This window comes from Haloarcula amylolytica (genome assembly GCF_049705545.1).
Lineage (GTDB): Archaea > Halobacteriota > Halobacteria > Halobacteriales > Haloarculaceae > Haloarcula > Haloarcula amylolytica_B.
The window spans coordinates 514,762-572,432 of record NZ_JBNAMU010000002.1 but is presented as its reverse complement, the minus strand read 5'-3'; the positions used below and the strand labels follow the sequence as shown (position 1 = coordinate 572,432).

At 57.5% G+C, this 57,671-nt stretch carries 43 protein-coding genes (2 of these 43 only partly in view); 21 read left to right on the top strand and 22 right to left on the bottom strand.

Translation table 11 applies throughout. From position 1 onward, the window contains the following. A protein-coding gene (locus tag ACOZ4H_RS19185; RefSeq protein WP_424330866.1) for a HalOD1 output domain-containing protein crosses the window boundary here: on the bottom strand, positions 1 to 80 show its beginning. 283 nt of this gene lie to the left of the window's left edge; 80 of the gene's 363 nt are visible here — the first part of the coding sequence; its start codon is at positions 78 to 80; its stop codon lies off the left edge, out of view. A gap of 737 nt (positions 81 to 817) precedes the next feature. Between ACOZ4H_RS19185 and ACOZ4H_RS19180 the strand changes: the two genes are divergently transcribed. Beyond that, positions 818 to 1,288, top strand: coding sequence for a hypothetical protein (locus ACOZ4H_RS19180; protein WP_424330865.1), 471 nt, complete (start codon positions 818 to 820; stop codon positions 1,286 to 1,288). Positions 1,289 to 1,533: 245 nt separating this feature from the next. Here the strand turns inward: ACOZ4H_RS19180 and ACOZ4H_RS19175 are convergent, their stop codons facing one another. Beyond that, positions 1,534 to 2,190, bottom strand: a complete 657-nt coding sequence (locus tag ACOZ4H_RS19175; protein ID WP_424330864.1) for a lactate utilization protein — start codon at positions 2,188 to 2,190, stop codon at positions 1,534 to 1,536. A 1,028-nt stretch (positions 2,191 to 3,218) separates the two neighbouring features. Beyond that, a complete protein-coding gene (locus ACOZ4H_RS19170) occupies positions 3,219 to 4,175 on the bottom strand; it encodes a bile acid:sodium symporter family protein (protein ID WP_424330881.1) in 957 nt (318 codons plus the stop codon). A gap of 502 nt (positions 4,176 to 4,677) precedes the next feature. Between ACOZ4H_RS19170 and ACOZ4H_RS19165 the strand changes: the two genes are divergently transcribed. The 3 genes from ACOZ4H_RS19165 to ACOZ4H_RS19155 all read left to right on the top strand — a co-directional run bounded on the left by ACOZ4H_RS19165 (position 4,678) and on the right by ACOZ4H_RS19155 (position 8,224). After that, complete coding sequence (locus ACOZ4H_RS19165; RefSeq protein WP_424330863.1) at positions 4,678 to 5,475, top strand: UbiA family prenyltransferase; 798 nt, start codon at positions 4,678 to 4,680, stop codon at positions 5,473 to 5,475. 161 nt (positions 5,476 to 5,636) lie between these two features. Next, entirely contained in the window at positions 5,637 to 7,292 is a 1,656-nt protein-coding gene (locus tag ACOZ4H_RS19160; protein ID WP_424330862.1) for a histidine kinase N-terminal 7TM domain-containing protein, read from the top strand. A gap of 494 nt (positions 7,293 to 7,786) precedes the next feature. Further along, entirely contained in the window at positions 7,787 to 8,224 is a 438-nt protein-coding gene (locus ACOZ4H_RS19155; RefSeq protein WP_424330861.1) for a hypothetical protein, read from the top strand. Positions 8,225 to 9,478: 1,254 nt separating this feature from the next. Here ACOZ4H_RS19155 and ACOZ4H_RS19150 read toward each other — a convergent pair. After that, entirely contained in the window at positions 9,479 to 10,612 is a 1,134-nt protein-coding gene (locus tag ACOZ4H_RS19150) for an ABC transporter ATP-binding protein (RefSeq protein WP_424330860.1), read from the bottom strand. A 196-nt stretch (positions 10,613 to 10,808) separates the two neighbouring features. Between ACOZ4H_RS19150 and ACOZ4H_RS19145 the strand changes: the two genes are divergently transcribed. Genes ACOZ4H_RS19145 through ACOZ4H_RS19130 form a run of 4 tightly spaced genes read left to right on the top strand, consistent with a single transcriptional unit; the run spans position 10,809 to position 14,570 of the window. Further along, entirely contained in the window at positions 10,809 to 12,158 is a 1,350-nt protein-coding gene (locus tag ACOZ4H_RS19145; RefSeq protein WP_424330859.1) for an ABC transporter substrate-binding protein, read from the top strand. A 6-nt stretch (positions 12,159 to 12,164) separates the two neighbouring features. Continuing rightward, positions 12,165 to 13,097, top strand: a complete 933-nt coding sequence (locus ACOZ4H_RS19140; RefSeq protein ID WP_424330858.1) for a carbohydrate ABC transporter permease — start codon at positions 12,165 to 12,167, stop codon at positions 13,095 to 13,097. Beyond that, a complete protein-coding gene (locus ACOZ4H_RS19135) occupies positions 13,090 to 13,953 on the top strand; it encodes a carbohydrate ABC transporter permease (RefSeq protein ID WP_424330857.1) in 864 nt (287 codons plus the stop codon). Before ACOZ4H_RS19140 ends, ACOZ4H_RS19135 begins: the two co-directional genes overlap by 8 nt. After that, the gene (locus ACOZ4H_RS19130) at positions 13,950 to 14,570 is read left to right on the top strand and encodes a hypothetical protein (RefSeq protein WP_424330856.1); all 621 of its coding nucleotides are present in this window, start codon (positions 13,950 to 13,952) and stop codon (positions 14,568 to 14,570) included. Before ACOZ4H_RS19135 ends, ACOZ4H_RS19130 begins: the two co-directional genes overlap by 4 nt. Positions 14,571 to 14,733: 163 nt before the next feature. Here ACOZ4H_RS19130 and ACOZ4H_RS19125 read toward each other — a convergent pair whose 3' ends face one another. After that, entirely contained in the window at positions 14,734 to 16,008 is a 1,275-nt protein-coding gene (locus ACOZ4H_RS19125; protein WP_424330855.1) for a sialidase family protein, read from the bottom strand. Positions 16,009 to 16,433: 425 nt separating this feature from the next. Between ACOZ4H_RS19125 and ACOZ4H_RS19120 the strand changes: the two genes are divergently transcribed. The 3 genes from ACOZ4H_RS19120 (at position 16,434) to ACOZ4H_RS19110 (ending at position 18,987) form a co-directional block, all read left to right on the top strand. Continuing rightward, a complete protein-coding gene (locus ACOZ4H_RS19120; protein WP_424330854.1) occupies positions 16,434 to 17,669 on the top strand; it encodes a tyrosine-type recombinase/integrase in 1,236 nt (411 codons plus the stop codon). A 98-nt stretch (positions 17,670 to 17,767) separates the two neighbouring features. Next, on the top strand, positions 17,768 to 18,613 hold the full coding sequence (locus ACOZ4H_RS19115) for a ParA family protein (protein ID WP_424330853.1): 846 nt from the start codon (positions 17,768 to 17,770) through the stop codon (positions 18,611 to 18,613). Next, positions 18,610 to 18,987: a hypothetical protein gene (locus ACOZ4H_RS19110; RefSeq protein ID WP_424330852.1), complete on the top strand. Its 378-nt coding sequence runs from the start codon at positions 18,610 to 18,612 to the stop codon at positions 18,985 to 18,987. The genes ACOZ4H_RS19115 and ACOZ4H_RS19110 overlap by 4 nt, the downstream gene beginning before the upstream one ends. 632 nt (positions 18,988 to 19,619) lie before the next feature. On the opposite strand, the gene ACOZ4H_RS19105 is transcribed toward ACOZ4H_RS19110, so the two are convergent. The 6 genes from ACOZ4H_RS19105 to ACOZ4H_RS19080 form a co-directional block, all read right to left on the bottom strand. Continuing rightward, positions 19,620 to 20,612 (bottom strand): DUF3592 domain-containing protein, encoded by a 993-nt coding sequence (locus ACOZ4H_RS19105; protein WP_424330851.1) that lies wholly within the window; start codon positions 20,610 to 20,612, stop codon positions 19,620 to 19,622. Positions 20,613 to 20,714: 102 nt separating this feature from the next. Further along, entirely contained in the window at positions 20,715 to 22,343 is a 1,629-nt protein-coding gene (locus tag ACOZ4H_RS19100) for a hydantoinase B/oxoprolinase family protein (protein WP_424330850.1), read from the bottom strand. After that, positions 22,340 to 24,343, bottom strand: coding sequence for a hydantoinase/oxoprolinase family protein (locus ACOZ4H_RS19095; RefSeq protein ID WP_424330849.1), 2,004 nt, complete (start codon positions 24,341 to 24,343; stop codon positions 22,340 to 22,342). Before ACOZ4H_RS19095 ends, ACOZ4H_RS19100 begins: the two co-directional genes overlap by 4 nt. Beyond that, positions 24,344 to 25,552 (bottom strand): Nramp family divalent metal transporter, encoded by a 1,209-nt coding sequence (locus ACOZ4H_RS19090; protein WP_424330848.1) that lies wholly within the window; start codon positions 25,550 to 25,552, stop codon positions 24,344 to 24,346. It lies immediately after the preceding gene. Between the two features lie 177 nt (positions 25,553 to 25,729). Next, entirely contained in the window at positions 25,730 to 26,275 is a 546-nt protein-coding gene (locus ACOZ4H_RS19085; RefSeq protein WP_424330847.1) for a ribbon-helix-helix protein, CopG family, read from the bottom strand. A gap of 103 nt (positions 26,276 to 26,378) precedes the next feature. Then, a complete protein-coding gene (locus tag ACOZ4H_RS19080) occupies positions 26,379 to 27,632 on the bottom strand; it encodes a Glu/Leu/Phe/Val family dehydrogenase (RefSeq protein ID WP_424330846.1) in 1,254 nt (417 codons plus the stop codon). 756 nt (positions 27,633 to 28,388) lie between these two features. On the opposite strand from ACOZ4H_RS19080, the gene ACOZ4H_RS19075 reads away from it, so the two are divergent. The 3 genes from ACOZ4H_RS19075 (at position 28,389) to gdhB (ending at position 32,821) form a co-directional block, all read left to right on the top strand. Then, the gene (locus ACOZ4H_RS19075) at positions 28,389 to 31,256 is read left to right on the top strand and encodes a bacterio-opsin activator domain-containing protein (protein WP_424330845.1); all 2,868 of its coding nucleotides are present in this window, start codon (positions 28,389 to 28,391) and stop codon (positions 31,254 to 31,256) included. A gap of 126 nt (positions 31,257 to 31,382) precedes the next feature. Then, positions 31,383 to 31,526 carry a rubrerythrin-like domain-containing protein gene (locus tag ACOZ4H_RS19070; protein ID WP_424330844.1) on the top strand — a complete coding sequence of 48 codons (144 nt, stop codon included), beginning with the start codon at positions 31,383 to 31,385 and terminating at the stop codon, positions 31,524 to 31,526. Positions 31,527 to 31,528: 2 nt separating this feature from the next. Further along, positions 31,529 to 32,821 (top strand): glutamate dehydrogenase GdhB, encoded by a 1,293-nt coding sequence (gene gdhB, locus ACOZ4H_RS19065; protein WP_424330843.1) that lies wholly within the window; start codon positions 31,529 to 31,531, stop codon positions 32,819 to 32,821. Positions 32,822 to 32,897: 76 nt separating this feature from the next. Here gdhB and ACOZ4H_RS19060 read toward each other — a convergent pair whose 3' ends face one another. After that, entirely contained in the window at positions 32,898 to 36,797 is a 3,900-nt protein-coding gene (locus ACOZ4H_RS19060) for a PAS domain S-box protein (protein WP_424330842.1), read from the bottom strand. A gap of 263 nt (positions 36,798 to 37,060) precedes the next feature. Here ACOZ4H_RS19060 and ACOZ4H_RS19055 point away from each other — a divergent pair, with 263 nt between their 5' ends. Next, positions 37,061 to 38,170 carry a guanosine monophosphate reductase gene (locus ACOZ4H_RS19055; RefSeq protein ID WP_424330841.1) on the top strand — a complete coding sequence of 370 codons (1,110 nt, stop codon included), beginning with the start codon at positions 37,061 to 37,063 and terminating at the stop codon, positions 38,168 to 38,170. A gap of 36 nt (positions 38,171 to 38,206) precedes the next feature. On the opposite strand, the gene ACOZ4H_RS19050 is transcribed toward ACOZ4H_RS19055, so the two are convergent. The 6 genes from ACOZ4H_RS19050 to ACOZ4H_RS19025 form a co-directional block, all read right to left on the bottom strand. Beyond that, on the bottom strand, positions 38,207 to 38,581 hold the full coding sequence (locus tag ACOZ4H_RS19050) for an SHOCT domain-containing protein (RefSeq protein WP_424330840.1): 375 nt from the start codon (positions 38,579 to 38,581) through the stop codon (positions 38,207 to 38,209). A 936-nt stretch (positions 38,582 to 39,517) separates the two neighbouring features. Beyond that, entirely contained in the window at positions 39,518 to 40,762 is a 1,245-nt protein-coding gene (locus ACOZ4H_RS19045) for a Cdc6/Cdc18 family protein (protein WP_424330880.1), read from the bottom strand. Positions 40,763 to 41,667: 905 nt separating this feature from the next. Continuing rightward, on the bottom strand, positions 41,668 to 42,882 hold the full coding sequence (locus ACOZ4H_RS19040) for an ABC transporter substrate-binding protein (RefSeq protein WP_424330839.1): 1,215 nt from the start codon (positions 42,880 to 42,882) through the stop codon (positions 41,668 to 41,670). 172 nt (positions 42,883 to 43,054) lie between these two features. Further along, on the bottom strand, positions 43,055 to 43,369 hold the full coding sequence (locus ACOZ4H_RS19035) for an AzlD family protein (protein WP_424330838.1): 315 nt from the start codon (positions 43,367 to 43,369) through the stop codon (positions 43,055 to 43,057). Continuing rightward, complete coding sequence (locus ACOZ4H_RS19030) at positions 43,362 to 44,135, bottom strand: AzlC family ABC transporter permease (protein ID WP_424330837.1); 774 nt, start codon at positions 44,133 to 44,135, stop codon at positions 43,362 to 43,364. The genes ACOZ4H_RS19035 and ACOZ4H_RS19030 overlap by 8 nt, the downstream gene beginning before the upstream one ends. A gap of 107 nt (positions 44,136 to 44,242) precedes the next feature. Further along, complete coding sequence (locus ACOZ4H_RS19025) at positions 44,243 to 44,881, bottom strand: NAD(P)-dependent oxidoreductase (protein ID WP_424330836.1); 639 nt, start codon at positions 44,879 to 44,881, stop codon at positions 44,243 to 44,245. Positions 44,882 to 45,013: 132 nt separating this feature from the next. Here ACOZ4H_RS19025 and ACOZ4H_RS19020 point away from each other — a divergent pair, with 132 nt between their 5' ends. After that, positions 45,014 to 45,349: a winged helix-turn-helix transcriptional regulator gene (locus tag ACOZ4H_RS19020; RefSeq protein WP_424330835.1), complete on the top strand. Its 336-nt coding sequence runs from the start codon at positions 45,014 to 45,016 to the stop codon at positions 45,347 to 45,349. Between the two features lie 917 nt (positions 45,350 to 46,266). Here the strand turns inward: ACOZ4H_RS19020 and gfo6 are convergent. Further along, positions 46,267 to 47,337 (bottom strand): D-xylose 1-dehydrogenase Gfo6, encoded by a 1,071-nt coding sequence (gfo6, locus tag ACOZ4H_RS19015; RefSeq protein ID WP_424330834.1) that lies wholly within the window; start codon positions 47,335 to 47,337, stop codon positions 46,267 to 46,269. Between the two features lie 732 nt (positions 47,338 to 48,069). Here gfo6 and ACOZ4H_RS19010 point away from each other — a divergent pair. Beyond that, entirely contained in the window at positions 48,070 to 49,215 is a 1,146-nt protein-coding gene (locus tag ACOZ4H_RS19010; RefSeq protein WP_424330833.1) for an alpha-D-ribose 1-methylphosphonate 5-triphosphate diphosphatase, read from the top strand. A 58-nt stretch (positions 49,216 to 49,273) separates the two neighbouring features. Here the strand turns inward: ACOZ4H_RS19010 and ACOZ4H_RS19005 are convergent, their stop codons facing one another. Next, positions 49,274 to 49,906 (bottom strand): DUF7344 domain-containing protein, encoded by a 633-nt coding sequence (locus tag ACOZ4H_RS19005; protein ID WP_424330832.1) that lies wholly within the window; start codon positions 49,904 to 49,906, stop codon positions 49,274 to 49,276. 791 nt (positions 49,907 to 50,697) lie between these two features. On the opposite strand from ACOZ4H_RS19005, the gene ACOZ4H_RS19000 reads away from it, so the two are divergent. The 3 genes from ACOZ4H_RS19000 (at position 50,698) to ACOZ4H_RS18990 (ending at position 54,362) form a co-directional block, all read left to right on the top strand. Continuing rightward, complete coding sequence (locus tag ACOZ4H_RS19000; protein ID WP_004515801.1) at positions 50,698 to 50,979, top strand: winged helix-turn-helix domain-containing protein; 282 nt, start codon at positions 50,698 to 50,700, stop codon at positions 50,977 to 50,979. A gap of 561 nt (positions 50,980 to 51,540) precedes the next feature. Continuing rightward, complete coding sequence (locus ACOZ4H_RS18995; protein WP_424330879.1) at positions 51,541 to 53,247, top strand: hypothetical protein; 1,707 nt, start codon at positions 51,541 to 51,543, stop codon at positions 53,245 to 53,247. A gap of 179 nt (positions 53,248 to 53,426) precedes the next feature. After that, complete coding sequence (locus ACOZ4H_RS18990) at positions 53,427 to 54,362, top strand: DUF1616 domain-containing protein (protein ID WP_424330831.1); 936 nt, start codon at positions 53,427 to 53,429, stop codon at positions 54,360 to 54,362. A gap of 136 nt (positions 54,363 to 54,498) precedes the next feature. Here ACOZ4H_RS18990 and ACOZ4H_RS18985 read toward each other — a convergent pair whose 3' ends face one another. Next, the gene (locus ACOZ4H_RS18985; RefSeq protein WP_424330830.1) at positions 54,499 to 55,725 is read right to left on the bottom strand and encodes a glycosyltransferase; all 1,227 of its coding nucleotides are present in this window, start codon (positions 55,723 to 55,725) and stop codon (positions 54,499 to 54,501) included. Positions 55,726 to 56,083: 358 nt separating this feature from the next. Between ACOZ4H_RS18985 and ACOZ4H_RS18980 the strand changes: the two genes are divergently transcribed. After that, positions 56,084 to 57,217 (top strand): glycosyltransferase, encoded by a 1,134-nt coding sequence (locus tag ACOZ4H_RS18980; protein ID WP_424330829.1) that lies wholly within the window; start codon positions 56,084 to 56,086, stop codon positions 57,215 to 57,217. Positions 57,218 to 57,314: 97 nt separating this feature from the next. Here ACOZ4H_RS18980 and ACOZ4H_RS18975 read toward each other — a convergent pair whose 3' ends face one another. Then, on the bottom strand, positions 57,315 to 57,671 hold the final stretch of the coding sequence (locus ACOZ4H_RS18975; RefSeq protein ID WP_424330828.1) for a hypothetical protein. 459 nt of this gene lie beyond the right edge of the window; the window shows 357 of its 816 coding nt (coding positions 460-816); the start codon falls outside the window, past its right edge — the gene reads right to left on this strand; it ends in the stop codon at positions 57,315 to 57,317.

The window sequence follows — 57,671 nt, the reverse complement described above, 5'->3', positions numbered from 1 at the left end:
ACTTCATTTAGCGTATCACTCGTTTTCCCAAATAAGCCGTCATCACCACCTGTCTCCTCGCTATTGCTGTTGTCAGGCATCCATCTAGCAAATAGCTGGAACCTACATATAATACGTGTATGAATATTCGGGTACAATATCCCTCGCCACACGCTCGTTTTGACGATATCGAGCCAGGTTACTTAAGGAGCCACTAGCTATAGCTATACCGAATCGCTATACGGTGTAGTCAATCGGAATTGCATATCACTCAGATTCGGATCGCACGGTCCCGTCACTGTGCTCGAAAAGGTGATGGTCAGATTTTCGAACATCTCACAGCCGACTTCGATCCACCTGCATTGCCCACTATTTTCGGACGTTTGTGTTTAGCCCAGTCGATCCAGACCACACTTCGCACCCCTCTGACACTCAGCCGCCGCGGTTTCCCTCCACGGTCCATCTCCTAGCGAACATCTCCACCAGCCCAGGCAGACCTCACGAACCCATTCGTGACCAGTGTGAGAAGTACATGATAACAATACTCATAAAATATCCGGTAATATGCGTCTATTGAGAGGAGTCCCTTACCATGCAAAAACTACCCAGACGGCACCTACTCGGAGCCGTGTGTTCGGGAATGGCCGTGCTCGCCGGTTGTAGCAGCGATCAAAATAGTGGGTCGGATGAGACAGCGGATGGCGGGGGTGCCGAAACAACTCCGAGGGCAACTGAAGCAACCGATACGGACATATCTACGGCCGATGGCGACGATGACAGGTCGAATCGGTTCGGTCAGGTGGCACAGTTTCCAGACTCGTATGCGATGACCGCGACAATGCAGTCTGAGGGACGGACTATCGAGATGACTGGCCGTTTCTATCAGGGGGATATGTACTGGTCGTTCGACCAGCAGGGACAACAGATGGAGATGTATCATATCGGGAACAGCACGTACACCGTCGCAGGGGAGCAGTGTCTTCGAGGGTCGATGCAACGAGGGATGGACCGTGGGGAGGTTGATCCCGGCCGGTTCTCCGATCAGCCACAGCGAAACCCGGACATCACACCGGTCGGCCGGGATACCATCGATGGCGAAGAAGTGCTGGTGTATGAAATCTCACAGGCCGGCTCTCAAGAGCCGGTTACGTACTACATCCTCGCGGAGTCCGGCTATCCACGGCGTATCGAAGCCGAATCCATGCAATGGGACTTTCACTCGTGGGGGTCGGTCGACCCGATCCAGAAACCCGAGGGGGACTGTCAGTCGATGCCCGGCGGCGGCATGACGGCCAAGGGAGGGACCTAATCACTCACTCGAACGCGCGGCTGTGGTCGCGGATATATTGACAACCGGTTATGATGTCCCATCTTACGGGGTATGATGCGATTGTATGGACTGTATTTTACGCGATGGTATTGGCGTTAGTTCGGTCAGACTGCTAAGCTGAGCCTGGTTTGTGCTCCTCCCACAACCAGAACACGGAACAAGAAGTTCGGCGGTGAGCGCTCGGAATCTTTGCGTTCTGTCCGCTCAAGGGGCAACCGGTGACGTTAGTAACCGAGGTGCTCGCGGATGAGAACAACAGTAGTGCGATCCTCTTCGAGCTCCTGGCGGAGGATGAGCTGCTTGGCAATCGCGGAGTCGACGCCGTACGCCTCCTTCGCGCGCTCGTTTTCGAGGGGGTACGCGACCGTCTCCAGTCGGTCGAGCGCGTCCTCGAGTGTCGGCACGATCTTGTTCACGCCGCTGACGATGACCACGTTACTGGCAGCGAACGGATACGCACCGATGCGGCTCCCCGAACGGTCCGCCGCGACGAGCTCGCCGGTCTGTGAAATGCCGTTGATGCCACCGAGGAAGTAGTCGGCCGTTTGCGACTCTCGGCGGGCAGCCTGGCGCTTTGCGTCGTCGTCGATACTCCAGATCTCGTCGGGGAGGCTCTCCCACTCGTGGTCCCCGTCACTCAGGTACTCGACGAACCCGATCTCTTCGAGCGTCGTCGAGTGGCCGTTCATCACAGACGCCTCCGCAGGGATGAGTGACTGAAGCTCCGCGAGCGCATCGTCAGCCGAGTCAGCGACGATGACATTGAACCCGTTTGCCTCCAGGTTCTCGACGGTCTCTTCGATGGTCTCCTCCGAGGCCAGTTCGTCCAGTGATTCGTCAATATCCGCGTCGTCTGCGTAATCTGATTTCTGTTGAGACATAGTGTTTCGCGTTAGGTGTATCAGCATCAGTAGGGAGGAGTAGCTAGTCCAAAAGTGCTCGCGGACACCGGTGTCAGGTAGTTACATCGGTGATACTTCGCTCGCTCACCGGCCCGGGCGCGATGAACCGATAGAACCGTCAGTCACCCATACGTGACATCCGTTGAAACGTCACTGGCCGATCCGATCGATCGGACACGCTGCCTTGCTACCGATAGCACGAGATACCTGATTGTTGAATGTGATATCAGATACTGAGAACCGGAGGACAGCATATATTGCCCCGCAGCAATCATGTTACGATAGTAATGAATATGGTGCGTAAAGAGACTACAGACACTGTTGGGACTCCCTCGAAATCGGTGTTGTTTTGTCCGGGATGCAGTTTTCAGAGCGGCGTGAGCGGGGGTGACTGGGACGTTTCGAGCAGCGAGCGAACGACCCTCTATCACTGCCCGAAGTGCCAGCACTCGTTTAGGGTTCCCAATCGGCAATAACGCTTTATCGGCATACCTTCACAGGTAGTTAGTTTTAGACGAATGGTCTGGGACGCTTGTCTCTGCGGAACGCAACCAAAAGCGGTGGGGATCGACCGAACATATATCGAAGATCCAGTTTCTGACCGAATTTCACTCACATACAAAACGCTTGCTTCGATAGAGTGTATCTTCCCCTCACCGTATAAGTAAGCCAACTAACTGAAAATACGTCCCGAACAGCCATCGTGGACCGAGTGTGTCAGTGGCCTGTCCCACAGTTATTCTATCTTATTGGGTGGTACCTCTGCACTTCCCCCAATCGTGGCACTCACATTGACTGGTACCACCGTGGTGTTTCTTCTCCCAGTCGTACTCTCGCTTCGTTGGCCGGCGTCAGTATCGGTATCGACAACGGCTATCGCTGTCGCCGGCCTCGCCGTGTTCGGCGGGCTCATCGTCTCCAGTATGGTCCGGAACATCGTCGGTAGCGAATCGAATCTGCTGGTCGCTGGGAAACGCAATGATTGGAGTCCCGCAGGAAACCGCGTATCAGTCGTCGCTCGGCACAGCCTCAACGGACTGCTGCCCGTCGTCCTGCCAGCTAAAGAAGCTTGCCAGCGCCGGCCCGGTAATGTTGTGCCACACGCTGAACAGCGCGGGAATGAGTGCGGCCGCAGGCTCAAACAGCGTCGTCGCCAGCGCGACGGCTAGGCCGCTGTTCTGCAGGCCCACCTCGAACGCACAGGTCCGAACCCGGTCTTTCGACATTCCTTTGGCGCGACCGACACCGTACCCCGAGCCGAGTCCGATAGCGTTGTGCGCGACGACTGCCACGAGCACAAGCAGACCAGCCGTGAGAATGTTGTCCACGTTCGCGCCAACGACGCCAGCGACAATCGCAACGATAGCGGCGACACTGATAACCGGGAACACGTCAGTTCCGATTTCTGCGGCTTTGGGCGAATAGCGGTCCAGCAAATACCGGATCGTGAACCCGAGCAACACCGGAATGATGACGATCTGAATGATGCTCTGGAACATCTCCGCAAAGGTGACGTTGATCTGCTCACCGAGTGTAAACACCACCCAGGCCGGCATCACGATCGGCGCTGCAAGGGTCGTAAGCGTCGTGATCGCGACGGATAGGGCCACGTCGCCCCGACCGAGATACGTCATTACGTTCGATGCAGTCCCACCGGGTGCGGCACCAACCAGAATGAGGCCGATACCCACAGCGTCCGGAAGGTCAAGGAGGACATACAGGCCGTACGCAGCGGCAGGCATCACCAGCCACTGCGTGACAGCGCCGATACCGATATCCACCGGCTCCTCGATTAGTCGGCGAAAGTCCGCCGGTTGGAGCGTCAACCCCATTCCGAGCATGATTATCCCGAGCAGCGGGGACACGTAGTTCAAAACTGGGACGAACGGGTCGGGCCTGACGAGAGCGATCCCTGCTAGGAGGATTACCCAGACAACGAAGTATTTGCTCGCAGCACGACTCACCGCTCGAAGCGTCGATATCGAAGTCACATATCTGGATTATGAAGGATGTAGAAAAAGCTTACCTTGGACCGCCGTAGTACCGAATTACCGCCACACAATGAGGGACGGCTGTAGATTCCTCGGAAACCTAGTTGATTGTTGGCACCCGGATTGACATTGAGAATCGATGCAAATATGTGAAATACTACATGTGATACCGTCGCTGAACTGCTAATGGGTTTTGTTGCTCAGCGTATTTTAGTACGTGCGACTATACGCTCATCCACAATGAGAGCTAAACGAGTTTATTTTAACCACTCTAATTATTTATTATAGGATAGGATTTTACTGTACAGTACTCCGATATTCTACCGCAGCTATGCCGACTGATGCACAACCCCCAGGCAAACAGCCTGGTATAGAGCCCGTGAAGAATCGCTCCCTAATTACAAAACTATCTACGCTGACGACATCAGTTAGGAATCTATTGCTCTACAGTTCCGTGTATCTCGCAGTCATTGCGATGGCGGAAGTAGTCCTTGTGAGTGAACTGCTGGCGCTCCCACTAACCCCCGCTCCGATTGTAGCAGGACTGCTAACGTTTGCAGTGTATGGCAACGACCGGTTGGCAGACCTGGAAACCGATGCGAAAACGGCCCCTGCACGGACTGCCTTCGTGCGGCGATACCAGGACGGCTTCTACGTGCTGGCGGCTATCGCGTACGGCCTCGCTGTGGCTCTGTCTGTGTTAGGTGGGCCGCTCAGCTTTGGATTGTCGCTGTTACCGGGTGTGGTCTGGATTCTCTACGCATGTGATTGGCTTCCCAGCCTTCCGAGCGGTACCCAGCGACTGAAAGACATCTTTCTTCTCAACTCTACTCTCGTCGCTGTTGCCTGGGCGCTCGTAATTGTGTGCCTGCCGCTAACGTATGTCGGCGCGCCCGCTTCCCCGACGGTTGGTGTCGTCTTCCTGTTCTTCGTGTTGGCGACGTTCGTCAACACGGAAATCCCGAATGTGCGCGACAGAGAGGGTGACAGCGAGATCGGTGTCCGGACGCTCCCAGTTGTGGTCGGCGTTCGCCGGACGAAATATATCCTCTACGGAATCACAAGTCTGACAGCGGTGCTGGTCAGTGTTGCGTTTGTCGCAAACGTCGTTAATCTCAAGGAAGCGGCTGTCCTCGTAGCCAGTCTGCTCTTCCTAGGCGGCGTCATCTTCTGTCTCAATCGAATTGAAAACGATGGTGCACTCGCGGTCGCAGCGGAGTGTTCCCGCCTACCAGCGTTTGTTATTGTGGTCTTCCCGCTGCTCAGTCAGTAGCACTATCATATAAATTACCATTATTTGTAAAGCATGCCTCTTCCACTAGTATCCGGCCCTCTGACGGCGCTTCTGTCAATCTGAGATACTTTCGAAGGCAAATAGGTTATAACGATGGCGCGCGATTAATCCTCAACATAGTTGTGTTCTCACTGACGCTGATGAAGACGGTGTTGGTCGCCACGATTGCGGTCGGCGTTACAGGCGGCCTCCTCGCCTGGAAAGAGCGCCCTGAACCCGGCGCTGACCCACTTGTTCTGCTCCTGGCAGGCCAGTGCTGGTGGTCGGCGACGTTGATCTTCCGGATTGATGCAGCGACGCTGAGCTCGAAGGTATTCTGGGTTGATATCTCCTGGATCGGTGTTGCAATCATTCCGATAGCGTGGCTGCTTTTTTCGCTTGAATACGCCGGCTATACCGAGTATACGGCCCGCAAGCATATCCTGCTCTATTCAATCGTCCCCGCTATTACCGTCTTTCTGGGACTCACGAGCCACTCCCACCAGCTACTGTACACCAATTCTGTCATCATTCAGGAAAACGGAATTGCGACGTTGAACAGAACGCCGGGGATCTGGTTTTGGATTATAGCCGGCTATACGTATCTGCTGGGCCTTCTCGGGGCACTTCCGCTGTTGAAACTCGTCACGAGTCAAGTGGACCCGTTCCGCGGCCAGAGCTTGGCACTCCTTCTCGGCCTACTGGCACCCTGGGTGACGAACGTCCTCTTTTTGACGAGGTCACTCCCATCTGCAGGTGTCGATCCAACACCGATTGCCTTTGCCGTGTCCGGTCTCGCGTATTTGGGCGCACTCACGAAGTTCCAACTCTTCGGTGCAAACCCAACACCGATCCGCCACGCTCGCAATTCGCTGTTTCAGCAGATGCAGCAAGGGGCTCTCGTGTTGGATACACACGACCATATCGTTGATATGAATGACCAAGCAACTACCGCCCTGCAGACGACGCCGAGCGAAGCCCTTGGCCGACCACTTGAACAGATCAGTCCGGACCTGTCGGCGCTCGGTAGCGCAGCACAGGCCGGGCAAACGATTTACCGTCCCCCGGGGGCGACCCAGTCGTACGACGTCTCTGAAAGTCTCGTAACAGATATCCATGATCGGACTATCGGCCGTGTCATTACCTTACATGATGTGAGTAATCTTCTCCGTGACCAGCAACGACTGGAGGTCCTCCACCGTGTCTTCCGGCACAACATCCGAACGAACGTGCAGGTCATCCTCGGCAACGCCGCATATCTAGCCACGCACAATAGCGAGTCGAAGGCCGCAACTCTGCAAGAACACGCCGTTGAAATCAATGAACTCGGCGAGAAAGTCCGTTCGGTTATCGACATCTTTGAACAAAGCCGGGAAGAACGGGATACGCTCAGCCTGAATTCCATCCTCGATGAATGCGTCGATTCGACTAGCGAATCGTATCCCGAGGTCACGTTCGAGTATGCGTCCGGGCAGGCCGATTTCACGGTGGATTGCCTGTTTGACGTCGTCTGTCTGAACATCATTCAAAACGCCGCTCAACACAACACCTCCCCTGACCCTGTAGTATCGATTGAGGTTGAACAGGATGGCGAGTACGTTCAAGTCACTGTCCAAGACAACGGGCCCGGTATTGACTCCAACGAGCTCGCTCTCGTGGAACATGGCTCGGAAACGCCGCTAAAACACGGGAGCGGATTCGGGCTTGCACTGGTTGTGTGGGGGACCGATATCGCGGGCGGGACAGTCGATATCGAGTCAAGTGACTCGACCGGAACGACTGTCACGCTACGGATTCCGATTCTCTCATCAGAGTAAGGGCTCGTTCGAATCACCGTTCCAGCCCTGGTCTGTAGACGGAGAGCGTCATTATCGGAATGCTCCCCGGCGTCGTCGTCATCGGCACTGTCGCAGTACTATACGCCGGTGCAGTCCTGAGCGCTGTCCGCCCCCGCACGTGGCACGCCAAGGGAGAGCGCCGGTCCGAACATCTGCGTCATAGAGACTGACCGAAGTCTACTGAATTATTCGTCTGCGAGAAATCGAATTCCCCGACTGTGCCACGGTCGTTCGTGCGGCCAGTGGCCGCATGAAGAGGATACATCGGCGACGTGTACGGAATAATCGACACAGTGTCCAGCCAGATGTCGATGCGCTATTGCAGACCCATCGGTGTCCAAATGTAACCAACTGGGGACTACGGTTAGTAGTATAACCCAATCAGGCTGGTACATGATGATTCAACCTTTGGGGATTCTGTCTCGGAACGAGCACCAGTATACCAATCAGGCCCTGGTAGAGGTGATTCTCCGTTGACAACCCTTGCACGTAATATCAGTTCGTGGTTAATCGTCGTCATCGTGGTGGCCACCAGTGGGACAGTCGGAACAACCGTCGCATTTCAGGACTCGGCTCAGGACATACAGACGGAGAACGATGAACTCCGTGCCGAAAACGAGGAGTTGCGTGAACAACTGAACGAGACTCGGGAAGACCGGCAGGCTGCGCAAGCTCGCGCCGAAGACCTCAATAAGCGGTTAGAAACCCGGAACGAGGACGTTGGCACGCTGGTTTCGGAACTGGAAAAGAAGGACAAATTGCTCAATGCGAGTCGAGCCCGGCTCGCGGAGTCACAGGAAAGCCAAGCGGGTATGTCCAGATCCGAAATGGAAAAACGACTCGATTATCTCTGTGCACAGCGGGAGAACAGGGATAGATTCGGCTGTCAACAGTTCGGTCCCGATGAATGACAACCGGAGGGATCGGGTGCTCCAGAATCAGGTCCGCTTCAAGCGCCGAGAGTTTCATCGAGAAACGCAGTTACGGCTGTGCCGGTGATCGCCGCAATTATTCAAATAAAATCAGATGACAGTACCTTCTGATCGATACAAGAATTTGGACCCACATGAGATGCCGAACGGTGGACGGCCGGATATTTCTACGTAGGTATCACCTCGGCGAACAGTTCGCCGTTAGATCACCCATTCTTTGGCTTCCAATGTATATATAGCTGCAAAAGCGTGCCCATATTGAGATTCTAAATGGCTTTTGGTAGTATCTGTGCAAGAGTAGATTCAAATTTATAGTATTTAGACTGGGATGTGGATTATCTGGTTTCTTTTTGACCACCAGTTGATTTGAGAGCTGATTTTAGCAGATTAATGGGTCGAAAGAGGGAGTAATCGGAGTAGAATGTGTATAGTGTCCCGGATAGTGTTTATACAACTGAGGTAAGAGAGTTAAAGGCTATGAAACCTGGTGTTATTATTAGAATAGGTGACCGGCATCAGTGAATAACACGAGTACGCTTGTTATCGGGAAATCGGACCTGCGTCTGTGGTTTCAACGGATGACGGTATCGCGTTCTACAGAGCGTGGTTTGGCGTCAAGATACCTTGGTCCCATTTACCGAGGGGATGCCGACCTGAACGGCGTATCCAAAATATGGTATGAGATTCCAAATTAATGAATAAACGGCCATTCCAGTTGTCTGAATAACTGTTGTCGCATTCGTATGATTGCCATCGCATACAGATGCTCCCGAATTGCGATCACTGGTATCAGCTATTTTCTCTCCTATATTCGAACGACCATCCGATATTACGGCCACATTCTACACAGTAATGGACAGTTCTGGACCAGGGGTTCAACCGTATTAGCCGCAGTGTACTGCTGCATATCCCACGAGTGACGCCCTTGACAGTCTGAATTGCTTCCATCTCTCTCCAAATTTCTGTTCACTCATTATGAATTAAATACGGGAGTAATTCCGGACGCCGGCTGTAGCTGATTCTATCCGGACACTGCGAAAATAGGGACGCAAGAAAGGTCACGATTCTATCTATCGGTGATTCGTCAGTAGCTGTCTATCAGTCGTTCATCCATCCCGAATGTGGGGCCTACGGTCCCGGTCGTTCTTGCGTAGTTCGCGTACCGCCCGAATGCACCGTGTTCCACTATGACTGAATACCGAGAGTCCGTGTTCGGTATCTGACCAGTGGTCCTCAGTCGTTGGCAGGCGTTTCGAGTCGTGATTTTTCCTGAGCGAGTATGTTGATACCGTCTGAATGCCGGAAAAGGTGGATGTGCTCCTCATCGAAGACGATTTCGTGTTCCCGGTTCGTCTCAGGAGTCACCCCGCCGGGAACTCGAACCCAGCATTCCTCGCCGTCAATATCCATGTGGAGGTAATTGTCCGAACCGACCGGCTCGCGGACATCGAGATGGGCGCTGATGACGTTCGGCTCGTCGCCGTCGGCGAGCCTGATATTCTCCGGGCGAATTCCGAGCACGAACTCGTTGATGCCCTCCGCATATTGGCTGACGTGTGAGAGGAGGTCCTCCGAGAGCTCGTATTCGAATCCACTACCGACCAGAGTCGAGTCGGAAAGCGTGACCTCGAACGTGTTCATCGGGGGGCTCCCGACGAAATCTGCAACGAACAGGTTCTTCGGTTGGTGATAGATCTCATCGGGCGTTCCGATCTGTTGCAGTGTGCCCTGATCGATGACAGCTATCCGGTCCGACATCGTCATCGCCTCCTCCTGGTCGTGGGTGACGTAGATCGTCGTCGTCCCGAGTTTATCCTGTAACTGTTGCAGTTCCGTCCGCATGTGGAGGCGTAGCTTGGCGTCCAGGTTCGAGAGGGGCTCGTCGAAGAGGAAGACAGAGGGCTCCCGAACGATCGCTCGGCCCGTCGCGATCCGCTGCTGTTGCCCGCCGGAGAGATTTCCGGGGCGCTTGTCGAGTTGATCCCCGACCCCCATCATCTCCGCGGCCTCCTTGACGCGGTCGTCGATCTCGCTGTCGGGGAGATCTGTCGTTAGCTGTAGCCCGTAGCTCATGTTCTTCCGGGCCGTCATATGTGGATACAGGGCGTAGTTCTGAAACACCATCGCGACATCGCGGTCCTGGGGCTGGATGCCGTTGACAGCACGGTCACCGATACGGATCGTCCCGCCGGAAATGTCTTCCAGACCGGCGATCATCCGGAGTAATGTGGATTTGCCGGAGCCGGACGGCCCGACAATCGTCAGGAACTCCCCGTCGGCGATCTCGAAACTGACGTCGTCGACAGCCACGACTTCCGGGTCACTGTCGTACACCTTGCGGACGTTCTCGATACTAACGTCGCTCATACAGGGGTAGTAACCAAGCGGCGTAATAATTGTTGTGACCGAACAATGATGCAGATCTCGCGCCGTCGGCGTGCTTTGAGACGCTCTCGAAACCTGAAGCGTTGAATCGGTACCAACGTAGCAGTACGCGGACAGATACAGGAAATATTGACCTATATAGGTGGTTTAATAATAATGATGGTTTAACCGACTCCCCATGGGTCGTAAGAGCGCCACCAGAGAGACGCGTCGTAAATTCATCAAGTCAGTCGGAGCCGCAGGCACGGTCGCACTTGCCGGATGTGGCGGCAACGGCGGTGGCGATGGCGGTAGCGACGGCGGTAGCACAGGTAATGCAGGCAGTGACTCCTACGAGATCACGTTCTGGGAGCCCTTCAGCGGTGGCGAAGGGCCGATCATGGAAAACATCGTCCAGCAGTTCAACGAGAACCAGCCGCTGGATACCGATGCCGAAGTGACGATCAACCGCCAGCGGACACCGTGGGACAACTACTACAACAAGCTGTTTACAGCCCTCTCGGGCGACGAAGCCCCGGACATGACTGTCATGCACGCCGCCTACCTGCGTGCGTGGAGCGGCGGCATCGACCCGATGGGCGATTACATTGACACCGACACGTACAGCGAGGACTACACGGCAAGTCACTGGGATCTCGTCACGGTCGACGGGAGCGTGAACGCCCTGCCGATGGACATGCACCCGATCGGCGTCTACTACAACAAAGACCTGTTCGAGCAGGCCGGGCTGGACCCGGAGAGCCCGCCCACTAACTGGGATGAGTTCCAGCAGGCAGGGAACGCAGTCGCCGAGAACACCGATGCCCACGCGTTCACTCAGTCGCCGTATAACGACGGGTTCGGTTCCTTCCGGACGTGGAGCACCTGGGTCAAGCAACAGGGCGGGACGCTGTTCGACGACGAGTGGAACCCGATGTTCGACAACGAGGCCGGCCAGAACATCTCCCAGCTCTTCTACGATATGACCGGTGACATGGGCTGGTCACAACAGACGAGCGAAGCCGATTGGGGCAACAACGCCTTCCAGAACGGAAACTGTGCTATGGCGATGAACGGGACCTGGTACGTGGCCGCACTCGACAGCGTCGACGGGCTCAGCTGGGACTTCTTCAAACCGACCGTCGGACCCAACAAACAACAGGACAAGGTGTGGGCCGACGGCCACACGCTCGTGCTCCCGCAGAAACAGAGCCGGAGTGACGCGAAGTCCGAGATCGCCGCCCAGGTCGCCCACTGGATGACGACAGCGAATCCAGCCTGGGCCACCGAGGCCGGTCACCTCCCTGCGGCGACGAGTATCTACGAGTCCGACGAGTTCCAGAACAGCGCATACTACGACAAGACGCTCAGCAAGTACGTCGAGATGGCTGAGGACGAAACCTACTTCTATCATCCGAAGGTCCCGGACGGTGATCCGAACGCCCAGAACTGGTACAACTGGCTGGTCGACATCTGGGCACACGACTCGGAGCCACAGGAAGGCATCGAGTCCGGCATCCAGACGGTCGGCGACGGTATCTCGGGGTAGCCACGGATGGGGCTGACAGAACGATTCACGGGAGGTGCGGACACGACGAAACGTAAGACGGTCGCGGGATTCCGGAAAGAGACGATTGAGGGGATCGTCTGGTCGCTTCCCTATCTCGCCGTCTTCGCCGTGTTCCTCGTGTGGCCCGCGCTCCGGGGGCTCTACATGAGCCTCCACACGTATCCGAACAAGTTCGACCTCTCGCAGACCGAATGGGTCGGCCTGCAGAACTACGTGGAGCTGTTCAACGACCCGGTGTTCTACAACGCCATGGAGGGGACGTTTCTCTTCGTCGCCATCTCGGTGCCGCTGCTGGTGATTCTCGGGCTCGTGATGGCACTCGGCGTGAACAAGAACGTGGCCGGGAAACGAACGCTCCGGGCCATCTACTTCAGCCCCTACGTCCTGACCGTTGCGGTCGTGACGCTGGTCTGGGTCCAGATGTACTCGACGAGCTTCGGGCTCATAAACTACTATCTGGGGTTCATCATGGAGAACCCGCCCGGGTGGCTCACGTCGACGAACCTGGTGATGCCAGCGCTCGCGTTCATGACTGTCTGGTGGTTGGTCGGATTCAACTTCGTGATTTTCCTGGCTGCCAGACAGAGCATTCCCGACCGGCTCTACGAGGCGGCCCAGCTCGACGGTGCACATGGGTGGCGGGCCTTCAAGGACATCACGCTCCCCCAGATGCGCAACTCCGTCGTCTTCGTCGTCATGGTGCAGTTCATCCTGCAGTTCCAGGTGTTTGCACAACCCTACGTCATGACCCAGGGCGGTCCGAAGGACTCCTCGGACACGCTCGTCTACTATCTCTACCGAAGCGCGTTCTCACAGCAGGAGTTCGGCTACGGGGCGGCGATGGGATACGTCCTCGTCGCCATTCTCATTGTCATAGCAATTATTAACTTCAAAGTAATCGGTGATAGCAATGACTGACGCTCCCATTCGGTCACGGCTGGACAGCGACACCGTCCGGAACGCGTTACTCCACGTGTTCCTGTACGGTCTCGCGTTTTTGATGGCTGTTCCGTACCTGTACACGATCTCCCGGTCGTTCCAGCCAAACGAACTGTTGCGGGACCCACGGCCGTACTGGATTCCGCCGCTCGTGGGCGAACCGGTGACACTGGAACACTACCGGTACCTTGTGAACAACACGCTAGTCGTCGAGTGGACGATCAACACGTTCGTAATCGCCGGCGGGGCGACGATACTGATAGTCGTCATCGACTCGATGATCGCGTTCTCGCTCACACGCCTTGACTGGCCCGGCCAGGGCGCTATCCTGGGGCTGATTCTCGCGAGTTTCATGGTCCCGTACTACATGAACATCGTCCCGCTCTACCAGATCGTCTCGGACCTGGGGCTGATTAACTCCTACTGGGGCGTTATCCTCCCCGCGGCCGCCAGTCCGCTCGGTGTATTCCTCCTCTACCAGTTCTTCAAGGATATTCCCGAAGAGTACGAGGAAGCCGCGCGGCTGGACGGGTTCTCGACCTTCCAGGTGTACACACGGATAATCCTCCCGCTCGCCAAGCCGATTCTCTCTGCACTGGCGCTGTTCATGTTCGTCTACAACTGGAACGCGTTCCTCTGGCCCTTGCTGGTGCTGTCGGAACAAACGGCGTACACGCTCCCGATCGGACTCGTCAACCTGTATCAGGGGAACATCGACACGCCCGGGCTCCACATGGCCGTGGCTATCCTGGGCTCGCTTCCACTGTTCATCGTCTATCTGCTGTTCCAGGGACAGCTCGTCCGGGCGGTCCAGATGCAGGGTGCAACGGGATGACTGAATCGACCGAGGGGACCCTTTCGGTCCACCGCGCGCTCGCAACCGCGTTCCGGACGGTGTACGACCATCCGGTTCCGATGGTCGCGATCAGCGTCGGCTGGGTGCTCGCGTCGCTGCCACTCGTCACAGTCGGGCCGTCGACGCTGTGCGCATACGCAGCGGTCCGCTCGGTCCGCGAGAAGGGATACGTCAACCGTCCTGAGATTGCGACGACGCTTCGCAACCACTGGCTCGATGCGGTCCTGTTCAGCGGGCTGATGGCTGTGTTCCCAGTTATCGCTGTCCTCTATATGGACCAGTTCATCACCGCCGGGACTGGGTATGCCGGCCTGTTCGGTGCGGTCGGGGTCTACCTGGCCTACCACGCCTGGGTCGTGTTCGCCCTGGCGTTCGTGTCGCTCGCCAGCGGTACCGACGTCGTCGACGCCGTGACCAACAGTTACCGCTGGTCGGTCGAGCGACCGGTCGTAACCGTCCTCGTCGGCATCGTCACGGGGACGCTGTTTGTCGTCTGTACGCTCCTCACAATCGCGCTCCCGCTTGTCTTTCCGGCGCTCGCTGCTACGTTCCACACGGAACTGACTGCCGACTCGCTCCGTCCCGTGGGTAACTGACGTAACCACGGGATAGCACCCTCCTTGGGGTTCTTTCTTCGTCAAAAAAGCATTTTCGGCGGTGATGCCAGTACCATGCTACGCCCCCAATTCGGACTGCCTTTCCTGGTACCGCAACGAGATTCGAGACACTCGATCCCGAGAGGACGTACCGCAGTCCGTTTCAGAGCTTGTTCAGGTTCAGGGGTTGTTTGCCGTATCGGATCTCACAGAGTTCCGGGCTTGACGCAGTTGAGGTGAGCTGGAGCAGCTGTTTGCCGTTCGGCGAGGGCAGTATCGGCGTCGTCCAGCCGACGAAAGTACGGCCCACGAGTTCGCTCTCAGTTTCGAACGAGAGCGGTGCTTTCACTGCCGTCCAGTCGCCGTCCCCGTCCAGATCGGTGTTAGCGAGCACGACTTCCCCGTTCCCCTCTGCGAGATTACGATCTTCGTCGACCAGCTGTTTGCCTGAGACGAGAACTGTGCCGTTTTCTCCGCCACGCGGTGTCCACGTGACATACGGCCCGTTGATGAACCGCCGTCCGTCCGTTGTTACGACGAGATGCCCGAGATCTGACGGGTCCCCCCAGTCGCGGCCGTCGGGTGAGGTTTTGACGTGGACTTCGCCGTGCAGATAGTCCGGGCCGACGACTTCATAGCAGATCATGTACTTGCCGTTGGGTAATTCGGTGACCGTCGGCATGCCCGGCCGGGTTGTCTCGTTTGGAACCGCGGCCACGAACTGTTCGTCGTCCCACGTCTGGCCGCCGTCTTCGGACGCCTTGTACCCGACGAGTTGGTTGTACCCGTTTTCACCGCCCCGTTCGTCGGCGAAGTAACAGACGAGGTTTCCGTTGTCGTCGAGCGCGAGTTCCGGCTCCCACACGGGACTGTTTCCGGCATACGGAACGGCCTTGCCGCCGGTGATGACGGTACTTACGAACTCCCATGTCTCGCCCTCGTCGGTACTCGCGTACAGGTCGATGCTCGTCTCACCGAGTTCGCCGATCTCACCCTCGGGAACGTCTTCAGGGTCGTCCAGAATCGGGATTGAATTACCCGCGGCGAGTACCGTCCCCGCTGGCCAGGGTCCAACCTCTTCGGGCAGTTCGAACAGGGTGGGCTGGTATCGCAGCCCCCAGTCTTTCCCGCTTGTGTCGTGTATCTCCGAATATTTCGACCAGGAGCGCCCACCGTCAGTGCTCCGATACACTGGGAAATACGGTTTCGACCCACCACTCATCGACGGATAGAACTCGAATGTAGCGAGGAGCGGGCCGCGTCCACTCTGACCGTTCCCGCAACTGTTCCCGGGTCCGGCGCGTTCCAAACGGGTAACGCGAGGATAGAGTGACCCAGGGGCAGGCGTACCCTCCGGCGGTGTATAGAGGGAATCACCGCTGTACTTTCCTTCTGACTTCTCGGTCTCGGACTTTGCTGATCCAGTTCCAACGAACATTGTGCCACCCAGTGCTGCTACTGCTTTGCAATATTCTCTCCGACTGTTGTGACTACTGAAAGGCAGGCCTTCCATATTTTTGACTCCATCGTGTAGTCACATATATCTTCAATAAAGATTATGTTATTACCTCACAGAACGCATATCTGCCGAAATCACCTGATTTCTCGGGTATCTCTTGTGTGAGCCATCGGCCCTTTTGCGATGATTGTAGCGAGTTTTGATATATCGATATATAGTTTATTTGCCGCGGTAATACGAATTCCTGCATTTGTCTTGTTGTGGGTTTCTGCATGAGAAAACAATACAAGACAAACTATTAGTAGTACGATGGAAATACGCTACATACGAAAATTCGGTGATTCAGACGAACCAGCTGGGACAGTTCGTCGGTTACTGCAGTTCACACACCCACATTCAATCCAATGACTGAAACTCGCTACTCGACCATGGACTTAGCTGACTGCGAGTCTTTCTATCACGAGACAGTCGTGCCGACGATGGAAAACGACGGCATAGATCCGACCACTGAAACCCCAACGTACACCTGGCTAAACAGCCAGTTCCCTGGGTTTATCAAGCATCTTCAACGACGGCTCGATCTGTCACCGGGCCAGTTCTACGATGAGATCGGGGTACCGGAAGTAGATAATACGACGGGGTCGTTCGATTTTCTCTCTGACAACACACAACGGGCGATTGAGGGCTACCTCGACGAGCTCGAAACCCGTCGTGGACGGGCAGAGGCGACAATCGAGACCCGGCGGTCAATTCTCCGTCGGTACGCGAAAATATATACCAATATCCACGATACGAAAGACTTGCTTGCACCGCTGGGGGATCCCGACGAGCGAGTCGAAGAGATGGATCGGGTCGCAGCGACGTTTGACGCCCTGGATCAACTGGACGAAGCGCTCACGACGCTTGCCTCACGACGAAAGTACGTCCAGGACACGCGGCAGTTCTACAAACACTTGGTCATGTTCGGAAACGCCGCGTACAATCCTCTAGCTGACCTCGAAATCCGGTTTGGATGGGATAGAACCCCATCTTGGGACAACAAAGCACTCGATAGAAGCGCCGTCCAGCGCCTGTATGCAGCAGCGGCTGATCAACGAGACCGGTTTATTGTGGTCGCATGCTGTGGTTGGGGGCTTCGGCCGAGTGAAGTTGCATCACTGCATATCCAGCAACTCAACCTTGACCCGGACGAGAACTCGCATCCGTACATAGAGTTCGGAGACGGCGAGCGCAAAAACGGTCCTGGGACAGTGGCTCTGCTGGCCGGTCTGGAGACAGTAGAGCGACGTATCGAGACGCTTTCCGATCCAGAATGGAACGGATATCTCCTTCCCTCTCCGTCCGCAGCCACCGACCATCTAACCGCCGAAACCGTCCGTCGGCGGTTCAAATCAGTGGCCGAAACCGCTGGTGTCACCGTTGACGGTGACAGGCCAACGCCGAAAACGGGCCGTCGATTCTGGTACACGACGTATGGCGCTGCTGTCAGGCGAGTTGCGGAACGGTTTGAAGACGTCGCGGCCGAGCAGGGCTCGGCGTCTGCGCAAGTCGTTCTCGATAACTACCTCTCCGAGTCCGAAGCTCGGTCTCACCGGCGCGCGGAGATGCGCGAGACGCTCGCAGGGTTGTTTGCCGAGTAGCCGGAGGTTTTCCTCGAACGGGGAGCTTTGGTATAGCTATACTCCAGAGCTATACCGTCTGACTAATCTTTATATCTGTGTAGTGTATCCGGTATGGTATGCTGACCTACACCGTGTACAGCGAGGCCGGCGGTGTCGGCAAGACAACGATGGCGGCGAACCTCGCTGTCGCCGACGCCCGCGCTGGTCACGACGTACTGGCAATCGATATGGACCCACAGGAGGGGAGCCTCTCGTTCCTGTTTGACGTCGCGGACCAGCGAACGGATTCAGAGGCCGATAGCTTAGTTCGGCATCTCGTCGAACGGCCACGCGGTCCGTTCGCTGGCCTCATTGAGACCTCCGAAGGTGTCGATGTCCTGCCCGCACACAACTCTCTGGAGGTGCTTTCGAAACATCTGCGGCGTCGGGAGGAGGAAGCAGCGGACTTCGGTGAGAACTGGAACCCGAACGTCCAGCTCCTCCGTGTGCTAAAAGACGCGGGGGTTCCGTCCGAGTACGACACTGTCATCATCGACCCGCCGGCGACCGCGGACGTGAAACTGTACAACGCATTGCACGCGACGCGGAACCTCGTTATACCGTTTGAGCCCAGTGGAAAAGGCCAGCAGTCCGTTGAGGGCCTTGCAGACCTCGTGACTGGACTTGAAGACACACTGGATATCAATGTGGGCGTGTTAGCTGCTGTGCCGAACCGGTTCAAAGGAACCAATGATCAAGAGGAGATGCTCAAACGCCTCCGTGCGGAGTCGTACGATATTCCTGTGGTGTTCCGTGAGCGAACGTCGCTGCTCGAAGGGTGTTGGCGAAAACAGTGTTCGGCGTTCAAATATATCGAAGAACACCGGAGTCGGGAACGTGACTACGAACTCGAAACGCTGGAGCAGTTCGAAGAGCTAGCTGCGCATCTACGACAGACTCGCGAACAGGAGGCTACAGCATGAAATCCGGTTCCGGCGACGATCCGTTCGCGGAGACCGAGCCAGATCCAGACCCGGACGACCAGCAGGATGAGGCCATGGATGTCGAAACCGAATCCACTGATGTAGATCGCACGAGTCAACCCGATATTCCATACAAGTTCCGTCGTGACTCCGTCAAACAGGACCGCAAGCAACGACCGATTTTCATTCGGCCCGAGGTTGAGGAGCGAGAGTCCACCTTCCTCCGCAATCTAGAAGACGAGGTCGGTGAGGACGTGTACAAGACCGACGCGCTGGAAGCCGCCCTCGTCGTTGCCATGGACAATCCGGACCTGGTTGCCGAAAAGCTCCGCGAGTGGGGGTACGACTGGGAACAGTCAACTGCTCCCCGCTAAGTCTTTTTGCGGTGGCCTCTGGTGGCGTTGATGGATACCACTCCGCGTTGAGTTCGCGGTTATGTCTCTGTCCTTGAATTCTCCGCGGGTAGACTCTCGCATAGGACTGGGACAGATAGCTGTGTTAACTGGCTATTTTTGCCTTCTGTCTTTCCTGGCTAGTTCTTGTATCAATATCTGTTAACTATACCGTCTAACTATACTATATGACTATATCATGTGGCTATTTCGGACAGCTATAACGAATAGTCAGTGATAATAGATAAAAGAGTTGGTCGGTCGTTATAGCTGTGGCGGCGAGCGAGTGCTTGTAGTGTCTACACAGAGCTTCCAGCCCGTCCGGACATTCACAGTCGATGGGTCCGACACACCGGCAACAGTTCGTATTTATCGACCTTGATGCGGTCGCAATGCTCAAAGGGGGTATCGCTCTCAGGGAACAGCGGGCTGTCGATCTGTGGAACCCGAGCGGAGGGAACACGTTTGAAAAGTCGAGTGACGTTAGTGCTACTCGCTGGTACCGACACCGTACTACAACCTGGTTTGGTATGCAGCAAGTTACCATCACGGTAAGTGATGGATAAGGAATGCCCCCGAGGGGTCGGTTACTTCCCTAACTAAGCTGAGCCGTATCAGCTTGCGGTGTAGAGTAGATACACAATCATGGCTGTCATACCCACAGCAATCACAAATACCCACCCAGTCAGCCGGACACGCTGCCCGTACTCGCTTAAACTGCCATCTTCCGTTCCGAGTATCGTGACAAGGCGACTCGGGTGCCTGAACGGACTCGGTGGTGTCGGGTCAGGAAGTCGCCGGCGGAGCTGCTGGTACTCGGTGAACGACCAGACGCCGTACAAACATAGCGAGACTATCATCCCGACCCAGAAGCTGAATCCCGCGAGCATCGGGAGACCGACCGGTCCCAGAAGGGCTGCCTGTATCTCCTGTGGCGGCCCTCCAAACTCACCGGTGGTGTTGAGGAGGCCGAAAGCCAGCGCAACCATCGAGAGCCAGAAGCCGACGAAACAGACACCGAGCACCTGTTTCGAGAGCCGGTGGATGGTCTCGCCGTGGCGGTCGACCCATGTCTCGCGTGGCGCTGGCTGCACCTCGCTCGCCGGGCGTAGCTCATGCTTGCCTGGATTCTTCGCTCCCAATCCAGCCAGTACGCCGACGAGGAAGAGGAAGCCGCCGACAGCGATGGCTCGCAGTGGCCACGGCGTCCGCTCCCGAATCAGGAACGCGTCGCTTGGGGCAGCCGGTGAGACGTACGCGCGGGTCGTTGTTCCCGGCTCGTACGCTTCGACTACCGACTCAGCCATCGACCGGTCCGAGTACGTCCGAATGCCTGTGCTCGGGAACACCTGGTCGCTGGTGTACGTCTCTCCCTGGTACTGGTACGTGTACTGGATTTCCGGCTCGTAGTCAATGCCCTGGCCGCCTTCCATTCGGTCCACACTGGCATCAGTGATGGTTGCCTGGACGGTAACGGCGTTGGTGACCGCCTGTGACTGCTGGACGTAGTCGTACCCACCGAATCCGAGAAGGCCAATGGCGAGGAGCAGCAGAAGCGTGCTCCGCTGTGACAGGTGGAGGGTCGTGATTCCGAGCGGGACCTTCATATCAGTTCACAGTATTGTGTCCTCCTCGTATGAGAGTAGCGCTCGAAACAAACCACTTCACAGGTCGCTCGCGTGCTATCGGAGGGCGACCGAATCAATACGTCACCTGTCGTCTACCTTTCCGTCGCGTCGGTCACCTTCCCTTGCTTCCGGGTCCCGCTCTGCTGGGTCGCCGTGCCCGCCGCCGCCGGGTGTTCGAACTGAGACGGTCGTCCCGGCCTCGACGTCAACGGAGGCCTTCGCGGCAACTGGGTCGCCATCGATCAGATTTATGCCTGTCGCGCCGTCTTCGCCGCCACCGATTCCATCAGGAGCCGTCCGGCGCCGCTCCGTGAGTAGGGACACGGTGGCGTCGGTTTCGACGGTGACGGTTCGTTCGAGGCCCAGTCCACCGCGGTATCGGCCGTCGCCGCCGCTGGACGGCCGCAGCGCGTACCGTTCGACCCGGAGCGGATACTCGGTCTCCATCGCTTCGACGGGGGTGTTGAGCGTGTTTGTCATTCCGACCTGGACGCCGTCCATCCCATCCTTCTCGGGCCTGGCACCGAACCCGCCGCCGATTGTCTCGTAATACGTGAAATCGCCGGTTCGGTCGCCGATGATGAGGTTGTTCATCGTTCCCTGTCCACCGGCAGGAACCTTGTCGGGGACTGCTTCGGCAAGCGCCGCCAGCGTGACGTCCATGACGCGCTGGCTGGTCTCGACGTTGCCACCGACGACCGCTGCTGGCGGCTTCGGGTCGAGTATCGACCCTTCAGGTACGGACACGGATACCGGCTCGTAACAGCCGTGGTTCGGCGGAATCTCCGGGTCGGTGATCGCTCGCACGACGAAGTAGACTGCGCTCTTCGCAACGGAGAGCGGCGCGTTCAGGTTGCCCGCTACCTGGCCGGCGGTTCCAGCGAAGTCGACAGCTATCGAGGCCCCATCGATGGTGACGGCCACTTCAATCGGGATGTCGGCATCGGTCACGCCGTCGCCTTCGAGGACATCCTGCGCTCGATAGGTTCCGTCCGGGAGCGCGTCGAGTTCAGCTTCGACCCGTTGGCGGGAGTAATCGATGACGGCATCGAACGCGTTGAGCAGTGTGGGCCCGTGTTCCGCGAGGAGGTCACCGATGCGTTCCTCAGCCCGCGCGTTGGCGGCGCGCTGGGCCCGGAGGTCCGCCTCGCGCTCGTCCGGCGTCCGGACGTTAGCACGGATGAGGTCGTGGACCGCCTCGTTGGGCTCGCCGCCGTCGACGAGGCGAACCGCCGGCAGTCGGAGCCCCTCCTCGTAAATCTCCTGTGCGCCTGGCGGCATACTCCCCGGCGAACTCCCGCCTACGTCTGCGTGGTGTGCTCGTGAGACTGCGTACCCGACCACCTCGTCGTTGGGCGCGATCGTGGAGACGAGCGTGATGTCCGGGAGGTGTGTCCCGCCCGCGAACGGGTCGTTGACGATGAAGACGTCACCCGGTTTCGGGTCCTTCTGGAGAACGATATCTACCGCGTCGGGCATCGCGCCGAGGTGCACCGGGATGTGTTCCGCCTGTGCGACCATCCGACCCGACGTGTCAAAGAGCGCCGTCGAACAGTCCTGTCGCTCCTTGATGTTCGGGGAGTACGCCCCGCGGATGAGCACGTGGCCCATCTCGGTAGCAACGCTCTCCAGCTGATTCCTGAGTATTTCCAGCGTTACGGGGTCGATTGTCTCCTGTTCGTCACTCGGTGTCGTAGCTTCGTCATTCATGTGTCACTCACCGTCGCTGTCAGTGTCCCGTCATCGCGGACCTGGACGTTCCAGGCCGGTGGGATGACGATTGTGCTCTCATCGCCCTCGACAATCGCCGGGCCTTCGATTTCGTCCTGCGGTGGCAGTTTCGTCCGCTCGTAGACCGGGGTTTCGCGGACATCATCGGCGAACACCGCCTCACGGGACCCCTTATGTGGGTCGCCAACGGCATCGTACTCGACCGGCGGCGCGCTCCGTTCGACGGTCGTCGTCACGCGACAGTTCACCAGTTCGACAGACTCGTCCGCTCGATAGCCGTACGCGGACTCGTGGGCTGCTGCGAATCGCTCGCGGGCGTCCGCGGTGTCGAACGGCCGGTCGACATCCACGGTAAGTTCGAAACTCTGGCCGGCGTACCGGAGGTCGGCGGAGTACCGAACTGTTGCCGCCTCGCGGTTGCTGACTTCAGCCAGCAGTTCTTCGGATAATTCCTCGTAGACCGCGTCGACATCGTCGGGGTCGACCGCGTCGAGCGACCGCTGATACGTCCGTACCGCGTCGCGCTTCTCGTCGGCCGCGAGCAGGCCGTATGCAGACAGCACGCCTGAAGCGCGCGGAATCACCACCCGGTCGATATCGAGGCTGTCCGCGATGGATGCCGCGTGCATCGGTCCGGCACCCCCGAACGCAGCGAGACCGAACTTCCGCGGGTCGTACCCCCGTTCGACGGTGACAGAGCGGATGGCGCGGGTCATGTTCGCGTTCGCAACGCGGTAGACACCACGAGCGGCTTCCAGCGGGCCGTCGAGATCCGCCTCGTCGGCGAGATCCGCGAGCGCGTCATAGGCGGCATCGGCATCGAGTGAGAGTTCGCCACCCAGACTGGTGCTTTCGCCGATGTAGCCCAGTACAAGGTTTGCGTCGGTGACGGTCGGCTCAGTCCCGCCCTTCCCGTAGCAGGCGGGGCCGGGGTCGGCCCCGGCGGAACGTGGTCCGATCCGGAGTGCCCCCCCAGCGTCGACCCAGGCGATGGACCCGCCACCGGCTCCGACTGTTTCGACATCGACCATCGGCGTCTTGATCGGCCGCTCGTTGATCACGCCCTCCGTCGTCCGCTCGGCTTCCCCGTCCCGGACGAGGCTCACGTCGCTAGAGGTCCCGCCCATATCGAACGTGACCAGCCCGTCGTGTCCGCCGGTGTCGTCGGCCGCCATCGAACCGGCCCCGACGACGCCGGCGGCAGGACCCGAGAGGACGGTCGTCACAGCGTTCCGCCTGACGGTGTCTGCGTCAGTGATCCCGCCGTTGGCCTGCATGATCCGTGGCTGTGGAACCCCGAGGTCCCGAGCACGGTCGGTGAGGTGACTGACGTAGTGGTCAATCGCCGGTCGTACGTACGCGTCGACGGCCGTCGTCGAAGTTCGTTCGTACTCGCGGAACTCGGCGAGGACTTCGTGTGAGGCTGAGACGGGAACGTCGAGTTCGTCCCGCAGGATGTCTGCGACGTGCGTTTCGTTTTCGGGGTGCGCGTACGCGTGCAGGAGCGAGACGGCGACGGATTCGACATCCAGCTCGCGTAACTGCGCGGCGATTGCCCGGACTTCGTCCTCGTCGACGGGCTCTTCGATACCGTCGGTGGTCGTCCGTTCGGACACTTCGAAGCGTCGGCGTCTGGGAACCAGCGGTGTCGGCTTTTCGGCGGACAGGTCGTACAGCGACGGGCGGTCCTGGCGACCGATTTCCAGAACGTCCCGGAACCCGTCGGTCGTGACGAGTGCGGTCTTTGCGCCGTCCTCTTCGAGGAGCGCATTGACCGAGACGGTCATCGCATGAGAGAACTCGCTCACGGTCTCAGGATCGATGCCCGCCGCTTCGCAGGCCTTCTCGATCCCGGCGATTACGCCCTCGCTCTGGTCCTCTGTGCTCGGGACCTTCGCGGTCACGAGTTCGCCATCGAGCGACAGCGTCACGTCGGTGAAGGTTCCACCGACGTCGACACCGATCCGCCGGTCGCCCATCTACAGCACCCCCGCGACGCTGAGAAGCGTCCGTACCCCGAGCCACACGACGATGAGCGTCACAATAGCGCCCAGCGCGTTCGCTACCGACCCATTCGTGTACTCGCCGAGGAGGTCCCGCTGGTTCATCGCGTATATCAGGAATATCGCCACGATCGGCAATAAAATCCCGTTGACCACCTGTGCGAACACGATGATCTGGACGGGACTGCCACCCAGCAACACCGAGAGAACTCCGACGCCGAGGATGGTTCCCCAGACGGCACGGAACTGTGTGCTCTGCATGTCTGAATCCCAGCCTAATGCACCTGTGGTCGCCCACGCGCCTGCGAGCGGTGCCGTCGTCGCGCTCGTGAACCCGGCGGCGAATATGCCGATGCTGAAGAACAGTTCCGCGTACGGACCCGCAATGGGTCGGAGCTGTTCGGCCATCCGGCCGATATCGCTTATCTGCGTTCCGGGCTCGAACGCTGCAGCCGCGGTCACCATGATCGTGATCGTAATCACGCCGCCCGCAATGATCGACAGCACCGTGTCGATACGCGAGTGGCCGATATCTTCGGGACCGCTCCATCGCTCCTGGACGTTACTCGCGTGCAGGAACAGGTTGTACCCGACGATGGTCGTGCCGATGAGGCCGGTGATGAGGTACAGCGACCCCGAGGGGATACCGGGGACGAACCCCATCGCAATCGCACCGGGATCGGGGCCGATGAGAATCGCCGACGCCACGAACGAGAGCGCCATCACGGCGACGAGACCGACGAGTGCTCGCTCGATCAGTTTGTAGCGCCCAGTGTAGAGCAGGAGTCCGGCGACGAGTCCCATCACGACGCCCCACACCGTCGAGTCGATACCCGTGATCGTTGCGAGCCCTGCGGCACCGCCGAGGATGTTCCCGGCCTCGTAGGCGGCAGTCCCGATGCCGATCGCGCCGACAACGAGGAATATACTCACGTACTCGACGATTTGATTGTCGAACCGCTCTCGAAGTGCTTCACCAAGTCCTTCACCCGAGACAAGACCCAGTCGCGCGCTCATCTCCTGGAGAACGATCGTTGCCCCAATCGAGAAGACCATTGTCCACAGGAGCGCATAGCCGAACTCCGCCCCGGTGACGCTCGCAGTCGTGACCGTGCCTGGGCCGATGAACGCGGCCGCGACCATCGCTCCTGGACCGACAGCTTTGAGTCGTTGTATAATACTCATGATTGTTAGTTTTGATAGCCACTGTCACGGTTCTGGCAGGTAACAAAAAGCATTGTTAAGACCCGTGTGTGGCCGGAACATCGGTCGTATGAACTCTGTGTATGCGTCACTAGCTGTATGAATTAGTAAGAACAGCCCGACCCCAGATTCGAGCCGGTTTGCGTTCCTGATCGGAGTTCACTGCTCCCGTTCTCTCAGCAGTACCTTCGAAACGCTCTCTTCGATTTCGATTTCGAACGGAAGATCGGCGATGCTACCGCGAATGAACCGAATCATCAACCACCGTACCGACTCGGATGGGAAAACCACATGGAAACTCCCCTTCTCATCCCGTCGGACGGTCAGGAACCCACACAGCGATAGCCACTCGAGAACGTCTTCGAGCGAATCAAACCGTTCGGCATACTCCTGGGCGTGGTACTTCGCCACTTGATCGATCATTTCGAGAACCTCCTCGTCCCGCTGTGCCGGATCACTAAACTGGCTCAAGAGCGCGTGCAGCAAGTCGATGTCTAGGAGAACGTGTTCGCCCGTCGAGAGCATCTCGTAGTACGTCTGGAGGTGGTCGCTGTCGCTCGCGTGCGCTGAGTCGAAGTTTGCCGCGTAGAACGCGATTGCCTCGCGGATCAGTTGGCTTTGACTTTCCCCAGTTCGGTCGGTCAGGTCTTCTAACGTCTCCTTGGTCTCCTCATCGAGAGAGACGGTGACGCGGTCGGTTGACATAGTGTCTCTCGTCGCTGGATGACCTTAATATCGGGACGTTCGCTGACAGCGCGCTCTCAACCTGTCGGCGAAAACACTGTTCCGGCCGTGGTCTGGGAGTCGGTTACGGCCAGGTGCCACTCTGTTCGCCGGCGTTCACGACTCGCTGGAGTGCGACGACGTATGCGGCGGTTCGGAGCGATGGGAGTTTCCGGTCCTCGTAGGCATCGACGAGGTTCCCGAACTGCTCGACGATAATCGAATCCAGCTCCTCGTTCACGCGCTCTTCGGACCAGTAGAAGCGCTGCCTGTTCTGGACCCACTCGAAGTAGGACACGATGACACCGCCCGCGTTTGCGAGGATATCCGGAATGACCAGCGTCTCGCGGTCACTGAGAACATCGTCCGCGGCGGGAGTGATCGGGCCGTTTGCGGCCTCAGAGACGACGTCGGCAGAGATGTCATGTGCCAGGGACTCGTCGATGGCGTTCTCGAGTGCGGCCGGGATCAACAGATCGACGTCGAGCGTGAGCAGTTCCTCGTTCGTGAGTTCGTCCTCTGCGCCCGGATATCCGACGACGCTCCCGGTTTCACGTTTGTAGTCCTTGACGGCGACGGGATCGAACGACGTTTGGTTGTAGACAGCCCCGCTCGAATCAGACACGGCGACGACGTTGGCACCCATCTCGTAGATGAGTTTCGCCGCGATCCAGCCGGCGTTCCCGTAGCCCTGGACCGCGACCGTCGCGCCTTCGAGGTCTTTGTCGAGATACTCGAAGGCTTCGCGCGCTGCGACGACCGTCGAACGCCCGGTCGCTTCAACGCGGCCTTCACTGCCACCGCTTGCGAGGTCCTTGCCGGTTATGACGCCGGGTTCGGTCGTGTTTTCGAGTGTCTCGTAGGTGTCCTTGATCCAGTTCATCTCGCGCTGGCCCGTGTTGACGTCAGGTGCGGGCACGTCGCGGTCGGCCCCTATCAGTGGCGTCAATTCCTTGGCAAATGAGCGCGTGACCCGTTCGAGTTCGCTCTCCGAATAGTTGCTCGGATCGATGACGATGCCGCCTTTCCCACCGCCGAGTGGGATATCGCCCGTTGCCGTCTTGTAGACCATCCACCCAGAGAGGGCCTTGACCTCGTCGCGGTCCACCTGCGGGTGATAGCGGATCCCGCCCTTGTACGGGCCACGGTCGCCGTTGAACTGGGACCGATACGCACGGAACACCTCGATCGACCCGTCGTCCATCTCGACGGACAGGTTCGTTTCCAGTATCCGTTCGGGGGTCTTCAACCGTTCCAGTTGTCCCTCTGAGACGTCTATGTATTCGGCCGCAGCGTCGATCTGCGTCCGCAGGCTCTGGTACGGATTTACATCAGACATGTATCCACCAGATTCATCGAGATACCAAAAGCTATCTATTTCTACCAGATATTTTACTATACTAGATGGTATAGTAGTGACTATTAGAGGGCTTACACCGGCCGTCTAGTTCGAAATTTTTATCCTATTTTCACGTTCATATCATATTTTGTTACTACTAGACATCCTGATTTGTCTGTCACCCGAACAGTGGTGTCCGTATCGAGTGCCACGGCGTCTGCAACCTGTTCCGTTCCACTCACTGGAACGTCGACCCTGTCGACGTCCGGAATCAGACAGTCACGATGCTCGGCGCGTTCGAGCAGGACGTCTCCGCTGGGAAAGTGCCAGACCCGCGTCACGGACCGGAACACTGGCACCGACGTCGGCGCTTCGACGTGCCTGATAGCTCGCTTCTCCGTCAAGCGACGTTGAACGTCCATCGTAGCTGAGCTGAATCGGCGGGAACTGTCGTTTCACGGCTGCCCGAACGACGGGCAGGGAGCGACCGTCTCGGCGTCTGTGCGACGTCTCTCATGTGTCTTCAGGAGTACCGGCCGTCGACCGATGGCACTCGACCGAAACGAACGCCGGAATGAGCAAATACTAAATTGTTTAGCAACAAAGCCTTCCGGACATCAGGTGTTTACTATTGAACCCTCCAGCCAAAACGCGGCAACTGAAGTACCCATTTCCCGACCGGTGGCAGCAATCGGACCGAGCGGCCACGCGTAGCGCCACCGGTCTCAGTGATAGCTCTGTGTCCGGAGGAATCAGATGAGCGACGCCGGGAGTCCCCTCGATACGGCCCGGGTTCTCGTCGTCGGTTCGACGGCCTGGACCGAGCCGTTCACGGCGGCTCTCAGCGCCGGCACCGAGGCCGCCGTTCGCACCGTCGAGACGGCATCGGACGCCCTGGATACCGTGCAACAGCGGTCTGTCGACTGTATCGTCACGGGGGAGACACTCGACGACGGGAGCGGCGTTGCGCTGGTCCGACAGCTCCGGGACTCGGCTCCGGACCTCCCAGTCGTCCTCGGAACCACGGACGGTACCGAGGCCCTGGCGAGCGAGGCAATCCAGGCTGGCGTTTCCGACTACGTCCCACTGACCGGAGCAGATGGCCTGCGGATAGACGAGTTGATCCAGCGCACCGGGAAGGCGCTCCAGTCCGCTCGGCGAGCGATCACGCAGCGGGAACGGGCACGGCAGTTCGACGCCGTTTTTCACGATACACAGACAGCCACGTGGGTTCTCGATCCGGACGGCTCGCTCGCCCGTGTGAACCAGACGGGACGGGCGATGATTGACGAGGCGGTTGACGGGGTTATCGGTGATCTGTTCTGGACGCTGCCGTGGTGGTCACAGTCCGAGGCGACCGAACGCGATATCCGGCAACTCGTGGAGGCCGCACGCGATGGGCAGTTCGGTAACGCGGTCGTTCACCGGCCGACCACGGCCACAGACCGCGTTATCGAGCTTTCGGTTCGGCCGGTCGAGAACGACTTCGGCGACGTGACCTCGATTGTGATTGAAGGGATAGACATCACGGACCAGGTCACCCTCGACCGTGACCTTCGCCAGTCCGAGGAACTCCACCGGGTCACACTCAGTAATATGACCGACACCGTCCTCATGACGAACGAGGACGGGGAATACACCTACGTCTGCCCGAACGTCCACTTCATTTTCGGCTACACCGACGACGAGATCCGCGAGCAGGAAACGATCGACACGCTTCTCGGCGAGGACCTGTTCGACCGTGCGGAGCTCGCCGAGAAGGGCGTTCTCAAGAACATCGAGTGTACTGTTACCGACAAAGCGGGCCACGAGCACACGCTGCTGGTCAACGTCCGCGAAGTCGAGATTCAGGGCGGGACGCTGCTGTACAGTTGCCGGGACATCACGAAACGGAAACAGCGCGAGGAAGCGCTGGCGACGATGCAGGAAACCGCACGGAAGTTCCTCTATACGGAGACCAATCAGGAAATCGCCCAGCACATCGTCGATGATGTGCTCAGTGTTTTCGACGTCTCCGCGAGTGCCATCTACCTGTTCGACGTCGAGACGAACGAACTCCAGCCAGTCGCACAGTCCCAGGCGATGACCGAACACCACGGTCCGCTTCCGGCCGTCCGCACGAACGACGACACACTTCCAAGCCACAGCTTCGTCAACGACGAGACACTCGTGTTCGACGACGTCCACACGTCAGACCGACTGGAAAACCGGGCCACTGACCTCCGTAGCGTCATGTTCGTTCCGCTCGGCAACCACGGCGTGTTCGTCACCGGCTCGACGGCCGTCGGGGTGTTCGACGACGTGACACAGGAGCTCACTGATCTGCTCGCAGCGACCGCCGAGGCTGCCCTCGACCGGGTCGCCCGGGAGTCTCAGCTTCGGGAACAGGACCGCGAACTCCAGCGGCAAAACGAGCAACTGACCGCCCTGAATCACATCAACAACACGATTCGGGAGATAGACCAGACGATCGTCAGCGCCGAAACGCAGGAAGAGATCAACCACACCGTCTGCGAACGGCTGACTGACACGGACCGATTCAAGTTCGCGTGGATCGGGAGCGTCGATCCGGGCGGTACCACCGTCGAACCGCGTGCGTGGGCCGGCAGCGAACAGGGGTATCTCGACAATCAGTCGATCACCGTCGCGGACTCCGAGACCGAGCCCGCGGGCCAGACGGCTGCGACCGGCGAACTGACGATGATCCCCAACGTCGCCGCCGATCTCCGGAGCGCGCCGTGGCGTTCGGACGCGCTCACGCGTGACTTCCTCTCAGTGTTGAGCATCCCGCTGGTGTACAACGATCTCAGGCACGGGATTCTCACCATCTACGCGGACACGAAAGACGCCTTCGACGAGACAACGCGTACAGTGTTGCGCGAGCTCGGCGAGACCATCGCTTCGGCACTCAGCGCCATCGAACGGAAACACGCGTTGCTCACGACCTCGGTGACCCGCGTCGAGTTCGTCATCGACGACGAGCGGTTCCTCCTGTCACGACTCGCCCGGTCGGCGGAGTGTACCCTTTCCTACGAGGGTGGCATCCAGCATGCCCCGGCTGGTGACAGCGTGTTCGTTACCGTCGAAGACGGAGACGTGCGCACGGTGGCGGCAGCTGCGGCGGACATGACGACGATAGACGACGTCACACAGATCAGTGAGGACGGCACCGAGAGCGGCGTCCTGCGACTGGAGTTGTCTCAGCCGTTCCTCGCGCTGGAACTGGCCGACCACGGGGCTATTTTTCGGGAAGCGACCGCAGACCCGGAGAGAACGACCCTTGTCGTCGATGTACCACAGAGTGTCGAGGTTCGAAACATCGCGCAATTGGTTCACAGTACGTTCTCCGGCGTCGAACTCAAGCGCAAGGAGACGCTCGAACGGGGTATCGAACACGACCGCGGTTCGGAGTTCCTCACGGATCTCACGGAGCGGCAGTTCGAGGTTATTCAGACCGCCTACTACAGCGGCTACTTCGAGTCCCCGCGCACGAAGTCCGGTGAGGACATCGCAACGATGCTTGAAATCTCTCCGCCAGCGTTCTACCAGCACGTACGGACCGTCCAGCGGAAACTGTTCACAGCACTGTTCGAAGAACGGAGTGTATCGAGTCGTGAGTCGTGAAACCGGTTTAATAATAAACCACTGTTTGTCGCTCTACCTCTTTGATTAACCTCTTAATATTCCCCTAATGTCCTTCTATTCCTTAATCGAGTACTGGCGGTCGGAAACCGCCACTCGTGAATATCCATGAGAGATGTAGAGCAAGACCACGACGAGAAGACACCGTACGAGTGCTTTGCGTGTGGCAAAGTCATCGCTGCAGAGAGCCAACCGGAGAACTGTCGGGACTGCGGCGGTGAGATGCGCAACCGACAGACGCCGCTCGAATAGCGATGGGACCGAAACTGAGCTCCGCTCCGTCGGGAGAGCCGTCGGCGTCGTCCGAACCGGAATCGGCGCTCGAAACAGCTCGTCTGCAACTCCACCGAGCCGCGAGCCATCTCGATATCGACCCGAACATCGTCGAACGACTCAGGCATCCGCAAAACGTCCACGAAGTCACCGTCCCCATCGAGCGGGACGATGGCACAGTCGACGTGTTCACCGGGTACCGAGCCCAGCACGATAGCGTCAGGGGGCCGTTCAAGGGCGGGCTTCGGTACCACCCCGAGGTGACGAGGGACGAATGCGTCGGCCTCGGAATCTGGATGACCTGGAAGTGCGCGGTGATGGACCTGCCCTTTGGGGGTGCCAAAGGCGGTATCGCCGTCAATCCGAAAACGCTGAGCGAGGACGAAAAGGAACGGCTCACCCGCCGGTTCGCACAGGAGCTCCGGGACGTTATCGGTCCGAACCGGGACATCCCCGCCCCGGATATGGGGACGGACCCACAGACGATGGCCTGGCTGATGGACGCCTACTCCATGCAAGAGGGCGAGACGACCCCAGGTGTCGTCACCGGCAAGCCGCCGGTTGTCGGCGGGAGCGAGGGGCGTGAAGACGCGCCCGGCCGGAGCGTCGCGATCATCTCACAACTCGTCTGTGAGTACTACGACCAACCGCTGGCGGAGACCACGGTCGCAGTACAGGGCTACGGGAGTGTCGGTGCGAACGCAGCACGATTGCTCGACGAACAGGGCGCGACTGTTGTCGCGATCAGCGACGTGAACGGGGCGATGTACGATCCCGCCGGAATCGTTACGGCGACAGTGCCGTCACACGACCAGGAACCGGAAGCCGTCACCGAGTACGCCGACACCGTGATTTCGAACGAGGAATTGCTGACGCTCGATGTCGACGTCCTCATCCCGGCCGCACTCGGGAACGTCATCACCGAGGCGAACGCGGACGAGATAGCCGCGGATTTCGTCGTCGAAGGGGCGAACGGCCCGACCACGTCCACCGCGGACTCGATCCTCGCCGAGCGAGATGTCGTGGTGATTCCGGACATTCTGGCGAACGCCGGGGGCGTCACGGTGAGCTACTTCGAGTGGCTACAGGACATCAACCGCCGGTCGTGGTCACTCCAGCGAGTGAACGACGAGCTCGACGAAGAGATGCGAGCGGCCTGGGACGCAGTCCGGACGGAGTTCGAAAACCGCGACATCACGTGGCGAGATGCGGCGTACATCGTCGCACTGTCCCGTATCGCAGCGGCCCACGAAGCACGTGGACTCTGGCCGTAACACTGTTTCTGCCGGTTCCATCACGGGTTCCACCGCTGTCACTGTCGGTGCCGAGAAACCGCGACTAACGCCACGCTCAGTAGTGAAATTCAAACCGTGCCCCGCCAGCAGTGCCCTCCGTCACGCGGACGCTCCAGCCGTGCGCTTTGGCGATGTCCTCCACAATCGAGAGTCCGAAGCCAGTGCCCCCTTTGGTAGACGTGACACCGTGTTCGAGCACCTCCTCACGCTTCGACGGAGGAATCCCGTCGCCGTCGTCCGCGACGTAGAACCCGACACCGCCATCTAGCTCCCCGACAGTTACAGTGACGGCTTCCCCGCCATGTTCGATAGCGTTTCTGAAGAGGTTCTCGAACAGCTGCGTCAACCGGCTGGCGTCACCGGCCACTGTCGGGACGGTGTCAGCAACCGTCAGCGTTGCTTCAGCGGTGTCGACGTACCCCCATGCTTCCGTCGTCACGGTCTCGAGGTCGATTTGCTTCGTATCCGTAACTGTGCTCTCGCCGCGCGCCAGCGTAAGGAGGTCGTCGATCAACCGCTCCATGCGGTCATGCGCCGCCTCGATCCGGTCTAGGTGACTGAGGTCGCCTGTCTCCTCGACGATGTCGAGAAACCCGATGGCGATGGACAGCGGATTCCGGAGGTCGTGGGCGACGACACTGGCAAACTCATCGAGCCGCTCGTTCTGTCGCTTTAGTTCGGTTTCCCGACTTGCCCGTGTGAATGCTGCCTCGACAGTCGCACCCAGTATCTGGAACAGGTCCATGTCCGTATCAGAGAACGTCTGTTCCTGTGACGTTCCGACGCCGATAAGCCCAAACTCGCCCAGAGGTACGAACAGGCCGCTCCTGAGTTGCGCGTCGGCCTTGCCGAGTGTCACTTCTGACTGGATGTCGTCGTATTTACGCAACTCCGACGCCTCGAACGCCTCCCACGCAAGCGCCTCTCCGGACTCCAACCGCGGGAGCTCACCGAGCAGTTCTCTCGTTGCCGCACTCGTCGCCAGCGGGACGAGCTCGTCGGCTTGGTCGGCATACTCCCAGATCCCGGTGAGTTCGAATCCCAGAGTCTCCGCGGCAGCCTCGATAGCGATGTCCCCGATCTCGTCACTCGACCGTGCACCACTGAGCCGCTGTGCGGTTTCCTGTAGTGACCGGAGCTTCGACTCTAATCGCTTCTGTTCAGTGATATCCTCCAGAACGGCCAGTATGCTCGTTATCTCCCCATCTGGAGCCGTGATCGGGGCAACCGACAGGAGCAGATCTAGTTCCTCGCCGTCTTTCGTTTCCCGCCGTATCTCCTTGCCGCGAATCGGCTCACCGCTCAGTGCGCGTTGTCGGTGGGAGGCGAACTCGGCCTGCTGCTCGTCCGGGACAATCGGATTGAACTCGCCAAGCACCTCCTCCCGCGACCAGCCGAACATGTTCTCGGCCCCGTCGTTCCAGCGGATAACGGTCCCGTCAGCGTCGATTTCCATGACGGTGAGTGGCGTCGCCTCGATAAGCGATTCCAGTCGCTTGTTCGTCGTTTTGAGTTTGCGCTCCCGCTCGACCTGCTCGGTCACGTTGCGGGCAATGCCGACGATTCGGACGATCTCGCCTTCGAGGATGACTGGCGCGAGGCTCGTGTCCCAGAACCGTGCGTCATCATCGATGTCCAACTCTTCGCGATACGAGATTGGGGCACGCTGTTCGACACAGCGAGTGTAGTTCGCTGCGAGATCAGCACCGCGGTCGTCACCGAAGACCTCCCGTGGCGTCTGGCCGCGAACTTCGTCGGTAGTGAGTCCTGTCTGTGACTCGTAGCCGGGGCTGAGTCGAGCAAACTCGAACGCTGGATCGTCACCAGTCGCGTCGACATCGAGCAGAAATATGGCGTCACCGGAGGTGTTGAGCAGTGCCTCGTACTCTTCGGCAAGCTCTTGATGTGCGCGTTCCTGGGCTTTTCGCTCCGTGATATCCTGGAACACGCCCCGCAACACAGGCTCGTCGTCCTGTGTGTCGTCGACGCGCTCCCCCCACGCCCGAACATCGCGCACGTCACCGTCAGCCCGAACGATTCGGAGATCGAGATCGTACGGTTCTCGGTCCGCAATTGCCCGCTCGACGGCCTTCGTAATCGTCTCTCTGTCGTCAGGATGGTAGAACTCGATCGCATCATCGAGAACCGGGTCGTAATCGTCGTCAACACCGTGAATCCGGCGGACTCCGTCAGACCAGTCGAGGGTGCCCGTCGACGGGAAGTACTCCCAGACACCGATGTCTGCGATGTCCTGCACGCGTTCGAACAGGAACTCTTGACGCTGGAGGTCGGCGTGGTCCTGCCCCCGCGATATCTCGGCACTTACGAGCTCCGAGAGTAGCTCGACGAACGTTCGCTCAAGTGCCCCGAAGCGAGCGACTCGCGTTGTGGGGCTTGAAAAATTGACCGTCCCGTAACGGGTCCCATCGACGACGAGTGGCACGCCGATGTACGATTCCAACTCGAACTCACGATACGCGGGATGGGTCGCTTTCCCATCGGCAACTGCGTCTGTGAACGAACAGACCGTATCGGTTCCCACGACTTCCTCGCAGTACGTCGATTCCAGGTCGAACTGATCACCGGCTTCGATTTCGGACTCCGGTGCGTGCACCGCCTTGACCGTGTAATCGTCGCCCTGAACGTGTGAGACGATTCCGATCTCGAGACCGAGCGTTCGACACCCCAGCTCAAGCAGTTCCTGAAGCCGTGTCTCGGCTGAGACATCACTCTTTGCCATGACGGTCTGGAGTTCCCGGAGTGCGTCACGCTCCCGTTCCAGCTGTCGCTTGACTTCGCTTTGTTCCGTGATGTCCCGAGCAACGACGAGCACTTGACGGCTCTCATTGCTCCGGAACGGCGTAACGCGGACGTCGAACGTCCGTTCATCGCCCTCAGTCGTGATGTCGAGTTGCAGGTCCGCATCGTACAACCCTGTGACGCCTCCGTCGCCCTCTATTTCCTCGAGCGTTGATTCGACCGCGTTTGTGAACTGCTCCGCGTCGGACGCAGAAATGCGGTCACCCACGACCGTTTCTAGCTGTTGGCCCGTTATCTGGGCTGCCCGGTCCTCGGCGATCAGCCGTTTCGAAGCCGCGTTCGCGAACTCGATCGTCCCCTCCTCGTCGAGGACGAACACGACATCGTGGATGTTTTCGAGGATCGCTTCGCTGCGCTCTAGCTCGAGTTCTCGCTCCCGTTCAACCGTGGTTTCGCGTGAAAAGACGGTGAGACCGTCATCGTCCGGGAAGACTCGCACTTCGACCCAGTAATCAAACGGCGCTCCCAGGCGCTGTTCGAACGACACCGGTTCACCGGTCTCCATCGCGGTTCGGTATTCGTCTTCGAGCACCGTTCCAACTATCGACGGGAACTCCTCCCAGAGAGTGGCACCGACGACAGCATCGGGGTCACGGTCGACGCGCTCGGCCATCTTTTCGTTTATGTACTCGATGCGCCACTCGTCGTCGACGGCATAGATCGCGTCAGTTGCGCGTTCGAGCGTCCGCTGGAACCGGTCGGACATCCGATCGGCGACCTTCTGTTTGCGTGCGGCCGCAACGAGTGTCTGGATGCGGCCTGCGAGCAACTCGAAATTATTCTGGTCCGCATGGATCGGGATGTAATCAGAGACGCCCACCTGTGTCGCTTCGCTCGCGATCCGTTCGCTTCCCCGTCCCGTGAACAGGATCGTCGGTAACTCATCCCGTTCTGACCGGAGCCGTTCCAAAAGCTCGATACCCGTGCTATCCGGCAGTGAGTAGGAAGTGACGACACAGTCGATGGCAGACGTTTCCAGCCGTTCGAGCGCAGCTTCAGCGGTTCCGACAGTCGTGACCTCGAAGTCGATATCGCTGGTCAGCAGTTTCGTCCGCGCAAGTTCGGCAAAATCGGCATCGTCGTTCACATACAGAACATGCATGCCCCCGGCAGTGCCGCCTTCTGCATGATTCATTATCACTACTACACAGCGCTGTTTTATGAATCGTTTGTGCTAATTCTTGTTCGTGATACTGCGCCGGGATTGTCGGCTTTCATCTAGGTTACAGACCAGTTAGTCATTATCGGATGCGGAGTGACCCACCGTTCCCTCTAGGATGTCGCCACAGCCGTATGCACAGCGACCAAATCACGCAAAAGGAGTCATATCTGCAGGGCCAATCAGAGTATCTGTAATTCGAGATACTTTTGTGGCAGGCGGAACTCCGTTAGCGGGGTATGAACGAGTTACGCACTGGATTGAGTTACGGCGACGTTCTCCTCGTCCCGAAGCGGTCACCGGTCGACAGTCGGAGCGACATCGATCTCTCGTCGCCCCTCACGCCGACCGTGGAACTAGATACGCCGCTCGTATCCGCCGCGATGGATACCGTCACGGAGGCAGACCTGGCAATCGAGCTTGCGCGTTCGGGCGGATTCGGGGTGCTGCACCGGTTCCTTACGCCCGAAGAACAGGCCGAGCAGGTCGAGCAGGTGAAAGCAGCGGACGAACAGGTCGGCGCAGCAGTCGGTATCAACGAGGATTACGTCGCCCGGAGCGCTGCAGTGATTGGGGCCGGTGTTGATGCGCTCGTCGTTGACGTGGCTCACGGTCACCTCGACCGGGCGCTCGACGCCGTCGAAACCCTTGCAGACGAATTTCCCGACACCGACCTTATCGCCGGCAACGTCGCGACGCCTGCGGGTGTCGAAGACCTCGCCGCTGCCGGGGCCGACTGCGTCAAAGTCGGCATCGGGCCCGGGTCCCACTGTACCACCCGGAAGGTCGCAGGTGCCGGCGTTCCCCAGCTAACCGCCGTCGATGACTGTGCCTCAGCTGCCGAGGACCTAGACGCCACTATCTGCGCAGATGGCGGGATCCGCACGTCGGGTGATGCGGTGAAAGCCCTCATGGCCGGGGCAGACACCGTGATGCTCGGGAGCCTCTTTGCCGGTACGGAGGAAGCCCCCGGTGCAGTCGTCGAAGTCGATGGCACGCGGTACAAGCGGTCACGAGGGATGGCGACCACCGCCGCGGCCGAGGACCGTGCTGACAAACAGAACAACGTCAGCGCCGACGAGGGGGTCGAAGCACTGACCCCGTACAAAGGCTCTGTCACTGCCGTGGCCGAGGAGTTCTGTGCCGGCATCCGTTCCGGGCTCTCCTACTGTGGCGGGCACACCATCGCTGCGGCCCGCGACAAGGCGGAGTTCATCCGTGTCGCCCAGAGTGCGAAAGAACGCGAGGGGTTCCACACGGACCACGACTGGGAAGGCGTCAACGTGGAGAGTGAGGCGACGCAGGTTCGCGACGCCGGCACCGAGGCACCTGTCGATAGCGACGACTGAACAGGGTATCAGGCTGGCCCGCGCGTGCTTGGAAGCTTACTCTGTATCGCGTTCGAGTGTCGCCCGTCGCTGTTCGTATTCTTCATCCGTCAGCTCCCCGCGAGCGTAGGCGAGCCGGAGTTCTTGGAACGCTTGATCCGAGTCACTGTCACTGCCGACTACGGCCCTGTAAACGAGGTAGCCACCGGCGACGATGGCAGCCAGGAACAGGAGCTGCATCACGATTCCGACGACGAACATCCAGCCCGGCATCGTTCCGGCGCCCCACATTCCACTGCCCCACATACCGCCCATCATCGGCCCGAATCCCATCATCCCGAAGCCCATGAAGACCATCGGAAAGATGACGAAGGCACCGATGATGAGGAGGAGGATCGTGACCAGTCGAGTGTCGTCCGTAGTTTCAGGCATATGTGTTCACTCCGTGAGTCCGCCTCTAGTGTCATCTACGTAGACATAGTTCAATGCGATTGCGGCTTATAATCATATGAGTACGGCCCATCATATTTTGTTTCCACAGTTGAGGACGGCTCTGGAGAGTAGTATCTTAAGAGCAACTCCAAGGGACGACACCTACGATAGGACAGTCATGTTCCAGATGACCGGAACAAATGCTGTTCCAGCAGATGCATCACACTCCCGATCACCAGTCACAATCACGATCATCACTGTGTGAGCGCACCTTCGAATCGAAGTCCCGACGGTGACTACCCCAGAGCGAAGCGATCATTGAACAGGGCCCGATACCGTATGGATCCCAACACCAGGGCTGACGGGAGCATCGAAAGCGGAACGATGGACTCCGGGATTTGGTCTGCCCCTGGTGGACGGCCGAAACGGTAGCCGGGTTGGCGGACTCCCCTTCGCTGGCGGGGCACTCAGAATACTGAGGCTGGTGGGCGGACTCCTCTACAGATGAGCACGACGGGTGCCTCGGGGCGTTTCACTCCGATAGGGCGTGCCGGAAGGAGCGTTGATACGGGTGACTCCCGAATAAGAGAGATAGTCTCAGACTTAGATGAGATAGCATCTAATTTTCGAACAAGAAGGTATTTGATGTGGAACTATACGATCCGATAGTTTTCTTTGCCGAGATGAGAATAGCCGCTGACGGACTGGATATGTTTGCTTTTCAAAAGCCAGTATCGGTAACTTTCGAGATGTTTCCACCGATATCAAAGATTGAGACGTCGTGATTCGACACCATCGTGTCCGGAGTTCTGTACGCTCTCGATAATACATCCAGAAGATTATGAACTGTCGGTTGTAACACCACCATGTCCGCTGTTCTACGTCCTGAAAACCGCTCTACTTCAATCGGTTTCGACACCACCATGTCCGCAGTTCCTATGTAGACTGGAAGTCCGAGAGCGTCGCTTCGCTGTCAACGAGATTAGTGACAGATTTGTGAATACCCACATCGTCGACAGTCTTCTCAAGCGCTGCGAGGATCATCTCGGGGTCCATTTCGAGCGAGTACTCACGATAGGTGCCCCCGCGACGTCCCTCGTTCCGTTCGATGGCCGAAATAATGCCCAACATCGACAGTTCACCGAGATGGTCACGCATCCGGCGTGGGACAAGCGGATCAATCCCTGCCTTCTCGGCGAAGTTCGTGTATCGGGGCCTGATATCTCGTGTCCGGGCTGGCGTCTTCCCTTCCTGATCGAGTGTAACCATCGCGTACACGACGAGATGACCGTGTTGAGTAAGTCCGGAAATACCCTCTTGAATCCGGCCCCGTTCCAGGACATCGCGGGCTTCTCGAACGAGGTTTTCCGAAATCGTGTCCGTGTCTTTGTCACGAGCCAGGTCCCCCGTTTTCATTAGGAGGTCGAGTGACTGCCGTGCGTCACCAGCATCTTTGGCACCATAGGCGGCGCATAGCTCGATGACACCGTCTTCGAGTACGCCGTCGTGGAACGCTACATCAGCACGCTGTTGCAGGATTTGGATCAGTTCTTTCGCATCGTATGCGGGGAACTGGATTTCCTCCTCACAGAGTGAACTCTTGACCTTCGGGGAGAGATCATCGCGAAAAGAAAAGTCGTTCGAGATGCCGATAATCCCGATCTTTGCGGAACTCAGGTTGTCGTTGGCTCGCGCACGCGGGAGTTGATAGAGAATACTATCGTCTTCAATATGATCGACCTCGTCGAGAACAATATAGATGGTTCCACCACAGGAGTCGAGTTCGGTCCACAGCATGTCGTACACCGTTGCGCGAGGGTACCCCGTCGTACTGATCTGGCTCGTCTCGTCCCTGAATTCGTTGACGAGACGGGTGGCGATTTGGTAACTGCTGGAGAGGCCGTCACAGTTTAACATCTTCACCGTGAGGTCGATATCCTCGTATTTCGCTGCGTCTTCCTCGAGATGGTCGATCAGGTACCGCGTGCCAGCGGTTTTTCCGACCCCCGTTTTACCGTATAAGAAGATATTGTTGGGCTGTTCACCGTTAATGACAGGTTGGAGGGCAGCTCGATACCGATTAAGCTCAGTGTCACGTCCGACGAGATTCTCTGGTTGATAATCCTCCCGAAGGGCATCCCGGTCCAAGTAAATCTCGGTGTCGCGTTCAAACATCCCCATAGTCGTTACCTGACGTATTGGAAGGAATCCATATAAAACCACCCCTGTCCGCAGTGTCCGGAGTGTCCGCTGTTCTCCGGCTTATAAAAGAATGGGGGGACCCTCCCACCCCACTATGTCCGGAGTAACTAGAATATAGTGGGAGGGGGTGGATTAGAGGAACTATAAATTATGGAAAAGTTTATAATAACCCGCTGAGAGCTAGACCGTAATGCAACTTACCAAGCGTAGAATGATACGCTACAGCAGTATCTAATAGTATATCTAGATCAGACGGGCCGCTCTTCCCGTCGAATCTTGCCGCCATCCTATCCCTCCCCGACTCTTTGCGAAGAACAGCGGACAAAGTGGGGTGGGAGTGTTCTCTCTTCCTCAATTAGCAATTCCGCCCCCTCAGTCGTTTTGTGGCTGATTTTCTGATTTTTGGTGTCCATTCACACACCGTGATGTCCGCTGTTCCGGAACGGGAGACAAAAACAGCGGACATTGTGGTGTGGCCGAATCGAAATAACACCACCATGTCCGCAGTAATCGACTTATGATTTCTCAAGCCCTGTTAGAACAGCGGACATCGTGGTGTTCCTCCTCGAAGCTCGGTCCAACTCGCTGTCAGACGCCACCATGTCCGCAGTAACAGGGGATTAGAACCCCTCTATCTCTGTGTTACTGCAGACATCGTGGTGTCCGCAGTGGCCCGTAGAGCAATCTTCATATCTGTATTTCTGCCATCGTTGTACTATGCCTCTTGATGCTGAATTACTCAACGTCTCGTACGGTCTGCTCATCGACTCAAAAGTTACACCAAACGACTCCAGTTAGCAATTTTCCGCAGATAGTCTGACAATGCTGTAATCTCAACAGACAGTTTCTTTCCGCTTCTACCGTAGGAACCCTTCTGAGAGCTGTTACCCTTCCACAATTATCCCGGCAACACGGTCGCGGTCGAAGAGCTGCTCATCCGATGGAATCTCTGGATAGTGGTCCCCGCTCTCGTAGGTCGGCCACTCGCCGAAGATATCCGGGTACAACTGTTTCGCAGTCATTTCGATCTGGAAGAGATTCATAATCGGCCCGTGATACCGCATTCCATGTGCGTACACGCGGTCGTTTTTGACTGCCGAGAGCTCTTGCCCAACGCTGTGGGACGCGAGGTTCTCCCGGACGTTGCCCATGTCGTAGCGCGGTGTCATTCCCCAGAGGTGGAGGATTACGTCAGGGTCCGCTTCCAGCATCGCTTCGTAGCCCACTGAACCCCAGAGACCGTCCCACGTTTCATCCCCGAAGGCGTCGTTGGCGGCGAGCGGCCGGGTATCGGCAAGCCAGAACCCCAGTCGATTCAGGTGGTAGGTCCAAAACTGACCGTCCCCCAGCGTAACTCGAACGGCGGTCGGACGCTCCTCTTTCGGCGGGAGGTTCGTCTGGATGGTGTTGATGAGTTCGTCGTGAACAGTTTTGAGTTGCTCGTAGCGCTCTCGCTCCTGAAACACTGTGGCAACACGACCGAAAAGCTCCCATAGTGTGTAATATTGGTAGTTCTGGCTGTAGGGTTCCTGTGGCTCACCGTGTGTCCCACTGTAGAAGTTTCCGAAGAAAGGGCCGACGTTGTTGGTAATTTCCTTGATGTCGTTCACGTCCCAGTTCTCCTGGGTGATCGCCCAGGCGGGGTCGAGGAAATGGACGTCGCTGCCTAGGCTGTAGAAGAACTCCTTGCTGAAATTATCGTAGGGGTTTGGAAGGTCTTCCCAATCAAAAGAGACGCCAGAAAGTCGTTCGTAGTAGTGGTTCATCGATGGCCCAGCCATATCTGGCACGAACATCGAGTTGATCGCGTCACCGTGGTTAAGTGAAACTAACATATCTGCATACTGATTGTACATCGTGAAGACGTTCTCCGGCACGGAGTTGAATTCGATCTCACCGACAGGAGAAAGCGAGGCAGTGTAGGAGCCGTCATCTGTTGGCATCGAAGTGCCTGTTCCTCCGGCACTCGATGTCCCTGTACTGGGTGGTTCACCACTGTTACTGGAGCAGCCAGCAATGATTGATGTGCCGAGCAGTACACCACTGCCAGCAAGGTAGTCCCGTCGTGTGAGACTTTCTGCATCACCTGTCTCGTCCATAATTTAGGTAGGCCTAATCTGTCGTATATGGCTTTCGGACTTACCGGACAGCGACGGGCTGCGTTTGCTGGTAGACTTCTTCACGGACTCTGCACTACTCACCTTACCAGGCATAGCCGTTCCCTGAGAAGTGCACTCTCCAGAGGATTCCAAACTGTCGCTTCCCATTTGCTCACAGCATAGCACGGAACACGACGACGGCCCCGACACCGGTGACCAGTGCCAAGAAGATATTTCCCGTCCGCCAGGCGACGACAGCGACTACACTCCCAGCAAGCCATTCTGGGGGGCCGCCGGTAGCCAGTTCCGGCCCGAGAACGGCAACGACAATCGCGCCCGGCAGCATCTCCAAGGCGGCCTCGACACGGTCGTTGACTCCGAAACGTGTTAGCAGCCACAGTCCACCGGCCTTCGTGAGATAGGTCGCAGCAGCCATCGCGGCGATAACCGCGACAACTGTTGGCTTAAGCGCGAGTGGGTCAGTCACGACGGACCACCTCAACGACGGCGGCAGCGACTCCACCGGCGATGACGTGCCACTGGCCGGCCAGGACCTGTGCAGTGACCAGCGCCGTCACCAGCGCGACTGCCCAAGGGACGGCCGTCGACGCCTCATCCCAGAGTTCGACCGCGAGCGCGACGAACGTCGCGACGAGGACGAAATCCAGTCCGAACGTGGCGGGATCGTCTATCACGCCACCGACGGCGACACCGATGACTGACGAGGCGACCCAGAACAGCCAGATAGCGAGGCCGCTACCGAGTAGAAACGCGCCCCGTCGACTCCCGGACGTGAGGTCCCGCATCGTCAGCGCCCAGTTCTCATCGGCCATGAAAAACAGGCTGCCGTAGGTCCGTGTTGCCGACAGATGCTTGAACCACGGCCGGAGGGCTGCGCCCATCAGCGAGTACCGCAGATTCACCGCAAAGACTGCGAGTACAACCGTCGCGGCTGGAACGGGGTCAGCCCACAATTCGACGGCAATAATCTGGGAAGCGCCGGCCAGGACAGTCGCGCTCATCAGCGCCACCTCCACGATACTCAGGCCGGCCCGGTCGGCGAGAACGCCGAAGGCGATCCCGTAGCCGGCGACGCCGAGCGCCACCGGGACACAGGTCACGAATCCGGCACGTATCCCGTCCCGGTCGAACGTCACCGCACTCGGAGCGGTGTCGTCTATCGAGGTCTCTGTCTCATCGGTGACGCTATCCGTTGACTGCTCCGTTTCGGGAAGCTCGTCGGTGGTGGGCATTTCGGTACTGTCACTCCAGTATGGCGGCACCATGACACCGTCGTTCCGGGTGCCGTCACCTGATTCGAAACGAGTATCAGACTAAACGCTGTTGGAACCGTGCTCCGTCAGTAGCCGGTTCCGAGATAGGTATGGACGGCGTTGTTCTCTTCGAGTTCGTCGACGAGTGCGATGGCGAAATCTTCCATCGAGATGTAGCTGTCCCCTTCCTCGTCGGTCACGAGCTCACGTTCGGCAGTCCGGTACGAACCGGTACGCTCCCCGGGTTCGATCAGTGCGGCAGGCGCGACGTAGGTCCACTCCAGGTCGTCGGCCTCGGTGAGAATGTCGTAGGCCTCGATAGCAGCGCGGGCGACCGGCTCCCACTCCTCTGGGAAGTCATCTGTATCGATGAGAAGCGTTTCCGGACCAACCCTGAGTCCGCCAGCCCCTCCGGTCCAGACGAGTCGGTCGACATCAGCACGGCGGAGTCCGTCGATGACTGCCGAAATCATTCCCGTGAGAATTTCGGCCGGTTCATCATCGCTCGGTCCGAGCACCGATACCACGGCGTCGTGACCTGTCGCAAGCCTCGCGATGTCGTCGGGGTTGGTCGCATCTCCCGAAACGGCGACGAACTCGTCATCATCAATCCCATTGCCTGCTCCGCTCCGAGAGGTTCCCGTGACGGCGTGACCGCGGTTGAGAAGTTCTGTTACAGTTCTCTGCCCGATTCGTCCGCTCGCACCGAGTAGTAGTACGTTCATTGTGTTGAGTCGTGGATGATTGCGATACGATACAGAGACATGTGTCCGAAACACCGGTCACATGATCTTACCTGGTGTTGGAACATGAGCCTAATATAAGTCAGCGAACGTAGCCTTGACCAGGTAACACCGATGTCATCGAACGATACCCTCGAAACAAAATACAGTGACTGCCCGGTAATCCAAGCGCTTGAAGAGATCGGGTCCCGCTGGCGCATGACTGTAATCCACGTTCTCAGGGAGGGTGAGCTTCGATTTAACGAACTCAAGCGTGCAACGAATGCGAACTCGCAAACGCTGTCTCGCGTGCTCGATGACTTGGAAGAAAACGAATACGTTGAACGTCGAGTCGCTGAGGGAAGTCCAGTTGCGGTTTATTACTCACTGACGCCGAAGGGCGATGAACTCCTCTCGGCATTCGATGAAATCCACGAATGGGGTGAGAAGTGGATCTCTGACGATAATTGAGCATCAGGGATTCGGATCCGGACGTCGAACCACTGGCCGAGGCAGTACTGCTGTGAATGCTGAATCACTCTTTTTTTGACGGAAATTCAAGGATCAGCCTCTCGATACAATTTAGTCCCTCCATTATCCATTGTAACCAGGCATACTCTACAACATTATAGGCCACAATTAGCAGTAGTGCAGACAATAACCTAGGATATGGATGTATTTAGGGCTAAGTTTACACAGAAGAGCCATATCTGCTTATGTTCTTAGCCATATAAATATAAATAGGGAAAAACCCAATAGAAATCCACTCGATGAAATTAAACATCCGCAAAAATAGCATATCTCCGAAATTGCATAGGTAATGGATATCTGCGATAGCAAAATAGAGAATAGTTGTATCAAATACAAACCTCTGACGCCTACGGCCTTTGAGGGTCCGTAGACTCTACCAGTGCTGACTATATAACAGCAGTACAGATGTTATAACATCTCCCGCCTTCTGTCCTGGATCTCAGCCTTTTTAAACAATAACCGGTGTGATGCTCTGAAAATCTTCGCCACGGTCCAGCAACTGCATTGGGTATCAAACCAGAACACCAATTCCGTATTGATGAACGGAGCCGGGTCGTTCATCCGGGAAACCCATTCGAGATATTCCAGTGTTCCCTGTTTATCGGCCTCACAGATGAGTTACAACAGAGCACCCTGACAGTAGCAGAAGTAGACCTATTCAAACGTGACCTCTGACTTCACGACACGCTGGACATAAAATTACGATTTGGGTCAATTTTGTTCACCCATCTTGAATATCGGACTGCGGTAGCGCTGTCTTCAACCGTGGCCGGAATAACATGACAGCCGTTCTTTACTCCGGAGCGAGTTTCAAAACGACGAGCCAGGATAGGGTCAGACGAATCCGACCGATTCAGTTATAGTTCGACGACGTCGCCGCTTTCGGCGGCTTCGTGAATCGCTCGGATGATCCGCATATCCTGGAGACCGTGGCGGCCATCCGGAGCGATCTCGGCACCAGTCAGGACGCGGTCGGCGAAGTAGTCGAACTCCTCTCGCATCTCGTCCTCCGCATCGAAGCTCTCGTGTTCGACAGTTACTGTGGTCTCGTTGCGGGACAGGTGGAGTTTCGCCTTTCCGTGGAACGCTGGGCGGAGTTCGATCTGTCCGTCTGTACCCGTTATCTTCAGTTGCGTGTCGTCGTGAGCGTTCTGGCTGTCGGTCGTGACCATCTTGACACCGCCTTCCAGCGCAAGCAGCGCCCCTGAGCGTTCATCAGGCACGTCTTCGAAGGCATCCGCATGAGAGCTCATCTGTGACTGCACCACCTGTGGTTCCCGGTCGAGGAGGAACCGAGTCGTGTTGATAGAGTAAATTCCCAGGTCCATCACGGAGGTGCCATAGCCCGACAGGTCCGGGTCGAGCCGCCACTGGTCCGTGTTCGGATTCATTTCAAGCAATGGCTGGCTGTTATTGCCGTACACTGATACTGGCTCGCCGATGAACCCGTCTTCGATGAGTTCCTTTGCGCGCCTGACGGCCGGGTCAGTCTGCATCCGGTAGGCAATCATCAGCGGAACGTCGGCGTCCTCACAGGTCTCCACCATCTCCCGAGCTCGTTCAACTGTTGACTCCATCGGCTTCTCGCACAGAATAGCTTTGTCTAACTCCGCGGCCGTCTCGGCGTATTCCAGATGGAAGGCGTTCGGCGTCCCGATGTAAATGGCATCGTACGCGTCGGCCGCCTTCCCCTCGTGGAACTCCTCGTAACTGATCCCGTTGTCGACACCGTTCTCGTTGGCGAGTCGTTCTGCTTTTTGTGTGGAACTACTGACGAACGTCGTGACGTCACCCAAATCAGAGTCCTGAATCGCGGGGAGTGCCAGATCGATCGTCCACCAGCCGAGGCCTAACAGTGCGTACCGAACGGTTCCGTCTGTGGTCGTTTGCCAGTCACGCTCCTCGTAGGTGTCAATCCATTCTTTCATACAAACCTGTTTTAAGCGCTGGCGCTAAAACCTTCGGATTCTGGACACACAAATACCATGTCAGTGGTAGCGACACATAGAATTCTGCAACTACTCCGTAACATGCTGACTGGTTCTCGATGGTGGAGTTTGATATCGCTAGGCGTTGGTCGGTTTCACGACTGAGCTGGAAGTAACCGAAACAAGTCAGGTCAAGTAAATCACCGTTCTGACTGCTGTAGTCGCGTTATAATCGTCCTTCTTTTTCAATTGAGTGCTATTATCACTGTTCTTGCTATGGAAAAATACAGCGAAATTCTCACTCGAGTGCTCTTGTTCAGCCAGTTAATATAGAATTATCCAAGTAGGTATATCCTAATAGACATGAATCCGTACGAACCGTCAGTAAGTTGTCGACTCCATGACGATATTCTATAATTCTAAGAAAGAATTTGAGAGATATTGACACTTGTGCAAATTGTCCATGATATTACTTTTGAAGTCGAATCCCATGAAGTCGAGGCTCGATTCCAAGCACAGGAATAATTGTTTTAGAGGCACCCTCCTGGCGCTATTGACGATTACCGAATCCGTCTCCCACTTCTTATATACAATACTTTCGGGCCATGGCCATTGAATACATATAAGTATAGACTCTGTATGTCGATTGCCGCACAGCCGTAGCAGGTCTATACTCATCTTTCGGGGAAACGCACCATACCTCACTGGTATATCTTACCGGGGCCACAGCGCATGAGAAACAATGCAAATCGGACGTTGATCTCGGGAGGAACTGTTGTTACGCCTACTACTGAAATAGAGAACGGGACAGTAGCGTTCTCCGACGGAAAAATAGTCTCAGTGGAAACGGAACCTCACGACTCCCCAGATGTCGATGCCTCGGAGAAATATGTCCTTCCTGGATTTGTTGACCTCCACGGTGATGACATCGAACGACACCTCTTTCCGAGAGCAGGGGAGCGCGTCGACACAACCGTCGCCCTGGATCGGTGTGACATTGCCAATGCCAGCGCGGGAATCACGACAAAGTACCATGCCATTGCGTTCGAAGACGTCCCAGATGATAATCGAAGCATCGAATTAGCCGGTCTCCTCGCTGAGCGTATCCGGGATTTCAACCGCGACACCGGTGCCCGAGTCGACAACAGACTCCACATGCGATGTGAACTCACCAACGAGGAGGCAGTTGAAGCCGTCTCGCAAGAGATTAAATCCGGTGGAGACCTCGTTTCCCTTGTTTCACATATCCCTGGAGCGGGCCAGTTTGCTGGCGAAAACACACTTGCACAGCGGTACGACCTCAGCAGTGAGGTCTCAGAGGCAAACCTACAGACGCTCCACACGCGCCGGAACGATGTCTCCGAAGCGGAGACCAGGTCGCGCGCGCGTCAGATAACAAAACTAGCGAGTGATCGAAACATTCCCGTTGCCTCACACGACGATGAAACTGTTTCGGGTGTGGACAATGCAGCTGCGATCGGGGTCGATATCAGCGAGTATCCGCTCTCCCAACGTGCTGCCCAGCGCGCAACCGACCTAAACTTGGCCGTTGCGATGGGTGCGCCGAACGTGGTTCGTGGGGGAAGCCTCTGGGATGGGCCCGATGCGGCTCAGGCAATCAGGGACGGTATTGTCGACATCCTCTGTAGTGACTTCCGTCCGCAATCTCTGCTTAGCTCTGTTTTTCTCGAAAACGGGGAACCACTCAAAGACCGGATATTGCGTGTTTCCACTGCACCGGCCGCTGTTGCCGGCCTATACGATCGTGGTCGATTAGAGCGGGGTGCAAGGGCTGATATCATTATCGTGGATCCGGATCCGGTTCCATCGATAGCGCGAACATATGTTGCCGGCGACGAAGTCTATCGCTCGGCATAGCAGTATTCGTGATGTACACTGCGTGAAAATTGTGCGTGGAACGGGCCTCCCTATCTGGCTACTCGCTGTCCGGCTCTTCCCGCTCGACTGACCAGTGGTACACAGAGCACGCGCCTGCAACACCCACTACCAGGGCGAACAAACCTAACATGATGCTGCTGGAAAGTGAGAGGGCGATAGAGGCGGCGAGGACTATCCCACCCAGCACGGAAACGGCTGCGTAGTACTGATACCACTGTCGATCTTGCTCCTCTTCAGAGCGGTCGAGGTACTTTTCGAAGTCATCGGCCTTTTCAGTAAGGGTGATATGCCCACGGTCTTGGTTGAAATCGACGACGCCGATGTCGTCCATCTTCGGGAGATGGCACTGGTACAGCCCTACGTACACGCGCTTGCGCTCACTAGAAGTCAAAGCATCAGTTGTGGTATCGTTTTCGATGGCCGCAACGTGTTCCGCGAGCTCTCCAAGAGAGACTTGTTCGTCTCGTTCTCGAAGAAAGTGGAGGACTTCTCTACGGCGGCTGTTTTTCAATATTTCAAAAATAACGTCTAGAGACGCACTGGAACCGTCCTGCTCCTGTGATGCCACCTGATCAGCACTGTTCTCCTTCCCCTCTGGGGCTGGTACGGATTCGTCGCTTAGTTTATTGTTCGGTTCTGCTTTCGTTTGTGCGGTGTCTTTGACTCCCATATTTACCCACTTCCTGTGTGCTGCGACATCGTTTATCCGTCTGGAATCGCGTTCACACAGCCCCCCGGCTGTATCGACGGAGCGTTACGCTGTCAGCCAGCATTTCAATTCAACATCACCTTGGCACTTAATACTTTGTTATGTAACTGGTTAGGTAATTTTTCTTTGATTACCGCTGTCGGTAGTGGGTAATTGCTTCGGTATTCTGGGAGTAACGGCGCTCTTCGAATCGTTCCCTGGCGATTCACATTGGAAAAATTGCTTCGGTATTAGCGAGATACGACAAATGCGTAGAATACCTGCTGTGAGCACTGAAACGCAGCAATGGTCAGATCATACGTAGTTGGTCTGCTTAGAACTATGCAGGATAAATCATAACGTACATTCCCCGTTCCTGGCCACCGTTCGAGTAATGTAATCTTATGAGTATCAATCGCACGGACATCCGCTAACCCGGATCTGATTCAGTGTGTCTGTGTGTCGAATAGCCGATGGCTCTCGAGAGTCGTCAGGGACAGGAATTTATCGGTGTTCGTAGCTATGCTGCTGATTAGTTGTTCATGACGATTGAGTCAGTGGATGGAACGTCCGGCGGTGCGATTCTCGTAGAGAAGCGATATTACTCACCTTATACTCAGTATGCGGGGTAGTCAACTGGAATGATGTATGGCTACGAAGCGAGACCAAGCGACACGAGCGAAACAATTAACCACAGGCACATGGAACATCATTGTACACGAGTCTCTGTCCAAAGAAGGTAGCTGGTACACTCGTGCATACGAATAGATACGATGGCAGACTTTGATCAGTGGGACGAGGTGAGCTACGTTATCAGTTCACGGTATCGAGTCGAGACTCTCCGCCGATTGTCAGAAGGGCCTGCGACACCGTCGTTGATCGCGGACGACAGGGAAATGAGCATCGCTCACGTTTCACGCGCGTTGCAGGAGCTTCGTGAATCGGAGCTCGTTGACCTACTCGTTTCAGAAGACCGGAAGAAAGGCCGCGTATACGACATCACCGAGAAGGGTGTCGATATTTGGGAAACCATCGAACGGAAGAACATGGCGTAACTGTCCCGGCCCGATATCGGACTGATAGAAGCTTGCTTGGCGTAGGCGCGTCGACTTAGAACCATTTGTCTTTTTGTTTTTAATCCTGACATTGAGTTCGTAACCGCAAATAGCTCCCTCTCCCCCGCATTGGACTGTCGCATTAATCCCGATATGGACTGCGGCTTGGTGGGTATTGTGCCTACGAACTTAGTTAATACAACCTGTTCGAATCGACAATCAATTATTAGTGCCGAATCGCTATGATAACCACTTGTGGCTTCCGCTCTGGGGGACATATCTGGGGGTAAACGAACACTACTCATTTCGGGACAGTGGCCGTTGGAATGCACTCAGGGTCATTTGCCGCAGAGAGTCTCTACTATCAGGTATACTAGTCGTAACAATAGTGGTTTGTAACTTACCTGCGTACGCATGTTGTCCATAGGCTACGGAAAATTACTGGTTGGGTGTGTCGCCGGGCTGTTAGTCCTTGGAGGCGCTACGATGGGGCTCGGAATCGGTGGTGTCGCTGACGTGCCGACGGATTCGGACACCACTGTGGGTGAAGGTGAGTTGGAGATGCATACAGTGCACACTCCAACCGAAATTCGGCCGGATGAACCCTTGCAAGTCCAGATTCGAATCACAAATACGGGGTCAAGTACAGTAACGCAACAAGTAGCGCTACGATTGAGCGAGGACGGGGATGGACAATCTCCCGAAACAGTAGCGACAAAACAAGTCCAGGTTTCGCCAACTGAACCGACGAACGTAACGCTCGTTGCCGAGCACGAACAAATCAGCTCCGGTGACTACTCGTATGCCGTCACCGTTGGTGAATCGTCGTCCCCAGAGATGACTGTGAGTGTGGCTATCCTCACCCCTCCCACGTTTGCACTCACCGATACAACTGAAAACGCTACCGTCGTTCGCGGAACGAACACCTCGATCCGAGCGAACCTGACAAATGTCGGTGCGTATCGCGGGATCCAGACGGTTCGATTCGCCGTTGATACGGACCAAAACGGACAGTACTCCGATACCGAAACTCTAAACCAGAGGGTGTTATCGGTTGCCGGCGGCCAGAGTCAGGTGAGCACGGCGACCGTTCGCACTGCCGATCTGGAACCTGGACGGTATCAATACAAGATCGCCACGGAAAACACAACAACGACCGGCACACTAGTTGTCCAGCAACCGGCGACATTCCAGGTCCAGAACACGACCGCACCCGCCAACGTCACAAACGGAGAGACTGCGAACGTCTCCGCGGTCCTCAAGAACGTCGGTGACGTGGACGGCACTGACAACGTCACGCTCAGCAGTGACTCCACAAACACCACCTATTCGCGTTCCATTTCACTCGCTGCCAACGAAACTACAACGGTGTCTATTGGAGTGAATACGACGAATTTGAGCCGCGGTACACACAACTACTCGTTTGGAACCGCTGCCGACACACACATCGTCTCGACGACGGTACAGGACAGCCATTTCGAGGTGTCCGGTTTGGTCGGACCGAATGTCCTGTACGTCGGTGATACGGCTGTGTTCTCCGCAAAAGTCACGAACACCGGTGAAATCACTGGAACCCAAACGGTCCAGCACCGCATTGACAGTGACGACGATGACCGACCCGAAGCCTATGGAGTCGACAGAAACGTGACGCTTGCACCCGGCGAGTCGACTCGTGTTCGGTTCGACATTGAATACACGGTGACCGATTCGACGGATTATCCCGTCGAACCACTGAGCCTGCAGACGTACGTCTATGGAATCTATTCAAAAGACGCACGGGCATCAACCGCCATGTCGGTCAAGCCGTCATGGGCCAAAGACGACGGTAGCGGCTCCAGCGGCTCCAGCGAGGGGACCAGTGTCTCTGACGGTGAGCGCGCTTCACTCGATGAAATAACCCAAGACAAGTACGGACTCTACTACAATGAGGTCAGCAGCGAGACGAAGCGCCAGGTCGAAGAGATTCACGAGCGCCAACCGTTCGCGGACGGCCTTGCAGCCGCAGAGGTGCGAACGCGTGAGGAGATCGCCCGTCAAGAGTACGGTGCCGATGTGAAAGCCGGCGAGAACTTTGACTTCACCGGTCTGGATATTGAAGTCCAGCAGAAGGTCGAAGCGGACTTCGATTCGCAGTTCCAGACGGAGTCTGGTGATCGGATCGAGTCCTGGGACGAACTCGCTCGCGACACCTACGGGACGTCGTACGAGAACCTCACCGCTAGTCGCCAAGCAGACATCAAGACGACGTATCAAGAACAGTTCGACTGAGTGCGGGCATTCGTTACGTCGCTCCTTCTCAGGCTCAAACTACAGTTCTCTCGATTCTGTTCACAATCCAGAAAAACGACGTGGCGGTGCTTCACAGTTGTCAGACAATCGCTGAACTGCAAGCAGAGCATAGCGTTATGTAGAAATTACTTTTATTTATGGGACAGAGAACGTTGGCCATGGACGGGTTGTCTGGATTCATAGGACGAGTTGCTGATCTGATCGCGGTCGCAATCTTCGCAGTGCTGGCCCTTGCTGTGACAATCTTGTGGACTGCTGGGGTCCTGCAAGCCGTAATCGTAATCCCGTTTCTGTTGCTTATCCCGGGATACGCCGTCGTCTCAGCACTGTTCCCACAGCAGGCCGGACCATTCGACCTGGAGATCCCATCGTTTTTTGAGCAGGCTTTTCTGGCCGTTACAACGAGCATCGCACTCGCAATATTGGTTGGTATCAACCTTGAATTCACCCAGTGGCTGATACGTCCACAACCGGTTGTTACCGTCCTTACTGCGATATCACTCGTCTCAGTAGCTATTGCGGGCTATCGCCGCTGGCAAATCGGCGACCCCTCATACTCCTTCGATAACGACTCAGGACTCCGCGGACCGGACGCAAAGTCTGGGGGGACCGGCACACGGTTGGCCTCCCTTGCAGTCGTCGTTGCCGTACTGACCGCAGTCCTGAGTGTGGGCGTCGTCGCGATGGATCCTCCTCGCGGCGAAAAATACACCGAATTCGGACTGCTGACAGAATTGGACGACGGTTCGCTCGTGGCAGACGAGTATCCCGAAGAGATAACCCTCGGCGAGAGCGAAGACCTCTACTTCACCGTCACGAATCAGGAGAAACAGCTCGTCGAGTACACGGTCGTCGTAACACTCAGCGACCTGAACGAGGACGGCGAGCCTATTAAACGAGCGGAACTGAATACGTATCGTAACAGTGTTGCCGCCGGCGAAACCTGGCAGCGTGAACATAGCGTCCGCCCCGTTATCGAGGGCGAAAACCTCCGCTTGACCTACCTCCTGTACAAGTCGACGAAGCCGGCCCAGCCGACTGCGGAGAATAGCTACCGGAATCTCCACATCTGGATCGATGTGACCGCGAACTAGTCGTGTCGCGGTCGGGCCCACAGGTTGGTCGCTGGTCGGACCTCACATCAAAAATCTGCCGGTGGCCGGTCCCAAGCGGGAAGAGTAGGGGCACCGAGAGCGGAGCGATGCTGGGTGCATGAGGCACAACCCGAAATCAGCGGTCTGCCAGTACCGTCTGGATAACCTGCTCGTATGTGTCTCCCACAGCCGTGGGCGAGAAATCTTCCGCGCGCTTGAGCAACGCCGCCTCATCAACTGGATCGGTCAGTTCTGACATTGCCGCGTCGGCGAGCTCCTGTGGTTTACCGACGGGAGCGAGTGAGCCGTACTCCCCGCCGGCGAGTATCTCGCTCGGGCCGCTCGGACAGTCAGTGGACGCTACAGGACATCCACACGACAGCGCCTCGATGAGCACTGTGGGCAGCCCTTCGTACTGTGACGAGAGCATGAACACGTCGGCACCACCCATGTATCCGTACGGATTGTCGACGTAGCCCGGGAAGGAGACGACGTCTTCGAGCCCCTCCTGCTCCGCGATGAACCGGAGTTCCTCTCGCTTCGAGCCCTTCCCGGCGATGATACCGCGCGCGCTCGGTATCGTCTCGTTGATCTGCTTGAACGCCGCGAGCCACGTCTCGAGGTCCTTCTGATCCTCATGCCGGCCGACGTAGAGAACCACTTCGTGGTCGGGCGAGGAGATCCACGGGTGGTCGACCGGCTCAGTCGACCGGTCGTTGATCGAGCCGACGTCGATGGGGTTGTGTGTGACGGTTACTCGGTCGGAATCGAGGGGCGTCGACGCGACGACGCTGTCGGCCACGCCCTGAGAGACAGCGAGCACCCGCTCGATGTCTCTGTAGAGCAGGCCTGCGACCTTGCTGACTGCTCTGTCCTTCCGCCCGGTCTTCATTCCCAGCGTGTTGTGTTCTGTCGGGAGCACGACGGTCTCCGTTCCCGACACCGCGTTCGCGACAGCGCAGACCACGCTCGCGTACGTCATCTGCGGGAAGAGGATGGCCGGACTGGCCGACCGAAGGTACGACGCGATACCCGGGATACCGGCCCCGATACCGATGCCCGGGGGCCGTGGGCTGTCGAGGTTGACGAGCGTCACCGTCTCCGCGAGGTCCTCCCCCATTGCGCCAACCGACGAGACGACGAGGTCGACGTCGTAACCGCGCCTGTTTAACTCATTGACGAGGGTAACCGTCACGCGCTCTGCTCCACCGGTGTCGAGCGACGGGACATAAAACGCCAGTTTCGGAAGCGCTTTCCCGACCTCGGGGTCGGCGTTCTCGTCCTGACTCTCGGCGGTCGTGGACGGAGGGTCCGCCGAGTCGGGACCCACAAAACTGACTGACGGTTCGGACTCGGCGGTCATCTGTCGGTCGTTCCACAACCGAGGCCGTGTGCCAGCTGAGACGCCGATTCAGTGCTCTGTGTTCGCTGCGAAGCGGATCTTTCGCCTGTCATGATTCTGTTTGGTATCGGTAACGTGCTTGTAAGTCAGAACCTAAATTATGGGTCGCTGGTCGTCGCGTCACCACACCTTGGCAGGCACGAACGCCTTCAGCACCCTTGTGCCGGGCAGACCGCACTATTCAAGCATTAGCCTATCTATACTTAATAGAATCGGGCCGCCCTCACACGATATGCAGCGTGCTGAATCCAGTTCAGGGGGTATCTCTCGGACGGACGGCAAACAGAGCACGTCGTCCGCCCGCGCTGATATATGTTATTTGACTAATCAACTGGAACCGGCAGGCGCACCGAACGTCGTCCTCGACCTGGTGCAAAACACCGACGAGAGGATCGACTTCACTATCTGCTTCTTTGGATCTGACGATACACTTCAGACGGAGTTCGAAGCGGCGGGCGCACAGGTCGTCGATTTCGGTGCCCAGACGGACCATCCACAGTTCGACCCCCGGTCGATCGTCCCGATGGTGCAGTTCTTCCGCCGGAACTCCTTCGATATCCTGCACTGTCACTTGCCATACTCGCAGTCCATCGGTCGTATCGTCGGCGCTCTCAGCGACGTGGAGCACGTCGTGAGTACACAACACAATGTCAGGAGCAACTACTTCCTCGTCGAGCGAGGGGTCGAGCAGGTAACCCGGCCATTGGACTCGGCGACGGTTGCTGTCTCGGACGGTGTCCGAGAGTCCTTCGAGTCGGGGGAACGTGGACCGTTCGCCTCCAGCGACCGGTGGCAAACCATCCACAACGGTCTGGACGTCGAATCGTTCCGAAGAAACCTCTCGGAGGCGGATCCGGATGCGGTTCGAGAGAAGTTGGACCTCGATGACGAACGTATCTATGTCAGCGTCGGTCGGTACGTTTCGGTGAAAGCTCAGGCCGACCTCATTCGAGCGATGGCAGCGGGCGTCCCGAATCTAGAGAACGCACATCTGCTGATCGTTGGCTGGGGCCCGCTAGAGTCCGCCCTCAAAGAGACAGCGACAGAACTGGGCGTGTCGGACCGCGTCACCGTTACCGGATTCGCCGACAACGTCTACGACTACTACGCGGTGGCTGACGCGTTCGTCTCCTCGTCGACGAAAGAGGGGCTCCCGATCGCCCAACTCGAGGCGATGGCCGCGGAACTGCCGATCGTGGCCACGGCGATCCCCGGCGTCGAGGAGGTAATTACCGATGGCGAGACCGGCCTTCTGGTTCCACCCGAATCGCCGGACGCACTCGCGTCGGCGATGGGCGACCTCGCGTCCGCAAAGCGGCGGTCGGCCCTCGGCACGCGAGCCCTCAAGCGCGTCCGCAACGAGTTCACAATCCAGCAGATGGTCCGGGATCATCTGGCTCTCTACGGCGATCTCCTCGGGAAAGACCTGGCAGTCGATCCTGGCACTGCCTAACATCGCGGCCGACTGCTGAGAGCCGTGGGATCCGTGCTTGAGGGCATACCGGCTCCCCACAACGTCAGTCGGGCGGTTTTAACGAACGATTCCGTGGTCAGGAGATGTTCATCGCCTCTTCGACGTTCCTCGCACCCCTGGTAGTAATTCCGTTTCCGTAGGTGTAGTTCCCGAAGATAGAGAAGTTATCGCCACCGTCGAGCTCGATTTGGTTGGCGTAGTTCCCGGAAACGATGACGTTCTCACAGCCGCTCAGCAGCCTGATACCCTGTCCGGAGTCGTTGCAGTCAACGATACTGTTGTTGGCGATGACCCCGCCGAGTGGCTCCTCGACCGAGCGGATGTTGATTCCGTTGTTACCTGTCACTACGTTGTTCGTAATCGTGTACACGCTCGACGACCGCGACTTGACCTCGATCGCGGCGTTATGCGTGTTTCGGATTGTATTCCCCGT

Coding starts and splice junctions, on each gene's coding strand:
- ACOZ4H_RS19080 (WP_424330846.1), bottom strand. CDS start 27,632: ATGTCTGATGTAAATCCGTACCAGAGCCTGCGGACGCAGATCGACGCT.
- ACOZ4H_RS19005 (WP_424330832.1), bottom strand. CDS start 49,906: ATGGGAGTCAAAGACACCGCACAAACGAAAGCAGAACCGAACAATAAA.
- ACOZ4H_RS19100 (WP_424330850.1), bottom strand. CDS start 22,343: ATGAATGACGAAGCTACGACACCGAGTGACGAACAGGAGACAATCGAC.
- ACOZ4H_RS19000 (WP_004515801.1), top strand. CDS start 50,698: ATGGCAGACTTTGATCAGTGGGACGAGGTGAGCTACGTTATCAGTTCA.
- ACOZ4H_RS19030 (WP_424330837.1), bottom strand. CDS start 44,135: ATGCCCACCACCGACGAGCTTCCCGAAACGGAGCAGTCAACGGATAGC.
- ACOZ4H_RS19135 (WP_424330857.1), top strand. CDS start 13,090: ATGACTGACGCTCCCATTCGGTCACGGCTGGACAGCGACACCGTCCGG.
- ACOZ4H_RS19070 (WP_424330844.1), top strand. CDS start 31,383: ATGAGAGATGTAGAGCAAGACCACGACGAGAAGACACCGTACGAGTGC.
- ACOZ4H_RS19075 (WP_424330845.1), top strand. CDS start 28,389: ATGAGCGACGCCGGGAGTCCCCTCGATACGGCCCGGGTTCTCGTCGTC.
- ACOZ4H_RS19160 (WP_424330862.1), top strand. CDS start 5,637: ATGAAGACGGTGTTGGTCGCCACGATTGCGGTCGGCGTTACAGGCGGC.
- ACOZ4H_RS19010 (WP_424330833.1), top strand. CDS start 48,070: ATGAGAAACAATGCAAATCGGACGTTGATCTCGGGAGGAACTGTTGTT.
- ACOZ4H_RS19085 (WP_424330847.1), bottom strand. CDS start 26,275: ATGTCAACCGACCGCGTCACCGTCTCTCTCGATGAGGAGACCAAGGAG.
- ACOZ4H_RS19055 (WP_424330841.1), top strand. CDS start 37,061: ATGAACGAGTTACGCACTGGATTGAGTTACGGCGACGTTCTCCTCGTC.
- ACOZ4H_RS19180 (WP_424330865.1), top strand. CDS start 818: ATGCAGTCTGAGGGACGGACTATCGAGATGACTGGCCGTTTCTATCAG.
- ACOZ4H_RS19130 (WP_424330856.1), top strand. CDS start 13,950: ATGACTGAATCGACCGAGGGGACCCTTTCGGTCCACCGCGCGCTCGCA.
- ACOZ4H_RS19020 (WP_424330835.1), top strand. CDS start 45,014: ATGTCATCGAACGATACCCTCGAAACAAAATACAGTGACTGCCCGGTA.
- gdhB (WP_424330843.1), top strand. CDS start 31,529: ATGGGACCGAAACTGAGCTCCGCTCCGTCGGGAGAGCCGTCGGCGTCG.
- ACOZ4H_RS19115 (WP_424330853.1), top strand. CDS start 17,768: ATGCTGACCTACACCGTGTACAGCGAGGCCGGCGGTGTCGGCAAGACA.
- ACOZ4H_RS19045 (WP_424330880.1), bottom strand. CDS start 40,762: ATGGGGATGTTTGAACGCGACACCGAGATTTACTTGGACCGGGATGCC.
- ACOZ4H_RS19150 (WP_424330860.1), bottom strand. CDS start 10,612: ATGAGCGACGTTAGTATCGAGAACGTCCGCAAGGTGTACGACAGTGAC.
- ACOZ4H_RS19120 (WP_424330854.1), top strand. CDS start 16,434: ATGACTGAAACTCGCTACTCGACCATGGACTTAGCTGACTGCGAGTCT.
- ACOZ4H_RS19140 (WP_424330858.1), top strand. CDS start 12,165: ATGGGGCTGACAGAACGATTCACGGGAGGTGCGGACACGACGAAACGT.
- ACOZ4H_RS19105 (WP_424330851.1), bottom strand. CDS start 20,612: ATGAAGGTCCCGCTCGGAATCACGACCCTCCACCTGTCACAGCGGAGC.
- ACOZ4H_RS19110 (WP_424330852.1), top strand. CDS start 18,610: ATGAAATCCGGTTCCGGCGACGATCCGTTCGCGGAGACCGAGCCAGAT.
- ACOZ4H_RS19060 (WP_424330842.1), bottom strand. CDS start 36,797: ATGAATCATGCAGAAGGCGGCACTGCCGGGGGCATGCATGTTCTGTAT.
- ACOZ4H_RS19090 (WP_424330848.1), bottom strand. CDS start 25,552: ATGAGTATTATACAACGACTCAAAGCTGTCGGTCCAGGAGCGATGGTC.
- ACOZ4H_RS19095 (WP_424330849.1), bottom strand. CDS start 24,343: ATGGGCGACCGGCGGATCGGTGTCGACGTCGGTGGAACCTTCACCGAC.
- ACOZ4H_RS18995 (WP_424330879.1), top strand. CDS start 51,541: ATGCATACAGTGCACACTCCAACCGAAATTCGGCCGGATGAACCCTTG.
- ACOZ4H_RS19165 (WP_424330863.1), top strand. CDS start 4,678: ATGGCGGAAGTAGTCCTTGTGAGTGAACTGCTGGCGCTCCCACTAACC.
- ACOZ4H_RS19050 (WP_424330840.1), bottom strand. CDS start 38,581: ATGCCTGAAACTACGGACGACACTCGACTGGTCACGATCCTCCTCCTC.
- ACOZ4H_RS19025 (WP_424330836.1), bottom strand. CDS start 44,881: ATGAACGTACTACTACTCGGTGCGAGCGGACGAATCGGGCAGAGAACT.
- ACOZ4H_RS19145 (WP_424330859.1), top strand. CDS start 10,809: ATGGGTCGTAAGAGCGCCACCAGAGAGACGCGTCGTAAATTCATCAAG.
- ACOZ4H_RS19175 (WP_424330864.1), bottom strand. CDS start 2,190: ATGTCTCAACAGAAATCAGATTACGCAGACGACGCGGATATTGACGAA.
- ACOZ4H_RS18985 (WP_424330830.1), bottom strand. CDS start 55,725: ATGACCGCCGAGTCCGAACCGTCAGTCAGTTTTGTGGGTCCCGACTCG.
- gfo6 (WP_424330834.1), bottom strand. CDS start 47,337: ATGAAAGAATGGATTGACACCTACGAGGAGCGTGACTGGCAAACGACC.
- ACOZ4H_RS19040 (WP_424330839.1), bottom strand. CDS start 42,882: ATGGACGAGACAGGTGATGCAGAAAGTCTCACACGACGGGACTACCTT.
- ACOZ4H_RS18990 (WP_424330831.1), top strand. CDS start 53,427: ATGGACGGGTTGTCTGGATTCATAGGACGAGTTGCTGATCTGATCGCG.
- ACOZ4H_RS19125 (WP_424330855.1), bottom strand. CDS start 16,008: ATGTTCGTTGGAACTGGATCAGCAAAGTCCGAGACCGAGAAGTCAGAA.